Source organism: Syntrophomonas zehnderi OL-4, assembly GCF_000983115.1.
In the GTDB taxonomy this organism is placed as follows: Bacteria; Bacillota; Syntrophomonadia; order Syntrophomonadales; family Syntrophomonadaceae; genus Syntrophomonas_B; species Syntrophomonas_B zehnderi.
The window spans coordinates 26,019-66,962 of sequence record NZ_CGIH01000032.1; the positions used below are offsets into that span (position 1 = coordinate 26,019).

The following is a 40,944-nucleotide window of genomic DNA, read 5'->3' on the forward strand; positions in this document are numbered from 1 at the left end:
CCTGCGGGGACTACTGATATGAACTTCGTTCATAATTAAGGTTGCTGTGTAAATCTGTCTTATCTGGGTTATCTGTGTCTATTAAACTGCGTAAATCCGCGTAATCCGCGTTATCCGCGTCTATTAAAAATCTATTTTCTTACTATATGGTTCGCTATACAGATGGGAAAGCTCTGCTTCCCACCGGAAGCTAAAGCTTCCGCTACATCGGGGCGACCAAAGGTCGCCGCGTTATCCGCGTCTATTATTAACCCCGTTTGGCCATTTCCCGCTTACGCAGTTCATTACGCATCGGTTTTCCCACATTGGTACGGGGAAGCTCATCGATAAATTCAACATGGGTAGGTACTTTGTACGGTGCCAGGCTCTCGCGGCAATGCAGCTTAACCTCATCCGCGGTCATGGTTTCGCCCGGTTTCAAAATGACAAACACTTTAGGGGTTTCACCCCGTTTAGGATCAGGTATGCCGATGGTGCAAGCATCCAGCACCTTGGGATGGGTGTAGAGGACTTCGTCAATTTCGCGGCAGAATACATTAAATCCGCTGCACAAAATCATATCTTTCTTTCTATCCACGATAGTGATAAAGCCGTCCGCATCCATCGTAGCTATATCGCCTGTATATAGCCAGCCATCCCTAATCGCATTCGCTGTTTCTTCAGGATTCTTCCAGTAGGATTTCATGTTCTGAGGCCCTTTGGCGATCAATTCTCCCGGTTCACCGGCAGGCATATCTTTGGTACCGTTCTCCAGGTCAACGATGCGAATATCCACATCAGGCCACGGAATTCCCACACTGCCTATTATTCTTTTGGTATACATGGGGTTACAGGTTATTACATTGGAGGTCTCTGACAAACCATATCCTTCGGTGATCACCGCGCCGGAAAGCTGCTCAAAGCGATTTAAGCCCTCAACTGCAAGGGGCGAGGAACCGCAGATCATGGCTTTTATCTTTTTTATCTTTGAACTGCCGATATCCGGATGTTGGTTAAGACCATATATCATGGCTGGGACAGCAGCAAAAAAGTTGGGTTCGTGTTTGTTTATATTAAAAAGTAGATTGTCCGGGGTTGGTCCGTTAACCACGATAATGTTCCCCCCGGCTACCATATTAATATTTACGCTGGTATTAAAACCATAAATATGGTATAGGGGCATGGCTGCCATTATCCGCATATCCTCGGGTTTATCATAAGGAGCTTTGAACCAATGCACATCCTGCCAGGCTATAGCCTCCAGGTTGGCATTACTTAGCATACAACCTTTGGATAAACCGGTAGTGCCTCCGGTGTACTGCAGCATAGCTAAATCTTCAAAGTTTATAGGGATATCCGGTTCCGCCTCCGCTCCAGAGGCAATAAACTCCTCGTAAGTCAATACTTCCCCGGCAAAATCCTGGGAGGCATCAGTGTGGGAATCCAATACTACTATGGTTTTTATCTGGTTTTTACCTTTTTTCTTGGTCTCCACAACTTTTCCGGCAAAACGATCTTCCACAAACACAATAGATGTCTCACTATCTGAGAACTGATGTGTCAATTCAGGAATTGTGTACATAGGATTGGTAGGAACAATAGCAGCCCCAATTTTATAGCAGGCCTGAAGCAATATTACGTATTCGGGGAGATTGGTACTCATCAGGGCAATCCGGTCGCCCTTTTGATAGCCAATTGATAGAATAGCATGGGCGGTTTTTCTCGCCAGTGTATTTGCCTGAGCATAAGTAAGTTGTTGATCATCCCATATTAAATAAGCCTTATCCGGGTTCTTGTCAGCCCACTCATTAAAGTAATCCTTCATGGGTTTGTGCGGGTAATCAATAGAATGTGGGACACCCTTATCGTAAAAATTGTACCATGCTCTGTCCATTCGTATTTCCTCCTTTTACTCTAGTTCCGACAATGTAATCGAATCCCATATCAATTCAGGAAACACCGCAAAACACCGCAAAAACACTTAATGTTTCTTCCAATACTCCTTGCAGCCCTCCTTTACTTTATTATTCTCAGCTATTTTGGTTACCATGCATAACTGGCGAAAAATCCTCACAATATTCGCCCTATTTAATTTCATTATATCCCTATTATTATTCGTCATCAAGAATTCTGCACTGTTTAGGTCATCGTTTAGCAACCCGATGCTAAAGTCACTTCCTACCTAATATTACCCCAGCTTACAACTAAATTTATGGCATCTTCAAAGGAAAAAACGTATCATCGCCGAATATCCATAAGTGACTTCCCTTTTCGTTTTTTGTCTTGGGTTTTTGGTTTAGTCACTTATTAACTCGGCAAATACAGGGGTGAAGTCCTTTTTTATATTAAGCCGTCTTGCTTATCATTATCCATAAACCGGCTTCATCCTGTTGGATCTCAAATCGGCTTATGTCGGCCTGTTCCAGTTTGGCCTTATAATCGGCCACCTTGTCCTTGCCCACCCGCTGCTGCCGTTTTTTTCCCCACTGTGGATCCCGCTTTAGCATCTCTTTTTCTACTTTTTTCAGTAATTCTTGATTTCCAAATCCCCCGCCAATACAGGTCATTCCCCCTGGAGCCAGTACCCGGTAGATTTCCCTAAAGGCCTGCACCTGATCTTCCCAAAAGAACATAGAGCCCCGGCTAATCGCCAGGTTAACACTATTATCCGGCAGAGGTATGGAGTGAACATCTCCCTGCAGAGTCTTAGCCCGGGCTTTTAAGCCACTTTCATGTATATATCCTTTTGCCAGATCCAACATGTCTGCAGATTCATCAAACAATATCATTTCCATCGTGCTGATTCGCGCCAGGGCCAGTCCCAGATACCCGCCGCCGCATCCGATATCCAGACAGCAACCGCTGGTTATTCCGGTTCGGTCAATTATTTGTGCGGCTATTACCGGATAAATGGGGGCAAAAACCTCCCGGGCAATTTCATCGAATTCAAGTGCATTGATCGCCATAGAACCTTCCTCCTTTTTTAGCTTGTTGCAGTTATATTAAAGCAAGGCGATATAAATTACCACCTTGCCTCAAAGAAAAGCGCTTTTATTACAGCTATTCCAGCTAAAAGTCTGGTTATATACCCCCGCAGTCTTTTAGCAAAGATTCTATTTCCTGATCAGATAGATCGTAATGGTAAAATTTCTTGTAAAACTCCCGGGTTTCCTTGGCCATATCATAGTTATAGACATCGGGGTATAAAAGGTTGCCCAGCCACTTTAAGCCCAGTATCCGGTTTACAGAAGGGGGACGGTCAAACCAGTTAAATGGACCGCTGGGTACGGCATAGACTTTTTTATTATTAACCGCAGTTATACTTTGCCATTTAGAATCAGTCAGCATTTTGCTGTAATATCCCCCCTGGGTATCATTCCAACTGATAATAATATCAGGATTCCAGGCAAGTACCTGTTCCAGTGAAACCGGGGTCATGCCCATGCCGCCTTTCATAGCAACATCAGCCACATTTACCCCTCCTACGATATCCAAAGTTGCGGTATGGTTTGATCCCTTGGGATCAGTCTCCAAACCGGCGGCTCCCTCCGCATAATATACCTTAACGCGCTGTCTGTCAGAAATAGTATTTGCCTTGGCTTGAACATCTTTAGCTGTTTCACGGCAGTAAGCGCTTAATTCATTAGCCCTTTCTTCCATATTCAGTAACTTGCCTGCAAACTCATACGCTTTATCTAAATTCATGAGATCATCACCATCAATCATTACAACCGGCAAGCCGGTCTGCTGCTCAATTTTATCTACCTGCTCTGCATCCAGATAAGCCATCGATAGGATTACATCAGGTTTGATCTTTAAAAGTTCTTCAGTGTTACAGGTGGCCTTGGCATACCAACCTCCCAGATTAGGCAGACTTTGATACTTGGGGAGTATATATTCTTTTTCCCCGGGACGCAGATCATAGTTCCAGCCAACTAACAGGTCAGGGTCTAAAGTATAAACTAAAATAGTACCCACCGGGCTTACACAAAAGACCTTGTCGATCTTGGTGGGTACCGTAACTTTCCGCCCTCCCATATCCGTAATCGTACGCATTTCAGGATGGGCTGGTTTATTAGTTTCCTTTGTCCCACTCTTGCCACATCCGGCCAAACAGCAACTCATGATTAAGGTCAGCATGGTCAGAACCACTATTAGCTTTTTTCCACTTTTCAAGAAAAATCCTCCTATCTAATAATCTTGTCGGCATCACCTGCCGTATCACTGGCTTTATAGGTTTGAAAAAATGTTTAATAATTTGCCAATGCATAGTTTCTTTCTGTTGCTGAGATTTGTGCTAAATCTATTTCCGGCCGGAAATAACCTGATGGTATACAAACTTTCAACTCTTTATTAAGCCGGTTTATGACCGATACTATTTCTACCTCCACACCATATAGTGTCTTAAGTCTTTCAGCCGTTATAGTCTCGCCAGGGGTTCCACTATGTAAGATTCTCCCCTCATTCAGGAGTACCACACGGTTAGAATAAAGGAAAGCATGTTCGGGAAAATGGCACGACATTAAGATAGCCAGATTCAATCCCGCCAGTTGCTTGACATGGCTTAAGACTTTAATCTGATTGCCAAAATCAAGGCTTGAGGTTGGCTCGTCCATAATAAGTATTTTCGGTTCCTGAGCCAGTGCCCGGGCAATTAATACCAGTTGCCTCTCACCTCCGCTTATTTCGGTGTAAATTCGATTCCGCAGATAGGTGATATTTAACATTTCCAATGCCTGTTCGGCGATTTTTACGTCCTTGGAGGAGGGTGATGCAAATGGGTTGATATGGGCTGTCCGCCCCATTAGCACAACGTCCAATACCTCAAAGGGAAACGGCGGGGTATGCATCTGCGGGATATAGCCGACTACCCGGGCAATCTGCGCAGAAGTCCAGCGCTTAATGTTTTTACCGTCCAGCAACACCTCTCCTCCTTGAGTTGGCAACAATCCCAGGATAGATTTTATAAGGGTTGTTTTACCGCAACCATTGGCCCCCAAAAGGCCGATTACTTCTCCCCCGTTTATTTCCAGGGATATGTTTTCCAACACCTTTCGTTGTCCATATCCACAACTTAAGTTGTCGAGCTTTAGCTTCATTTCCATCCCCACTTACTGTTTAATAATAAATATAAAAAGAAAGGTACGCCTATAAGCGCAGTCAAGATTCCCAGCGGAATTTCCATGCTGGCCAGCAAACGAGCCATATCATCAACTAATAATAAATAAGCACCTCCAAGTAAAATAGATGCCGGCAACAGCACCCGATAATTAGGCCCAACAATCATGCGGGCTAAGTGTGGTATTACCAGTCCCACCCAGCCAATCAGACCACCAATGGAAACTGAGGCGGCTGTCATAAGAGTACAACAAAGAATAACTATGGTTTTTAACCGTCTGGTGTTAAGGCCCAGTACCTGGGCTTCCTCCTCTCCCATAGCCATAACGTTAAGGCGCCAGCGCAATAAAAAAAGCACTATCATCCCGACCATTATAGGCGTTACTACCATATAAATATCCTGGAGATTAATAGAGGCCAGACTCCCCATTAACCAGAAGGTAATAGCCGGCAACTTATCGTACGGATCCGCTATATATTTGATGCAAGAAATGGCTGCCGTAAACAGCGAACCGATCATAATGCCAGATAGTACAAGCGCCAGCATGGGATCATGCTTAATCCTCAGACTAATTCCGTAGGTCAGGGCAACTGCTACCAGGCCACCTATAAACGCCATTATCTGCACTCCTACCATGCTCATAGCAAAATAAATACCCAAAGCAGCTCCGAAACCAGCTCCGGCAGAGGCCCCTAATATATCAGGAGAAACCAACGGATTTTTAAACATCCCCTGATAGGCGGCTCCGGCCGCAGACAGTGCGGCACCTATCATTATGGCAGCCAATATACGGGGCAAGCGTACTTGAAAAATGACTGTTTCCACCGTATCACCCCAGTTTTTTTCCAGGGGCAATATCTGGGCACCCAAGACCTGCAGCAGTTGACTAGGCGGAACAGAGTAGCGCCCCAGAGTAAAGGAAAGAATAAATATAACGACAAGCACCAGCAAAAGAACCCCTATCCTGCCAGTATTGCTTTTGCTATTTCCGGTTGCTGCGATTTTCTGCTTTAAAACTGTCTGCACCTATAATCTCCTTCCATAAAACGCTAGTACTTGCGGCAAGTGATAAGTTAATCTATTTGGTTAGTTGTAGTTGGTTTATGTTTGTTTAATGTTTTAGTTTACGTTGGGTTTTGTTTATTATATTAATTTCTCTAAAATATCTAATATACCTGCTTAATTTTTTGTTATCTTTTATAAATGTCTTAAATGGGTCAAATAGCAACATATCAATCTTGTTGAGGCCCTCATATTAACTGCAGGGCCAGTTTCTGCCCCCTTAAGTAGTCGCTTTACGTCCGCTTTTATATGGTTAAAAACGACATCATAAAAAGACCCGCAGAGCTAACCCCTATACAGCTCTGCGGGCAAAATAATAACCGTGTTTTTAATATAATTATAAACAGAATTTACCGGGGAAGCAGAAAGAACATCAGGCTGCTTCCTTATTCTACTGTTACGCTCTTGGCAAGGTTTCTGGGTTTATCTACATCCGCTCCTCGGAAAATCGCCATGTAATAGGCAAAGATCTGCAAGGGGATGACCCCTACGATGGGAGCCAGGATGGGGTTGACATCGGGCAGAATGATCTGCTCGTCGCATTCCTGACAGGATTCCTGCAGATTAGCTTTGCAGATAGCAATTACTATTGCACCTCGGGCCTTGACCTCTCTAATGTTTGACATGGTTTTTTCCACCAGATGATCCTGGGTGATGAGGGCTAAAACCGGCACCCCTTCATATATCAGGGCCAGGGGACCATGTTTTAATTCGCCGGCTGCATACGCTTCGGCATGAATATATGAAATTTCTTTAAGTTTTAAGGCACCTTCCATAGCTACGGCATAGTCAAAACCTCGGCCTAGGAAGAAGGTGTTTTGCACGTCTTTATGTCTGGCAGCCATTTCTTTTATTCTATTCTGCTGCTCAAAAACCTTTTCTGCCAGACCATCGATCCTGGCAAGCTCTCCGGTTAGCTCTTTCAGCTCATTTAAGGGCATGGTTCCTCTAACCCGGGCCAGGTGCAGGGCCAGAAGATACATAATCAAAAGTTGGGTTGAATAAGCTTTTGTTGAGGCCACGGCAATTTCAGGTCCGGCGTGGGTATAAATTACCCGATCAGCTTCCCGGGATACCGCACTGCCAACCACATTGGTTACAGCTAAAACCCTGATTCCGTTGCGTTTGGCTTCTCTTAATACCGCCATGGTATCAGCCGTTTCACCTGACTGGCTGATAACAATCATTAATGACTGGGGATGCCAGAGAACATCTCGGTAGCGAAATTCGGAAGCAATTTCGGTTTCCACCGGAATACGGGCCAGTTTTTCTATGGCCCACCTTCCGACCAGACCCGCATGATAAGCTGTTCCGCAGGCTACAATGTAGATTTTTTTCACATCCGCGAAAATATCATCGATGTTGAAATGAGCCAGGTCTGCCACCTGATCCTTAATGTTTCCGCGCAGGGTCTCCCGTAAGGCTGCGGGTTGTTCGTGTATTTCTTTAAGCATAAAGTGATCATACCCATTCTTTTCAGCTGCAATTGGATCCCAATTGATGGGGAATAGTTCCTTTTTAATGGGTCGCCCGTCAAAATCAGTTATGCTGACCATATCCTTCTGCAAAACTACGAATTCCCGATCCTCAATAATATAAACCCGATTGGTCTTGCCTAGGATTGCGGGAATATCGGAAGCCAGATAGTTTTCGTTTTCGCCCAGGCCAACTACCATGGGACTGTCTTTTTTGGCAGCAATTATTTTGTCAGGTTCTTCGGCACTGATTACGGCGATGGCAAAAGAACCCTGCAAGTGTTTAAGTGATTCCCGCACAGCTTCTTCCAATGATTCCTGATAGTACTCCTCAATCAGATGAGCGATTACCTCGGTGTCGGTTTCAGAAACAAAGTCATGGCCTTTGAGCATTAATTCCTTGCGTAAACCGGCGTAGTTTTCAATAATACCGTTGTGCACCAGGGCTATTCTGCCGCTGCAATCGATATGGGGATGTGCATTCATGTCACTGGGTATGCCGTGGGTGGCCCAGCGGGTATGCCCAATAGCCAGACCGGTGGGAGGATAATCACCCATGGCCTCTACCAACTCATTTAAACGTCCTTTTTTTTTGCTAATTTGCAAGCTGTGCTCTTGATAGACTGCTAAACCAGCGGAATCATATCCCCGATATTCAAGTTTGCTCAATCCGTTTATAATAACCGGCACGGCTGGCCCGTCACCGATATAACCCATAATTCCACACATATAATAACCTCCGCTTGTTAATTAAAGCGCAGCACCTATTAAATCGGTGCCATTGACAAACAAATCCACACCCACTGAAGCAAGCAGGAAAGTCCCTCAGTGGGTTCCACGCATATGGCTTTTTGTTGGTATATTGCTATACGTTTTGTAACCATATTTACGATTGTGGCAACCGGGGGGCATCCGCCGAGATTCGATAAACCCCCTCCTCGTCACCCGGCATTATGACGCATAATCTAATCTAATACCGGGTCAGGCGCTTAAAACTGAGTCAGAAAGTAAAAACCGGGTAATAAGTCTCTGTACTTTCGAATTTCGGTATTTTTAGCTTTATAATCCTTAAATTGCCATTCGAGGGTATCCCTGGGTTGTTAAATTTACTTTTTCTTAATTATTGTTTATTAGCTAAACAATTGTTGAAGCCTTTCCGTAATATTGATTCCCTGGCAGCCGCCGCCGGAGCCGAAGCTTCCGCAGTGTTATCCGTGTCTGTTAACTATTACTTTCCTGGGCTGCCTTTATAGCATCACTGATATCTCTTATCACCTCCTCCAACAGGTATTGTTCAGGACCCTGGGCCATGATTCTTACCATCGGCTCGGTTCCCGAAGGTCTGACTACCAATTTGCCGAATTCACCCAGTCTTTTTTCAGCCTGGATTAAGGCAGCGGTAACCAGTTTATGATTAAGGATAGTATCCTTATCCTCCAGCCGAACGTTAACCAGCAACTGGGGTTGCTTTTCCATTTCGGCGGCCAGTTCCGACAAAGGCAAGCCGGTTCTTTTTATTACTTCGGCCAGTTTTAGTGAAGTCAGCAGTCCATCGCCAGTAGTAGCATGATTAAGGAAAATAATGTGCCCGGACTGTTCCCCCCCCAGGAGAGCGCCGGTTTCCTGCATTTTTTCCAACACATAGCGATCCCCTACCGCACAGCTGTCAACCTCTATTCCTTCCCGCCTCAGGGCAATATCAAGACCGATATTGCTCATTACAGTTGCGGCTACACGAGCCGGTTTTAACTTGGAGCGGCGCACCATATCCAGACCACATATAACCATGATGTAATCCCCATCTAGTTCATTGCCCCGTTCGTCAACGGCAATGCAGCGATCAGCATCCCCGTCATAAGCTATACCCAGATCGGCTTTATGCTGCAAAACAGCTTTTTTTAAACCTTCGGTATAGGTCGAGCCACAGCGATCATTAATATTGATCCCATTGGGCTGGGCATTGATCTCAATAACCCGGGCTCCTAGTCTCTCCCACATCAGGCCGGCGGCCTGATAGGCTGCGCCATTGGCACAATCTATTACAATACATAAATCATCTAACTTAGTTTTTTCACTGTAGCAGGAACATAAAAAATCCAGATAGCGATTCAGGGCTTCAGCTACATCATATACTCTTCCTACTTCCTGGCCCTGGGGACGAATCAGATTACTCGTTCCCTCCAGAACCAGCTGTTCAATTTCGGCTTCGATCTCATCGGGCAGCTTATAGCCGTTGGGGCCAAAGAATTTGATACCATTATCTTCAACCGGGTTGTGGGAAGCCGAAATAACGATCCCGCAAGAAGCTTCGTATTGCCTGGTCAGGTAGGCCACCGCCGGAGTTGGTATCACACCCAAAGTTAGGACATCTGAACCGGTTGAACATATGCCGGCGATCAATGCGGCTTCCAACATATCACCTGATACCCGGGTATCCTTGCCAACCATTATACGCGGCCGGGTGCAGCTATTGTGTTGGCTCAGCACATAACTGCCGGCTCTGCCTAGGTCGAAAGCCATCTCCGGCGTAAGCTCCAGGTTGGCTATCCCTCTTACTCCATCAGTACCGAACAATGTTCCCACGATCATTACCTCCAAAATATGAATTAGACTTATTATATTTGCTGGATTTTATAACCTGCAGATGCATATTGCAACTAATCTAAAAATCGCCAAACTTTGCTGTTGTCAATTATTTTAACATTCAAGTTCTAGTTAAACAGCCGGAATTATAATGTAAACAGCGCCACTTTATTCCGCATCAGGGGTTGAGTGGTCAGGTTTATCTTCTACTTCCCCATTTAGTTTGTTAAATAGCTATTATTTATTATTATGCTTTTTAGTAACAGATGGTTAACATTTATAGCCGTAAGAAGATCCCCAAAATTCCCCTATTAACCTGGAATCTGCACAGATCTAAGCCGAGTATAGCATTTTTTTATTTATCAACGCACCCGGGGCTTCATTCCTGAATGACCTTATCATTCACTTTCTCAATAGTAACTTTTACATTTACCTGCATTGGTGTGGCTGTCACCCCTTCCGGGACGATAATATCAACTGCCTGGACAAAACTCTCTTTCTTATCGCTAATATCAATTTCCCGGGTCAATACTTCCGTTATTATATCTATTCTTATTTTTTCACCCATCAGGCTGATCATGGCCGGATCAACGGTGATTTCTCCCACTCGATATCCTTCAGCGGGCTTGCCTTTAATCTGTGGTTTTATCGGCACATTTATCTGCTTCTGGGTTGGTTCCACCACTACATAAGCTTTCACTTTTTCAGGCAGCAAGGAAAATCCCTGGCTGATCTTATTGCCCTGAGCATCCCTTGCTTCCAGCGCGACTGTATATGCACTGATTCCCTTACTATCCCCCAGGCTAACCGGCGCAGTAATTACGGCTATCCGGTTTACGACGGACGGGTCTCCTATTACCATACATTTGTCAGGTGATATATTTACTTCCCGCAGTTCAAAACCCGCGGAGGGATTCTGTATTACTTCAACTTTAATGGGCATTAGGTGTTCTCTTAATTCCTCTAATTCAACTTCCACCTTGTCAGGCTGCACCGTTGTCAGCATAGCTCCTTTAACCGGCTGAACCTTGACAGGAAGCGTATGCTTGCCTTTTTCCATCCCAGCTAAATCGACATAGGCTACAATCTCACCTGTTTCGCGAAATACTCCCCATAGTTTTACAGATACGGTCTGAGGGCCGACCACGGTCAAACCAGAGGGTATATTATAATATTGCAGCTCAGCCTCCACAATGTTTTTGCCGCTGGCTAGACCACCTTGATTAACAACATAGAACCAAAGCATACAGGCCATCAACAAAGATAAGGCTTTAAGTCCGATGGATTTCTTCCTGCTTCTAGAGTCTCTCATCCCCGGGACCACCTCCTCCATAAGGTAGGCTTAACATCATCGTTAATAAGCTCCTTTTCCAACAACTCCCTCAAACTCTGCGCATCAAGATAGCGGATCAGTTTTCTATCCCGCCCCAGGGATACAGATCCGGTTTCCTCGGATACTATTATGGCCAGCGCATCTGAAACTTCAGTTATTCCCAGGCCGGCACGATGCCTGGTGCCCAACTGTGGCGGTAATTGGGGGTCATTACTCAAAGGCAGAACACAAGCCGCTTTGTAAATACGCCCGTCCCTTATAACTAAGGCGCCATCATGCAAGGGAGTATTGGGCACAAATGTATTAATAAGCAAACCTGATGAAACCAGGGAATCTACTGTTATCCCGCTTTCCAGATATTCTTCTATCCCGGTTTCACGAGCAATAACAATTAAAGCCCCCACCCGATTGCGCGACAATATCCCGACCGCGTCAGTTATTTCTTTTATAATCACCTGGTAATCCTGGGGATCAACATCTGTACTGCTGGACTTAAAGAAACTACCCTTACCCAGTTGTTCCAGGAGCCTTCTCAATTCAGGCTGAAAAACTATGGGCAGGGCAATAGCAAAGAAAATCCATAATTTCTCCAGCAGCCAATTAAGCATATCCAACTGCATATAGCTGGCCGCAACCGAAAACACCAACAGGATCATCAAGCCCTTGAGCAGCTGAACTGCCCGGGTTCCCTGAATAAGTCCCAGCAGACGATATATGACATAGGCTACAATAAAGATATCGAGCAGATTGCGAAATATATCCCAGGGGCTAGCAAACACCCCGGACAATAAACTCAAGTCCACATTACTTCTCCCCTACGAATTAATATCCTCAAACTATCGTCTCCCGGCAGACGGGATCGGTTTGAACACTGAAAATATGGAAACCGACCCTGCTAATTTCCGCCTTCCTGAAAATAGTGAAATACCGCCAAAATTCCTTCATCTACACTGATCATCCCACGGTTACCCGACAGTACGTTGGATATGGCATAAGGAACCTTTTGTTCCAGCACAACTTGATCCAACGGATAATCAAACCCCTGAACCGTAACCCCATGGGCCTGTTCCGTAAGGGATAAAACCGAGACCAGGTCGCCTGCCTGACCAATGATTTCTAATTCTTTACTCACCAGGTAAACAGCTAAACGCGGCGACAGGTGGCTAATCTTGATTCCCCGCTGCGCCATTTCTATACCCCCATAGAGGTTGGATAAAGTATGATCCAATCTTCTCCCCAAGGTACCCAACAAAATAATTTCACTCGCACCCATTTCGGCCGCCTTGGTTAAAACCAATTGCGTATCGGTAAAGTCTTTGCGGCGGGGAAACTTTTTAAAGGTCACCTTTCTTTTGACAAAATACTCTTTCACCTCAGGAAAAATGGAATCCATATCTCCTATTATTATTTGGGGAACCACACCCATTTTATAGGCATGGTTGGCCCCTCCATCAGCACATAAAATGGTTTCTTGGCCGGTCAAATATTGATTATAGAATGAAAGATCACCATATTTTCCATTAGCCATTACTATAAAACGCATTATATCTTTCTCCCATTCTCGTATGCCGTTTTGCTGTATAGTATCATACCATAATATTAAAAACCAGGGGATGGAAGACCCTTACTTTTTTCATCATGACTTACGATTAATATGTTTTTTTCTTGCAATTGCCTTAAGCATTTTAAGTAAAAAAAGAAGGATTATCTTAGCTGAAATTGCTTAAAAATTCGCTTTTCTTAAAGCTCATTAATATTAAAATTAGTAAATTGACAAAAAAAAATGCGTTCTTTATAATGCTATTAATTGACTGTAGCAAAGGAGGCGAATTCAATGAGCTATACGATTAACGATGAATGTATAAGCTGTGGCGTATGTGCAGATGAATGCCCTGTAGAAGCCATCACTGAAGGTGAGGACAAGTATGTGATCAATCCGGATCTTTGTACCGACTGTGGTGCCTGCGCCGATGTATGCCCGGTGGAAGCACCCGAGCCGGCTGATGAATAAACTGCCTGATAAATCCACCAAACAGTTTAATCACCACTAAAAAAAAACCCTTGCGGGTTTTTTTTTACTATTAACGGCCGGGTCATTAACAAAATACCTATATTTACACTCGATCCTTTGTTGCGGCCAGCATATCTTCTATCCTTTCATTGACCAGACCATTCTTACTCTGCACCCGCGAGCGCAGATTATCGATTTCATCAAAATTTTTATGCAGAATTCCAACCAGGTCACCATTGATTTTTTTATCTTTCACGTGCCCGTCCATAACCTTAAGAGCACTTTCCCGATCCATCCCCTGACGATAGGGCCGCACTTCACATATCGCCGTTAAGATATCAGCTACAGCCATAATCTGGGAGCCCAAAGGAAGAGCTCTTTCTTTCATATGGAAGGGATAGCCGGAACCGTCCAGACGCTCATGATGCAAGGCAGCCCAGACATTAATAATATCCGCCTGCCTAATATTACCCAATATCCGGTAGGTGTAATAGGCATGGCTTTTAATAATATCATATTCCACCTTCGTCAGCGAACCGGGCTTTTCCAAAATTGAGGGAGGGATGGCCAGTTTGCCCAGGTCATGTAAATATCCGGCAATACGCATCATTTGGCATTCCAGCTGGGAAAAACCTGCCTGTTTGGCAATATACTCGGCAGTTATAGCTACACCTCGGGAATGATGCGCATTAAGAGGGCTGCGCAAGTCAATCATCCGAGCAAAAAACTGCGCAATCATATCCATCTCTTTAACATCCATCTCCATGCTCTGGTTTTCCAAACGGCGCGTGATGACCACATTTAAGGAAGGAGAAACAATATCGAGCCAGAAATATTCGTAATTTGCCAAATGAATGAAGGCTTCTACCTGTTCGGGATTAAACATGGTTCCGGAATAGCTTCGGATCGTTTTTACAATATCTGCACTCTGGCTCAAAATATCAATATCTTTCTTAATCAATACCGCAATCCGGTCAGCCAGATGGATAATATGACTTCCATAGGGCACTGCCACCCCGCGGTCAAGCAGCCCACTGCCCTTATTCCATGGTTTGTGATGATACCTTATCAACATCGCGACATTTGCCAGAGGGGCAAATTCTCGTAAAAACAAATATCCTATTTCGGCATGTTTTTGGACATGGTGATCTTCAAATTTAAGAGTATCCAATCTCTCCTGCAGGGACAAAGCACCAATATCATGCAGGCCAGCCGCTAGGGCAATCTCCATCGTTTCTTGAGTTGGCAGATTTAGTTCCTGGGCTATACTGAAAGCAATATAGGCAACCTGTTTGTGATGATTAGCTACTACCGGGCTAATTAAATCCAGGGCTTCAGAAAAACTAGCCACCATATCAAGCAAGCTGACCCGAGGTCCATGAATCATCATGCTGCTCCCCACCTTTTATACAATTTATACACATTATGATAATGATAAACTGTTAACGCAAACCGGCAAAATTATTCTGCCGCAAAGCTTCATAGAGAATAATGGCAGCACTATTAGCCAAGTTAAGCGAACGCCCTAAATCAATCATAGGAATACGGATCATGTTTTGACGGTAGCTATCCAGTATTTGCGGGCTTAATCCCCGGGTTTCAGATCCAAACACTAAAACATCATCCGTTTCATACTGTACTTGCTCATAGCTGCGCGAAGCCTTCGTACTGGCAAGGTACAGGTTATGGTTGCTATAAGCATCAGCAAATTCATTAAAATTCTCCCAGATGCTAACCTCCACTTGCTGCCAATAATCCAGACCGGCCCTTTTCATGTAGCGGTCGGCCAAAGAAAAGCCTAGTGGCTTAATCAGATGTAAACGCGTCCCGGTCAAAGCACAGGTGCGGGCTATATTGCCGGTATTTTGCGGTATTTCAGGTTCTACCAGGACGATTTCCAAACGATTCACTTCCTAAACACTCATCAATATTTGGTTTAATGGTAACTAATGTACTAAATAATTATACCTAAGATTGCCAGCTATAACAATTTAGTTCGAGGCGAAAACTATGTAAAACTTAACGAAAACTATGTAAAACTCATAAACGATCAAAGGAGATGGCATTTTGATTAGAGCAATTAAAAAACCGCTTGTTTTATTATTGATGTTATTGCTATTTTTGCCTGTCTTGAGCTTAAGCGGGTGCCAAAAAACCTCCGACCAACCTAGCCCGAAAAAAAAACCGGCGGCACTTGCCCCGGAAGTAAAAAAGATAAAATCGGAACCCACTATTTCTCTTTATCGCAGTGCAACCGGGGAAAAACAGCAGATTAAAATGGAAGATTATATAAAAGGAGTCGTAGCCGCTGAAATAGGGCCCAAATTCCCCATGGAAGCCTTAAAAGCTCAGGCCATTGTCGCCCGAACCATGACCCTGGCTTTAATAAATTATGAATCAGGCAGCCGGGCCAAGCACGGGACAGATGCCAGTGATAACCATACTGAATTTCAGGCTTATGACGAAAAAAAGGTTACTGATAAAATCTCCCAAGCCGTAGATGCCACTCGGGGAGAAATTCTGACCTATAATGGCAAATTTGTGTATGGGGAATTTCATTCTGTATCTAACGGCAAAACTGCCGACATCAATGAGAGTTTTCCAAAGCTAAAAAACAAAGTCGGAACCTATATTAAGCCTGTTACTACTAAAGGCATAAAATACGCTCCCGATAAATACCGGAATTGGACGGTAAAAATACCTCGTTCCGAGATAAAAAGTATCATGGGGCCCAAAGCGGGGTCTTTAGATGACATTAGAATTAGTAAAAAAGGTCCCTCCGGCAGGGCATTGGCCATCACGGCGGGGACTGCTTCCATCGCTGGGGTTGATTTACGTCAACGGGTCGGATTTGACCGTCTTTATTCAACAGGCCTAAGCAGCGTTAAAGCCCAGGGCGATAACATCATATTTAAAGGTAGCGGCTGGGGACATGGGGCCGGCATGGAACAATGGGGTGCATACGCCATGGCCAAGGAAGGCAAAACAGCGCGCCAAATCGTAGAACATTACTACCCCACCTCCAATTGGACCAAACTGTATAAATAACACCAGACGCACAAGAGGACGGCTACCGTCCCCCTGTGCGTCTGGGTTTATTTAAACCACCAGTTTATTATTCTCAGACGTAATCTTGTTTTCGTTGGCAGCCGCCAAATAAATGCCGCAAAGAATTAAAATACCACCGATAATCTGATACCATTGCAAGTATTCGTTAAAAATTAGCCAGGCCATGATACTGGCTCCGACCGATTCACCTAAAATAGAAATTGCCACAACGGGAGCCTTTACGTACTTCAAGGCCCAGTTTAATATTCCATGCCCGGCAATACCAGGCCCTAAAGCCAGTAAAAAGAACAACAGCCAATCCCGGCTGGGGTATTCAGTCAGATTCAATCCCATGAGTATCGAAGCCAACAGCAAAATTATTGCGGCCGTCAGGGACACCAGTGACGTATACGTCCAGGTTCCTACCCGGGAACGAACTTGGCGGCCAATAATAAAATAAATGGCAACAAACAAACCACTGGCCAGGGCCAACATATCACCCAGCAACTTTCCGTTGACCAGATCTCCCTTAGCAATTAGGGTGCATCCGATTAAGGCGGTAAAAATCCCCCCCCCAATCCAGGCGTTGATCTTTTCGTGCAAGAACAGAATAGAAAAGATTAAGACGAAAATAACCTGCAGATTGGTAAAAAGAACTGAACTGGATATGCTCGTATAACCTAGGGAGGTAATCCAAAAGGAGAAATGCAGGGCCAGGAAAATACCGGCTCCTCCAATAAAAAGATAGTCCTTTTTCTGTATATTTTTTAATTCCCTGATCATTGCAAAGTTCCCCAGGACAGCAGCCAGAAGCGCGGTAAATGTCACCCGGTAAAACGCAATAACCATGGGCGAAGCCGAAGAAAAACGTATAATAATGGAGGATGTCGCCATGCAAAGAACGGAGAAAGCCAGCAAAGAATAGACTGGGGCACGATTCATACACCTACCCCCAGGTAGGATTCAATCACCCGTTCATTGTTCTTGATCTCGTTGGGAGTACCCTCGGCAATCTTTTTTCCATAATCAAAAACGGCAATCCTTTCACAGATATTCATTACCAGGTTCATATCATGTTCCACCAGGATGATGGTTAATTTGTTTTCATCGCGAATCAGCCGGATTAGCTTCATTAGATCTTCTTTTTCTCCGGCATTCATTCCGGCCGCCGGCTCATCCAAAAGCAGCAAAGCAGGTTTAAGGGCCATGGCTCGTGCAATTTCCAGACGCCGCTGCTCACCGTAGGAAAGATTTTCCGCGTACTCCATTTCCTTGTGATCCAAACCGACCAGTTCCAGTAGTTGACGCGCATCAGCAAAAACCTGCCTTTCCTCGCGGCGGGTTGCCGGTAAACCCAGCATACCTTCAATAAATGTGCTGCGGGTAACCCCGTGACTGCCAACCCGCACATTATCCAATACCGATAATTTATTAAAAAGCCTGATATTCTGAAAGGTTCTGCCGATGCCCAGGCGGGCAATCTTATAGGCCGGCAGTTTATTAAGTTGCTGACCTTTAAAAACCAAATTTCCTTCAGTGGGTACATAGATCCCGGTAATAATATTAAACAAAGTAGTCTTGCCGGCTCCGTTAGGACCAATAATACCGAATATATCCTGCTCTTGCACCTGCAGGTTAACAGAATCCAGCGCCCGCAAGCCTCCGAATTCCTGGCTGATATTTTTCAATTCCAGTATGGCCATATCTACACCTCTTTTCTGAACAGGCGCTTTTTAATATCGTAAATCCGTACATCACCCAACAGGCCGTTCGGTCTGAATATCATTAAAATAACCAGCAAGGCTCCGTAGAAAAGCATCCGGTAGTCCTGCACGATGCGCAGCATTTCCGGTGCTATGGTAAGGATAACGGTTCCCAGGATCACACCGGGGATACTGCCCATTCCTCCCAATACCACCATATTTAAAAGCTCAATAGATTTCATAAAACCGAAATTACCTGGTTCAATAAAATACATATAATGGGCGAAAAATCCTCCGCCCAGCCCGCCCAGAAATGCGCCCATAGTGAAAGCCAGTACTTTCATGCGGGTAGTATTTACTCCACAGGCCTCAGCGGCAATTTCATTCTCCCTTATAGCATACAAAGATCGCCCAGCTCGCGAATTTAGTAATTTGTAATTTAAATATATTACTATAATAACTACAATCCATACCCCGGTGAAGGTAGTACTCTGCGGAATACCTGAGAACCCCACGGCTTTTCCGCCCGGTTCAAAATTCAAGAAAAACACCCGGATGATTTCAGCAAATCCAATAGTAACCACAGCCAGGTAATCCCCCTCCAAGCGCAGGGTCGGAATCCCTAAAAGAAAACCAAACAAAGCCGCAACCAAAGCTCCTGCCAGGAGCGCAACAAAGAAAGGCACCGCATAATGTACCGATAAAATAGCCGAGGTATACGCACCCAAACTCATAAAACCAGCATGCCCCATGGACAACTGGCCTGTTACTCCGGTGATTAGATTCAAGCCCAGGGTCAGGATGATATTGATTCCTATGAAAACCATAATGCGCAGATAATAAGCATCCACATACTGCGTTAAAAATGCATCCAATCCAGTTCACCTACACCTTTTTTGATATCTTTTGACCCATCAAACCCTGCGGCCTAATAATCAGCACCAGGATCAGAATCGCAAAAGCGATCGCATCCTTATATGAAGAAGAAAGGTAGGCGACCCCCATAATTTCCAAAATCCCCAGGGTCAAGCCTCCCACCATGGCGCCCGGCACGGAACCGATTCCACCCAAAACCGCTGCGGCGAATGCCTTTAGCCCGGCCATGGTACCCATATAAGGCCAGACGGCATTATAATAAATCCCTACCATTACTCCACCGGCTGCAGCCAGGGCGGAGCCAATGGCAAAGGTAAAGGATATTACCCTATTTACATTGATACCCATCAGGGAAGAAGCATCGATGTCCTGAGAACAGGCCCGCATGGCTTTGCCTATACGGGTTTTTTGTATCAATAACTGCAGTCCAATCATCAATAAAGCAGAAACCACCAGGATAATTATTTGCAGGGCGGAAACCTCAACTGAGCCGAGGTAGAAGGTGTTTTGGGCTATCATTTCTGGATAGCGGGTGGTATTAGGGCCTCTTATCAAGGCCATTAGCGTAGATAAAAAGATAGATACCCCAATGGCGCTTATCAAGGCTGACAAGCGGGAAGATTTGCCGCGCAAAGGACGGTAGGCAATTCGTTCCACCAACATTCCCAGCAGCATACAGAAGATCATAGCCCCCAGCAGGGCTGCAAAAATGTTTAATCCCAGGGCGGTTACCAGAAAAAGACCAATAAAAGCCCCAAACATATATATTTCCCCGTGGGCAAAATTAATGAGCTGCACGATTCCATAAACCATGGTATACCCCAGGGCAATAAGTGCATAAGTACTTCCCAGGGTAAGACCGTTGAGCACCTGTTCCAGGAACATAAGCTTCCTCCCTAGTTAATATTAAATTTAAACATAAATATTATATCATCTATTAAACTGCCGTAGGGATTTTACTTGTCCCTTAGTAATAAAATATCGAATTAACGTCAAATTAACCCCCTGGCTGGAGGCTTAAAAAGTTAGGGGTGAGGCGTGAGGGGGAATGTTCCCTTTTCACCCAAAAGTCATTCTGTAGGGGAGGCTTTAGCTTCCCCCGCGGGAGCTAAAGCTTGCGCTACGATGGTTGAATATTATTAAAAAAACCGTGTAAATCCGCGTTATCCGCATCTATTAACTAAAAACAGCCCGATCAATTCTGATCGGGCCGCTTAAATATCGGGATATACTAGTATTTAATCGGAATCCTATCTACCAGAGCCCATTTACCATCCTTGACCGTCTGCAGGAAAACGGTGCTCTTTAAAGGCTCCCGATCCTCCCTGAAGGAGGTTATACCGGAGACCCCCGGATAATCTTTTAATTTGGCTAATTCATTCTTAAATACCTTGGGATCAGCGCTATTTGCATCTTGCATCGCTTTAGCAAGAATCATAACTGCATCATAGTATTGAGCTGAAAACATATCGGGCTCTTCATTGTATTTTTCCTTATAAGCTGCAACGAATTTGGCTGATTCCGGACTGGGCTTGTCACTGGAAAATCCGCAGTAGAATATAACCTTTTCTTCAACCGCCTTTTTCCCCAACTTGGCCAGATCAGAGCCGTACAGACCATCTCCACCGATTAGATTAATATCAAGACCCTTTTTTTGAATCTCAGTCATTATCAGGGCGGCTTCCGTATAATAACCTGTGAAAACCAATACATCGGCATGCGCATTTTTTAATTTGGTAACCTGGGCGGTGAAATTGGTTTCTTTGTCGTTGATGCTCTCTTCCAGAACAATCTTGCCGCCTTGCTTTTTGATGGCATCTTTGAACACCGGTGTCAAGGCAGTGCTGTACCCATTGTTTAAAGAAGTAATAACAGCAATGTTTTTCCAACCCTGCTGGTTAATCATCCAATCCACGACCACTGGAACCGCAAATTGATCTAAGAGGGTATTACGGAAAACATAATCTCCTATTTCAACCACGCCGGTTCCGGTTGCACCACCGGAAAACAAAACGACTTGATTCGTCTGAGCTATTTTGGCGGCCACTTTGGTTAAACCGGTACAGGGATCCCCCACCATCGCTGCCACTTTATCTTGGGTTGCATATTTAGTGGCAATATTTGCTATTTCACTGCTGTCTCCCTTATTGTCATCATATATTCCTACCAGCTTTTTCCCTAAAACGCCTCCGGACTGATTGATTTCCTCAATCGCCAATTGCATGCCTTTTTCAGCCGGAATCCCGTAGTTAGCTACTTCACCAGTCTTAGCTCCCAAAAAACCCAGCTTTATGGTGTCGGATTTTTTATCTCCGCCACAACCCGCAACCAAGGTTGTCAGCATCAACACACATAAAATTAGTGCTAACTTCCTTTTTCCTCTCATTTTCAAAACCAGTACCCTCCTTTTTGAATAAATAAGTATAACAAAGGAGTAATTCCTTATTATTTCGATAAATCCTGCTAAAAAAAAACTTTATAAGTAAATAGGCACAAGGACACACAAAAAGCGTCTCCTTGTGCCGATTAGGTTACCTTTGGGGACTAAGGGTTGGTTCCAGGCTGTAAATCAGATGGTATTTTTTTCCTTGGGGAGGGCAAGTTATGGCGAGCAGGTGAGCTGGCTTGGTTTCATATTTTCTAATCACCCGGATGGGGTCATCGGTATTTACGTTTAAAATTATCATTACATCTCCTAGATTTTAAGGTAAAAACATTTCCAGAGGGACATCTTTGTAATCATTCGCTTGCAGAAAAGCTTCCACCATCTTGGTTCCCTGATATTCTTTGAGCAGGTTAACCAAGAGTTGGTCAAAACTGGTTAAAGGCCCGTCCTTACCTGAGGGCAACAGCCCCTGGCTTTCGGCATATATCTGGGTGGCAGCCGCTCCAGTCCAACTGATTTTATAGATTAACTCTTCGGTTGCGCCGGCCAGCGGTGTACAGATATAAAAACGACAGAGGAGAGATCGCACAGCATATATACTGCAGATTTTCCCCTTCAGAAAAACACAATGGTTAGGATGTAAGCGCAGTAACCCAGCGGTAACTTTTTCCGGTTGAAAATACTTTTCAATAAACGTAGCCTGATCCAGATGCAATTCCCGGGCTATCTTTTTAAATGCTATTATATCGGGGATCACATAGGCCGTCTGGCAGCAATTCACCTGACAGCCCTTGCAAACATCGTGAAACCCCAACGCATATTCCTTGCGAATCAGGGTATCATCACACAGCGGTTGCCAAACATCCAACAAATCCTGCAGGTTAGCATGTGGATCCTGTATGTCTACCCCCAGAACTATTTTGCCATTTTCCTCGGATTGATATACCTTGATCTTGTTCATTCCCAGATAACATCCTTTTTAATCACCCGAGCTGGATTACCGCCTACCAGAGTACCTGGCGGGACATCCCTGGTTACCACGGCATTATTGGCAACGATGGCCCCTTCGCCTATGGTAACTCCTTTTAAAATAACTGCCCGGCAACCGATCCAGACATGATCTTCCACCCGGATGGGAGCAATCTTGGTAGTAGGAATTTCCCCTGTTATCCCGAAGGGATGGGAAGAAGTATCCATAAAAAGCACATGCCAGGAAATTGCACAATCCTTGCCGATGTGAATTTCCTTCAAAGCCAATACATTGGCAAAATCGCTTAAATATGTATTGTCACCCACATAGACGCGGGCATTGTCCCCCAAGGAGAAACGCACCTTGCGCTCCAGAAGGACATTATTACCCACATGAACTTCAGCACCCCTGCCCAGAAAGAATTCTCCCGGATTTTTGGCCAGCAGATTGTCACCATAGGATGCCAGTTTTCTCTTTACCAGAAAGGTGCTAATTTTATCACCGATACTCTGCATTACCGTATATCCTCCCCTAGGCATTCCTGATTCTTTTGAGTTTTCCGGGTTCTACTTCAGCCTAGTTGTTGACATATTTCTGCCAGCACCTCACCGGTTGAGCCGGTTCCAGGATCAATTTTTACCCGAGCAGCATAATCCAGTTGGGTCGGGCCTTTATTAATAATCACCAAATCCCTGGACGTATTGCAATACTCAGATACAAAACCAGCCAGCGGATAAACGGTTAAGGATGAGCCAATCACAATGAGCAGGCGGGCATCCAGGATCATTTCCCGAGCCCCCATATAGTTGTTGATATTCTCTCCAAACAAAACCACGTTAGGTTTTACAACTGCCCCACAGATCTCGCATTTGGGCACGTTTTCCCGACTATTTGCGTAGAAGTCCAGATCATAAATCCGGCGGCAGTGATAAGCAGTACAAATAAATTCCTGGGCATTGCCGTGAATAGGAATTACATTCCTGCTGCCTGCCAACTGGTGCAGATTATCTATGTTTTGCGTGACGATGCCTTTAATGTATCCTTTTTTTTCCAGGTCTGCAAGTGCCATATGGGCTGGACTCGGTTCAACCTGAGGAAAATTAAAATACTGACGGTAATTTTGGTAAAATTCTTCCGGATAACGATTAAAAAAATCAATATTTATAATACGCATTACCTGGTCTTCACCCAGTTGCCGGTAAATACCATTTTGACCTCTAAAATCAGGGATTCCTGCTTCAGTGCTAATTCCAGCCCCGCTTACCACAACAGTATAGTTCGAATTCTTGATGAGTTGAACGGTCGATTTAATCTCTTGGCTGAACATATTTTACACCTCCCGGTTTTCTTTAACCCCCAGGCGGGCCAGCTGGTCACAACGTTCGTTCCAGGTATTGCCGGCATGGCCTTTTACTTTTACCATACGTACCCGGTTTTTCCGCATCAGGGGGATAAGCTCCCGCCATAAGTCCTGGTTGGCTACAGGTTCTTTCTTGCTGTTTTTCCAACCATTCTTCTGCCAGTTTTCTAACCAATTCTGCTCAATGGCATTGACCACATATGCGCTATCCGAATAAACTACAATATCCCAATTGCTGACCTTTAAAGTCCGCAGGGCTTCAATAACCGCTTTAATTTCCATACGCTGGTTGGTGGTGTCGCTTTCGCTGCCGTATATTTCCTTGCGCTCATCCTTATATAGCAATACCGCGCCCCATCCTCCCGGACCAGGGTTACCCGAACAGGCTCCATCCGTATAAATTGTAACTTCTTTCATCTTATTTTCCTTCGTGGCGGGGTTTGGCTGAGACTACCTCCACCGCCTCGGTCAGGGCAACTATAACAGTCATATACAGCTGGTTATCCAGATATGCTGCTTTAGAAAACGTCTCGCCCTTTGAAGTTGCCACATATCTGGGCTTCAAATGGTTAAGAGCGTAGGCGGCCATATCCGCTCTACATATGTCACAATCACAGGCCCCAGCTTTTCTTTTTATAACATCCCCCAGATTGTCCCAGACGATTTTTTCCAATATATTTATAACTGCCATATGCCCCTCCCTGCGAGCTGATCTTATTTGTTCAGTTCGCCAGATCATGCTAAGATCCTCTTTTGGGATAAACCGGAATAAATAAAAAATCCCCAGCTGGGGATTTTAAGCTTCCAAAACTTTGCTGGTAGTATTATCGGACTGTTCTACAAAAGAACCTATATCAGCATCCAGCAGAGCCTCGTTATCCTTCTGCCTTTCCTGATTTAGGCTTCGTGCCCGGTCTTGCAAATGAGCCTTATCAGTCTGGTAAAAACCTGAACCTTTAAAAACAATCCCTACGTTTCTGCTTATCAACCGCTGTACTGGCCCGTTGCAAGTGGGGCACTCAGTTAGCACAGCATCGCTGAATTTTTGTAGTTTTTCAAATCGTCCGCAATTACCGCATTTGTATTCGTATATGGGCATTTTCTTTCACCTCTCCTTAACATATTAAGACATTATTATTAATGTTTTGTCAAGCCGAGGGGACGGTCTTCTGTGTCACTTAATATGAGTGACATGGAGTAGTATTACAAATATTGTTTATCCGTTTTTTTCTTCTAATACTGTTTTTTGATTAACAAAAAGGGGAGATAATGGGCTGTAAGTGTTTGTTACCGGAGAACATAATAATATTACGGTATCTACATATACCAGCCGCCGGTTAAATTTGTTAACCGGGGACTGCTCAATGATCTCGACCGGTTTTTGATGATTTGCGCAAAGATGATGACCTGGATGTAGTAATTTTAACCGGCAAAGGTGAAAATTTATTTGGCGGGGCTAATCTTCCCTAGTTTAATTTCTTTTAAAGTGCGTAAATCCGCATCTATAAAAAACCTTATACCAATCCCTTAAATATACTCAAGTAAACGGCCAGAGCCATGGTGCCGTTCCAGATTCCATGAGCAACGGCAGGAACCCAAATGCTCCCGGTCTTTTCATATATATAGCACAATACGGCACCGCCGATGGAAAGAGGCAAAGCCCGCCATAAATCCCAATGCGCCAGTCCGAAAATCAAACCGGCTCCAATGGCTCCCCAAAAAGGGCCCAGATATTCTCTGAATACCGGGTAGACCATACCCCGATAAAAAATTTCTTCGGAGATCGGTGCCAGGACGACCCCGGCTAAAAAAACGGGTATAAAAACCGGTAAATTACCCGCTGATCGCAGCATTTCTTCATAATACTGAGGCGGCAATTCCGGTTGAAACTGTTTTATAAACGCCCCCAAAAAAACGACCAGAATGACTAATAAAACTCCGCCTAGCACGCCGTATTCCAGGTAGTTATTGGGATGGGTGCTTTTTATTCCTAAATCAGACCAACTGCCCTGTGCCACCACTACTGCCATAATATATACCAAACCAATGGTAGCTAGGAACTGAAGCAGGAAAGCAAAAAGGAAAAAACCAATATCACCCAGACCAAATCCTGCAGCTATCTGAGGTATGTTGCTGCCCAGCAGGGATACTATTATACCTGTACCTAAAATGCCCAGATAGACAATGATAATATCCAGGAAACCCCAACGTGGTTTGGCAACCATTAGTAAACCCCCTTCAATGCCTATCATTATACCTTATTCATACCTGGGGGAGCGAATTCAAAAATTCTTAATCAAGACATAATCTGCTTATGAATCGACCCTAACGGACATAATAATTAAAATGAAGGCTGCTGAGAAACTTTCAGTTAGTGTCCCGACAAGGAGGTTGAAAAATGACTCCCGTTTTATTTATCCTTATTGTGTCATCACTGCTCATTATATTGTTGTACTGGGTGCTGTCCACCATCAGGGAAACGGAAAATATTCGCACTAAGATTCCCCGCTTTAATTATGAATTAGCGGCGGAATTATCTTCCTACGGAGAAAGTGAGCTCTATCTTCCCCAAGATTCGATAAAATTCATCGGTCATAAAAACAACACCTGGTTTGCCTATTGGAATTTAAGCCAGGAAAAACTAGCGCGCACAGCCCAACAACACGATACCATTCCCGATCCCGAGCGGATCGTCTTAAGACTGTATGAAATCAGCGAATGGCAGCGCTACTTCGACATTGAGGTAAAAAGCATATCTGGTCGGTGCAGATTCGAACTCCAGGCCGGTGTGTCCTACTACGTAGTTCTGGGCATGAACGTAAAAAAGCAGTTCATTCCTATGCTAACCTCCCAGACCATAAAAAAGACAACCCCGACAGCCAATGGAAATGATGAGATTTAAAAAAATCATTTTATGGCTCTGTTATGCTTTGCCAAATCTTAAAATAGACGCGGATTAAATCTGTGTCTAATTAATCCGCGTCTATTAGAAATCTATTTTCTTACTATATGGTTTGCGATACGGACGGGGAAGCTTTGCTTCCCAACGGAAGCTAAAGCTTCCGCTACAGATATGAACTTCGTTCATAATTAAGGTTGCACCCTACGGGCACTACTGATGCTCCCTAACGGTCGCTATTAAGGTTGCACCCTACGGGCACTACTGATATGAACTTCGTTCATAATTAAGGTTGCCCCCTGCGGGCACTACTGATGCTCCCTAACGGTCGCTATTAAGGTTGCACCCTGCGGGGACTACTGATATGAACTTCGTTCATAATTAAGGTTGCTGTGTAAATCTGTCTTATCTGTGTTATCTGGGTCTATTAAAACTGCGTAAATCCGCGGAAATCCGCGTGATCCGCGTCTATTAGAAATCTATTTCTTACTATATGGTTTGCGATACGGACGGGGAAGCTTTGCTTCCCAACGGAAGCTAAAGCTTCCGCTACTGATATGAACGTCGTTCATAATTAAGGTTGCACCCTGCGGGCACTACTGATATGAACTTCGTTCATAATTAAGGTTGCACCCTGCGGGTACTACTGATATGAACTTCGTTCATAATTAAGGTTGCTGTGTAAATCTGTCTTATCTGTGTTATCTGTGTCTATTAAAACCGCGTGAATCCGCGGAAATCCGCGTTACCCGCGTCTATTAACTTATTAAAAGAACAGTAAGGTAACCAGAACCAGCAGGCTGTGGGTAAAAAACAGAATTGCACTCATCCGCTCCATGCCCCAGTTGAAAAGCTGGGAAATCATCGTTTGCCCGGCAAAAAAACGCCGAAAACTGACGGCCGTTGACGCAAGATGAAACGTTTCCACCCCAGCCAGCAGGGCAGTGAAAAACTGTATAAAGGGATTTTTTATGACCAATAGAACCAATATAAAATAGGTCAGCTCCAGCAATACGGAAAAAAAATACATTGCCCATAGTTGCCCCTTGCTGGATCTTCCCTGCTGCACCATCCATTGGGTCATGGATTTCAATAATTCTATTTCAAAGTCCTGGGGCTTGCCCTTTATAATACGTATAAAATATAACGAATATAGAAAAAGCAAAATCCCGGCAAATATTCCCAGGGCCAAGATCATACCGACAACAACCTTTCTTTAAAATAGCAGGGGCCTTACGGCTTAACCTGTCTTCGTAAATTATCTTATCACTTTAAAAAACGTTTAAAATGCCGCCAGAGATTAACCCTTATTTTAAAGGATCAACTCGGTTCTTTCCAGGGAGCGTATGGTATCTTTGATTTTTTCCATGACATATTCACGGTCTTCCTGGATATGCACATAATCAAGTTTTTCCACTTCCAAAACTAATAATTTAGCCAGATTAAAATCTTTGTAATTATCCTCATAGTATTTATTGAGCAGATCCCAGTATTCCCTTTCAACTTCTATCTCATCAGGCCGACCCCGTTTGTGGATTCGACGGATGGCCTCATCGGTGGGCACTTTTAAATAAACCAGCAACCGCGGTGGATTTACATGTTCCAGCATAGTATTTAAAAGGTTGTTATAAACCGCATATTCTTCAGGGCTTAAGTAACCATGTTCCAGATACATACGGGCAAATATACGATCTGAATAAATGGAGCGATCCATCACGGCTTGTCCCACCTTCATAGCCTGCTGGTACTGTTTAAAGCGGTTGGTTAGAAAGTTCGTCTGCATAGGGAAAGCCCATTTCTCACGGTCATAAAAAAATTTGTGCAAAAGCCGGTTTTCATCCTCAAACATCTCACTAAATGGTTTTAAGTGAAGCTCCTCACAGATAATCTTTACCAGGCTGGATTTTCCAACTCCAGTTACACCATCCACCACAATCTCTACTCTGTTCCCGTTATGCAAAGTTTATACCCCTTCCCCCGGTGCTTGATACTGCATAGTATTCTCTACTTGTTATTATACTCCTACCTTAAACTATAAATCCATGATCAACCGCAGGGCAGTAAAGATACCGCTTTCAACTCAGGGCTCTGCTTCCAGGATTTGACCGGTATTGCGTACCTGGGTTTTCAGACGGACTTTGCCCCCCCATAATTGGGCGATGTATTTTAGCGTTTCATGGGCGTATTTGATTTGCAATTCTTTTCCTTCCCATTCATGTTCCAAGCAGAGCAGATTTTCTCCCTTTTTTACCTCGATTACTCTTATGTTAGGAACCATCCCCAGCCCAACCTGATTTGCCAAAGTATCCCGGATTTGCTGCCAACCGCTTTCATCAGCCACCTCACTTATCAGATAATCGCGGTTGTTCTTCCGATATTCAAATAGATTTAACCGGCGACATAATTCTTCTGTCAAATAGCGGCGAATAAAGGAGGCATCGCGCTCCAGTTCCCGCACTTGAAAAATAAAGTTGGGATTATCCCGATGTTTTTCGGCCAGATCATTAAAAATAGCAAACCCAATCTGGTAAGGATTAAGACTGCCCTCGTGGGGCCTTATAACCCGGTTGTGCCAAGTCATAAATTCCAGATACAGCCCCTGGGGCAGTTCCAACTGTTTGAGCAAATGGTAATGCCAAAAGCTGGCCCAGCCCTCATTCATTATCTTGGTCTCAATCTGCGGCAGGAAGTAAAAGGATTCCTCCCGCACTATCTGCAAAATATCCTTTTCCCATTCCTTCAGGGGGGCATAGCGAGCCAAAAACCACAGAATATCTTCCTCCGGCTGCAGAGGAATAGCATTAAGATCAGGCGGCTGGATATTGGCGGGGGGGTTGAGCAGGGGGTGCTCCTGCGAGGGTGGCAGCGCTTTTTTAAGGAGCCTCTCCTTTATTTCGGCTTCATTTAAACGTTTCTCCCCTACCTGGCGATATACCTGCAGCCGCAAAGCGTGGGCCGCATCCAGGATACGTTCCACCTTGACATAGCCGATGCCGGGATCACTAACATAGCTTCGTATTCTTTGACCATGGGACTTAAACATCTCCAGCGCCAGATCAGCCCGGGTTCCATCCCGAAACATTCGGTTATTGCGAAAAAAATCATTATGTCCATAAACATGAGCCATGGTAAGGATTTGCAAAAGCAGGGTATTATCTTTCATCAGATATGCCAGACAGGGGTTGGTGTTAATCACCATCTCATAAGGCAGACCGGTGAGATTATAACGATAGAAGGTTTTTTTACGCTCGTAAGCTTTGCCGAAACTCCAATGCGGATAGCGGGCCGGCATGCCCAGATAAGCCTCATAGTTGATCATTTCTTCGTAATCACAGATTTCAAACTCCTGGGGATAAGGGATAAGACCATTCTCCTTTACCAGAGCTTCGATCTGCTCATCCCATTTTTTTAATTCCTGCAGACTATATTCGCGGCTCATCCCTGCCCTCCTTTTCTGCAATAGTCAAAAGTTTTTTAAAAGCCGGCCAGATATCTTCCTTGCTCCCCATTTTAACCGACAGGAAATTACGCACCTTTATTTCTTTTTCGAAGATTTCAGACATGGTTTCACCCGGAGTCCAGGTAGAGACTATCTCTCCATAGCCAAATAAATTACATATACCGCAAAGTTCGCCGGCCTTCAGGAGGGCCTTGTCATTGTCTTCAGGCCAGTTGTCGCCATCGCTGCAATGAAAGGCATAAATATTCCAGATAGCGGGGCTGAAACGTTCCGCTATGATCTCCAGGGCTTTTTCGTAACCGCTGCTGATCATGGTTCCCCCGGATTCGCCGCGATGAAAAAAATCATCCTCGTTCACTTCCTTGGCCACAGTAGTATGGTTGATAAAAACGAGCTCCACATTTACATAACGGTAACGAACAAATTGATAGAGCAGGAAAAAAAAGCTGCGCGCTATGAATTTCTTGCTCAGGTACATAGATCCGGAATTGTCCATTATACAGATCACCACCGCATTGGATTCCGGCCTCAGTTGTTCCTTAAGCCGCTGATAACGCAGGTCATTTTCACTAAAAGGAAAACGTTCGGGAGGATCAATTATCTCGTCTTGGCCAGACTCAATACGCTGACCGGACTTCATCCTCTTAATCCGCTCGACCATGGTACGTTTTTTAGCCAGCCGCGGGGGGATGCCCTTGCGTTGAATCCCCCAGCGTTTGTTGCTGCTCTCGGTCTCCAGCAGGGATAGCTTCTTCCTTTCCATAAAAGGCAGGTTTAAATCTTCAAAAAGGTAGTTTACCAGCTCTTCCAGGGTGATTTCGGTTTCATAGATCTCATCACCTTCACCTTGCCCAGCTCCATCTCCAGAGCCGGACATTCGTTTATCCCCCACCCCGGAAATACGCTGCCCGCGTTTTTCTTCTCCCTTGCCGGCCGCTACCCCAGGACGGTTCTCACCATAGATAAACTGGTATTCTTTCAATCCCCGAATCGGTATTTTGAAGATTTTCCCCTGGTTTTGCCCAATAATACTTTCCTCAGCAATGATATTGCCTAGATTGCGTTTGATTACCTCCTCAACCAGACGGCGGTGGCGGCTGCGATCCTCCGCGCTGCGATCCCGGCCACCCCGCTTTTGTTCACGAAATATTGCCATACGGTTCACCTTAATCCTTCCACAGATTATTAGCGGCATATTTTAAGATGACATTACAGCAGTGGTCACAATATCCGTTGTTTTTCATGGCTTCCACCATGGCATCATATTTCTGGCTCTGCTCCGGATCGCGTACCCGGGCCTGGGTAACCACCCGTGATAATTCACGCACCGAGGCGATAAGCTTCTTTTCGATCGCCTCTTTCAAAGGCTCGTAGCTTTTAAAATCTATTTTGCTGCGGTTGCGCAGCAAGGCAAACATATAGGCTGTCACATCACTGCGAAATCCTTTGGCCGCCGTCCCGGTGATTCCAAGCTGGGTTTCGATGGACTCCAGGAATTTTTCATCCGGCTCCAATTCTTCCCCGGTATTTTTATCCTTTAGCCGGGTTTTGTTAACATAGGCTTCGGCATGATCCAGATAATTGTTAAATAGAGTCTCGGCCTGTTCCTGATATCCATGGATAAATGCCCGGGTTACTTCTTTTTCCAGAATGCGGTTGTATTCCATTTTCAAGGTTTCCTGGATCAAACCCAACAGCTTTTTCTTTTCTTCATCACTCATATCGGTAGAGCGCACTGCTTTAATCAGAGATTCCATGACCAAGATCGGGTTTATGCAATCACTATGGGCTTCAGACAATGCGTTATCAATCGCTTTCATTATAAAGCGGGTGGAAACACCGGATAGTCCTTCCTTGTAGGATTCATCCCGCAATTCCTGGATATCGACTTTCTTGGTGGAATCCTTTTCTACAATCTCCTCCCCGTTGTAAATCCGCATCTTGGTAAGGCTATCCACTTTGTTGGACGGACTTAAACGGCTCATAATCGCAAACATGGAAGCAATCTCAATCGTATGCGGAGCAATATGGGCTTTAAAATTACTTTTCTTTAAGATTTTTTGATAGATTTTTACTTCCTGATCCAGTTCCAGGCAGTAGGGTACTTCTATTTTGACAATCCGATCCAAAATGGCTTCATTGGTATGATCTGATTTGAATTTATTCCACTCGGCTTCATTGGAATGAGCCAGGATAATCCCGTCAAAATAAATCATAGGGCCTTTACCTGGGGAAGGAATGGATTTCTCCTGGGTGGCGGTAATAATGGTATGCAGATATTCCACGTCATTTTTAAATATCTCAATAAATTCCACTAATCCTCGGTTTCCTGCATTAAAAGCCCCATTTAACGATAAAACCCGAGGATCATCTTCGGGGTATAAATCCATTTTGGATATATCAACCGAGCCGACCAGAACCGAAGCATCTTGATTATTGGGATCTACCGGGGGCACTACGGCTATGCCTTGGCGGCCGCGTATGGAGAAATCCACCGTTTGTACCGGAAAGCGCTCATATTCCCCCCCATATTCGTGAATCAATCTGTAACGACAGACCGGGCACAGATCACCTTCTATCCTGACACCCAGTAATTCCTCGAACTGTCTTCGCAAATGCTTGGGGATAAGATGCAAGGGTTCTTCGCGCATAGGGCAGCCTTTCAGACCAAAAATAGGATTGCTGCTTTCCAGAGCCCTTTTAAGCGCTTCCATAATAGAAGATTTGCCTGAACCCACCGGCCCCACCAGGTACAATACCTGCCGTGATTCTTCGCCGCGCATGGTAGCAGAATGAAAATAGCGAATGATATCCATGATAACTTTATCAATACCGAAAAAATCAAACTCAAAAAATTTATATCTTTTTATGGTGTCATTACCGTAGATTCTGCGCAGGCGGGGGTGATCTTCGGTCTTGATAATTTCTACTCCGGGCTCGGCTAAAAGCCCGTACATGCGTTCATGAGCCAGCATGGCAAGCTGGGGTTTTTCTCTGATAATCTCCAGATAATCAAGGAGGGTTCCCTCCCAGAGTTTGTGCTTCCTTTCCTGCCTGTCTTTTTGTATAATGGCTTGAAAGTTATTTGTCACCATCGTCCCTCCTTTTTTAAAGCCTGCATACAGGGTTTTTGAAAACTGCATTGAGTAATAATATATATATGCGGTCATGACGTTTTTTTGTTCGCCAACTTTGCTATAATATTTGGTTTTTATGGTATTATTTGCTGGAATATACGGGTGATACTATTTACAAATGAACCGGTGTGATAATCAAGAGCTTAAAGAAGAAATGGTTATCTCCAATTTTTCCCAAAGAAATGCTCCCATAAGTTCCGGTGCCGTAGTTGGTCATATTTGGGTTTCAGGTTGGTTTGGGTTATAATGCAACCAAAAGGAGGGGGGATAGGGGATGTCGGTTCGGGAAACGGTTTTGCAGGCTTTAAAAGACAGTAAAGGACAATGGGTTTCGGGTGAGGCTTTAAGTGAAGTCCTGGGCGTATCCCGGACTACCGTTTGGAAACAGGTCAGGAAGCTTGTAAGTGATGGGTATGAAATAGAATCTTCCTCAAAAAAAGGCTACCGGCTTAGAGTCCCAGCGGATCTTTTATCCCCGCAGGAAGTCCTGGAAGGGCTTTCAACCCAGCAGTTTGGCCAGAATCACTATTTTTATTACCAAGAACTGGATTCCACCAATAACCGGGCTCGGGAACTGGCCGCGGAAGGATATCCTGAAGGAACGGTGGTAGCAGCGGAAATGCAAACGGCCGGACGGGGCCGCCGCGGGCGGGATTGGTACTCACCCAACCAGGAAGGCATATATGTATCGGTAATACTGCGGCCGCTGTTGCCCTTAAAGGAAATATCCCGGGTTTCTCTGCTAACGGCAGTAGCTGTTGCCGAAACCTTGGCAACAGATTTGAATCTGCATCCCCTTATTAAATGGCCCAATGATATATTAATAAATAACCGAAAAATAGCCGGTATTCTCTCCGAAGTCGTTACCGATATGGACAGTATCGAATATATCGTGGTTGGTATTGGACTAAATATTAATAATTTCCCCCCGGATTTTCCGCACGATTTCAGAACCCCGGCTACATCAGTCCAAGCCGAATGCCAAAGACCGCTGCCACGGGTACAAATTTTGCAAAATCTGCTCTTTAATCTGGAAAATCATTACCAAAAGCTGTTGCAGGGAAGATTCGGGGATACCCTGGAAAAGGCCAAAAACCTGTCCATGGTCATTGGCCGGGAAGTGAAAATCGATACCTTAAATGGCTTTTTGACAGGTCAGGCGGTTGATATAGACGACCATGGCTTTCTTCTGGTTCGCGATCAATCCGGAACTATTCATACCGTCATGTCAGGAGAAATAAGCCTTTTGTCCTCACCATCCAATTGATCGCTTATTGTTAACACCCTTCTGTAAATTTGGTTGACAATGCCTTTTGCCAATAATATACTAATAAAAAAGACGCACCTAAAACGGCCTAGCCCACCTGCGTCACCCGCTTATTTAAAAATTCACTGAACACGGGGGAATAATATTGTGAATCAAACTACCCGATCTCATTCGCAATTAAGACGCATGGTTTATGCGGCTATGTTTGGAGCCTTGACGGCAATCGGTTCCCTGATCGTTATCCCCATGCAGCCGGTTCCCATTACCCTGCAAACCCTTTTCACCAGCCTGGCTGGGGTACTTTTAGGAGGATCTGCCGCGGCCTTAAGCCAGGTAGTCTATGTGCTCCTAGGTATCATTGGCTTGCCGGTCTTTGCAGGCGGCAAGGCGGGTTTGGGCATTTTGTTTGGCCCAACGGGGGGTTACCTGATAGGATTTATCGTTGGTGCGTATATAATCGGCAAAATAACCGAAGCTCGCCAGGAGCCAAGCCTGGTGTGGATTACCATGGCTTTGGTGGTGGGCAACCTGGTTATCTATACGGTGGGTGTGACCCAGCTTTCACTGGTAGCTCATTTGTCTGTCATTAAGGCACTGCTGGTAGGCGTTGTACCTTTCCTGTTCGGGGATCTCATCAAACTCGTTGCTGCAGTACTGATTGCTTTTAAACTGCGTAATACTTTTAAACTATAGGAGGTCAGGATGGCTAATTTGATCCGGGTTAAAAACCTTACTTTTAAATATGAACCGGATCAGCCGCCGATCCTCCAGGATCTTGAGACTGAAATCGCCGCGGGTGAATACCTGGCCCTTATCGGCCCCAACGGCAGTGGCAAAACCACTCTGATACGGCATTTTAACGCCCTGCTAGTCCCTGCTCAAGGCGAAGTGCGGGTCGATGATCTGTTGACCAGCAATCCTAAGAATCTCTTGGAGATCCGCCGTCGGGTGGGTATGGTTTTTCAGAACCCTGATAATCAAATCGTGGGCATGAGTGTGGAAGAAGATGTAGCTTTCGGCCCTGGCAATCTGGGCCTGCCATCCGCTGAAGTGCGCCGCCGGGTTGATCATTCTTTAGAAATGGTGGGTTTGGGAGGAATGCAAAAACGTTCTCCGCATAAACTTTCGGGGGGGCAGAAACAGCTATTGTCTCTGGCTGGTCTCCTGGCCCTTAAACCTCGGGTGATTGTACTGGATGAACCCACTGCCTCCTTAGATCCGGAGGGTAGAGAGAAGGTTCTGGCAATGCTTAAAAGATTAAACCAGGAGGGTATAGCCATAATCCATATCACCCACAACATGGAAGAAGCAGCCCTGGCCAACCGTATTCTGGTAATGGATAAAGGTCAAATCATAGCCGATGGTCGTCCCGGTGATATATTAAGCCAGGTAAGCTGGCTTAAGTCGCTAGGCCTGGCTCCGCCCAGAATCACTGAACTGATGTGGCAGCTTAAGCAGGCAGGTGAAGATGTGGATACCTCAATTTTTACGATTGACGCGGCACGAGAGGAAATAATGACTTTACTGGCTCGGCCGGAGAATCAAGAAAAGACTTCTAAATTACAAAAGGCGGGAAATTATGTATAATTTAGGTCAATATATCCCCCGCCAATCTCCTGTTCACAACCGTGATCCCCGGGTTAAGCTGATCGGTGTAGTCGTTCTGGGTATAATCATATTGCAAATGAATATAACCGGCCTTCTGGCGGTGACCGCACTTTTTCTGGTGATTTCGCTCATAGCCCGTATTCCTGTAAGCTCTCTGTTAAATTCGCTGCGCCCGGTACTACCGTTTTTTTTCTTTCTCTTTTTGGTATATGTTTTCTTCACTCCGGGTCACCCACTGCCCTGGTTTTCCTTCGGTCCGGTTAAAATCAGCTATGAAGGGCTGCAGCTTGGGATAATCCAGATTTCTAAATTTCTGCTCTTGGTTGTTGCAGCCTCCCTGCTTACCATGACGACTACTCCTTCTGAGATAACCATGGGCCTGGAAAGATTGCTGCGGCCATTACGCTTTATCGGAATATCTTCTTATAATGTTGCTCTGCTAGTTTCTCTGGCTTTGCGTTTTATACCTATGCTGCTGGATGAAATGAACAGCATTAAGGAAGCTCAACTGGCCCGGGGAGCTAATGTCAATCAGCGCCGTATCAGCGGCAAGATAAAATCTATCACCAACCTGGCCGTGCCCTTGTCGATTAATATCCTGCGCCGCTGTGACGATTTGGTTGATGCCATGGAATCCCGCGGATACCATCCCGGACCCAGAACCTATCTGTACGAGCTGGCCTTAACCAGGACGGATTATGGTTTAATCGCCACCTTAACCGGGCTGCTGATTGTTTTTTTGATATATCATCCCTAATAATTCAGGCTTTATTATTAACCCCTATGATTGCCACTATAGAATCCCGGCTTTTATAAGTGCAAACTATAGCGACCAAAAATATTTACGGGTGTGGGAAATTTAAATTCATAGTCCTACGGTGTCTTTTGATCTGTTTGCTGATTAAAAACCGGTTAAAACAGCGTGATCAACTTATTATATTTCCGCCCTATCCTCTCAAACTGATATCTTCGGCCAGAAACTCCTGCTTGGTTCCATCCAAGCGCCTTACAACGAGTCCGCCCTTATCACTAATATCTTCAGCCACCCCTTGAATGACATCCTGATCTTTTTTTATGGTAACCTGTCTGCCCAGGGTAATATTTTTTTTGATCCATTGGCTACGGACATAAGGTTGACCGAACTGGGCGTAGTTTTGGTAATGCTCGTCCCAGCTAATCATGAAGCGCTTTAAAAACTCCATGCGGGAAACGCGCCGCCCTGTTTCCAGGTTGAGGGAAGTGCTGGTATCCCTGCAGTCAGCGGGCAGCTGGGCGGGATCTAAATTTATATTTATGCCAAAGCCCATGATAACATACTCCACCTTGCGCCTGCTTAAGCTTCCCTCAGCAAGTATCCCACAGACCTTTTTGCCGTTGATAAGAATATCATTGGGCCATTTGATGCCGGCGGTACAACCGGTAGTCAAATAGATTGTTTCGGCAGTCACAACGGCTCCCAATAGTGTAAGCTGGGGGATGGACTCAATCTTAATATCCGGTCTTAAAACCATGGACAGCAAGAGTCCCTGCCCGGGCGGACACACCCACTGGCGTTGCATTCTGCCCCGCCCCCCGCTCTGGAAAAGACTCATTACCACAGTTCCCTCAGGCGCTCCGGCCATAGCCATTTGTCGGGCTACATTGTTGGTTGAGGATACCTCACGAAAGATATGAATCCTTTTGCCCGGCAGCCTGATATGCTTGTGCGGTCGGGAAAACTCTTGATCAGAGACGTTATTTGCCATGTTCAATTCTCCTTAACAACCAAATGTATTAGAAAACTCTAATAATAATTTACCCTTTATAGGCGTATTTTGCGAGAACAAACTACAAAAGATAATATTTACTTAAAGTATAAACAATATAAAACTTAGGAGGAATTAAAATGGCTAATATTGAGGCTCCCATGGCAGGAAAAGTTCTGGAGATTATGGTTGAGACAGGGGATACTATCATTGAAGATGACGAAATAATAATCCTGGAAGCCATGAAAATGGAAAATCCTATTTTCGCAACCGAAGGTGGTATTGTTAAGGAGATCAAGGTCAAAGTTGGCCAGCAGGTCGCTGAAGGTGATGTATTACTAGTCCTGGAGTAGTAACCAAATTGTAGCGCGTATTTTAACCTCTGGTTAGACAAGCGGACTGTTGCAGACAGTCCGCTTGTCTGTGAATTTAACTGGCAAATTTAAAGTAAAGCTTTATAATATCTTTATGTGCAAACATAACCAGGCTTAGCGTATCGGCGCGGCTACCTGGCAAGGTTTGCCCCGCCTGCTATATTTCCAGACAGAAAAACTGGGCTTGCCAAAGGAGTTATCCGCTATGGGAAAACCAATGTATAGAGTAACCGATAAAGTCGTAAAGTGTCGCTCCTGCGGCGCAGATGTTTTAGAAAACGATTATCATTGCTCCCATTGTGGGGTTGGGGCCCCCGGAATTTATTCGCGTTGCCCAAAATGCCATGGAGACAACTATGTCTATCATAAATACGGCTTCGCCCTTATTCGGGCTATACTGTGCACCTGTATCGTAGGCCCGTTGGGCCCAATTTTTGGCTTTATAGGCAGCAGCCGGACAGAATGCGTTTGTAATGATTGTTATCAAGGCTGGTTCCCTTTTGAAAACGAGGTACAGGCTACCCGTTTTAATGTGTTGGTAGGTGAGGAAGGCAAGATGAGCCGAAGATTTAAGAAGATCCCCGCCAACTGCTATAAAAAGCCCTAAACCAGGTTTAATTAAGAAGCTTGTTTATGGCCCAATCACGGGCAGTAATTTTTTGTCTCTGTGTCATAATTCATTACGCAGTCCATGCTTTTTCGTCATGGACTGCCTTGTTCAGAATTTTTTACGAAAGAATCCTGCGTAAAATGGCTAATTAAGTACTTTACAAAAATCTATTTTAAAATTTGTCTTATTATCATACTATACAGAATAAAGACATCTTGATATGATTAAGATATACGCTGATAATATATCCCATTATGTGATTTTTATTACAAGCTAAAATTATTTTTTAAAGGAGGATGTCGGAATGGAATTTAAAACTTTAATACTGGAGAAAGAAGGCCCCCTGGCAATTATTACCTTCAATCGACCGGAAGCCATGAATGCTTCCAATCAGCAATCCATTGCTGACCTGCTTGCCGCCACTGCCGATATTGAGGCTGACGATAATGTCAAGGCAGTAGTTATCTGGGGCGGCCCCAAAGTGTTCGCAGCTGGTGGAGATATTAAGTATTTCTCGGAAGCACCACCGCTGGAAATGGAAACGTTTATCGCCAAATGTCATGCCGTACATGACCGAATGGTTGCATCTCCCAAACCTTATGTGGCAGCCATCGCCGGTCTGGCTCTGGGCGGCGGACTGGAAATAGCACTTGCCTGTGATATACGCATTGCGGCCGAAGGAGCTATTTTTGGCTTACCGGAAATTAATATCGGCATTATCCCCGGTGCGGGCGGAACTCAGCGTCTGCCGCGTATAGTAGGCTCCGGATGGGCCCGGCATCTGATTCTGACCGGTGATATGATAGATGTCGATACCGCATATAAAATCGGTCTGGTAACCAAGGTTGTCCCTCTCGATGGACTCCTGGAAGCAGCCAAAAAACAAGCCAAAGCCCTGGCTTACAAGAGTCCCATGGGAGTACGCTGTGCCAAGAAATGTATAAGTATCAGCGAAACTGCTGATATGCCAACTGGTCTGGCCTATGAACAAAAGACCTGGGCCTTCCTTTTTGCCGGAACCGACCGGGCTGAAGGCATGAAAGCATTCCTGGAAAAACGTAAACCCAACTATACCTGCAGATAAAACTGAAATAGGCCTGTCCGATAAACGGACAGGCCTATTGCTATGGTTGCGAAAAACTACTTAACACTCAGTGCCGAACCGACCGACTGCTTGGTCTTGAGTTTACGAATAGCCCTTTCCAGGCCTTCCACGGTCAGTTCCTCCATGGGGAATACCCCGCCGATTGTGCGGATGGTAAAGTTCCCCTCCATCCAGTCCCAGTATTTAGTGGGAATCGGGTTCAGCCACACCGAATATTCAAAGTGTTTACGAATATCCTTCAACCATTCAATTCCGGGACGTTTATTGTATAGATCCCAATCTATTACCCCACCCTCACGCATCAATTCATGGGGCGCCATGCTCGCATCACCAACAATTATGACCCGGTACTCGGGACTATAGGTGCGCAAAACATATTCGGTTTCGGTATAATCACTCTGGCTGCAGCTGGGGTCATGATATAGCCAGTCATAAATACAGTTGTGAAAATAAAAAGTTTTCAGGTCTTTGAAATGGTTGGATTTATTAACGGCCGTAAATAACTGATTACACAAACGGCTGTAAGAAATCATGGAGCCACCGGCATCCATTAAGAGCATTACCTTCAGACCGTTGACGCGCGGACGATCCCAGACCAACTCCAAACGACCGGCATTTTTACTGGTTTGATCTATAGTTCCATCCACATCCAGTTCAGTTTTGACTCCATCCAAACGGGTCGTAAACTGCCGCAGTTTGCGCAGTGCCATTTGAAATTGCCTGACCCCCAGGGTTTCGTCGGTGCGAAATTCCTGAAATCTGCGCATTCCGGCCACTTTTACCGCCGATAAATTACGGGATTGCCCACCCACCCGGATACCTCCCGGATGATAG

The 40,944-nt window shown here is 44.9% G+C and carries 42 protein-coding genes; 10 read left to right on the forward strand and 32 right to left on the reverse strand.

The window, feature by feature from the left end; translation table 11 throughout:
* Positions 1–247 precede the first annotated feature (247 nt).
* The 10 genes from AAV90_RS09735 to AAV90_RS09780 form a co-directional block, all read right to left on the reverse strand.
* The gene (locus tag AAV90_RS09735; RefSeq protein ID WP_046498385.1) at positions 248–1,873 is read right to left on the reverse strand and encodes a long-chain-fatty-acid--CoA ligase; all 1,626 of its coding nucleotides are present in this window, start codon (positions 1,871–1,873) and stop codon (positions 248–250) included.
* A gap of 451 nt (positions 1,874–2,324) precedes the next feature.
* Positions 2,325–2,945 (reverse strand): class I SAM-dependent methyltransferase, encoded by a 621-nt coding sequence (locus tag AAV90_RS09740; protein ID WP_046498387.1) that lies wholly within the window; start codon positions 2,943–2,945, stop codon positions 2,325–2,327.
* A gap of 115 nt (positions 2,946–3,060) precedes the next feature.
* Positions 3,061–4,155 carry an ABC transporter substrate-binding protein gene (locus tag AAV90_RS09745; RefSeq protein WP_242847534.1) on the reverse strand — a complete coding sequence of 365 codons (1,095 nt, stop codon included), beginning with the start codon at positions 4,153–4,155 and terminating at the stop codon, positions 3,061–3,063.
* 74 nt (positions 4,156–4,229) lie between these two features.
* The gene (locus AAV90_RS09750) at positions 4,230–5,078 is read right to left on the reverse strand and encodes an ABC transporter ATP-binding protein (RefSeq protein ID WP_157609538.1); all 849 of its coding nucleotides are present in this window, start codon (positions 5,076–5,078) and stop codon (positions 4,230–4,232) included.
* Positions 5,075–6,124: a FecCD family ABC transporter permease gene (locus AAV90_RS09755; RefSeq protein ID WP_046498390.1), complete on the reverse strand. Its 1,050-nt coding sequence runs from the start codon at positions 6,122–6,124 to the stop codon at positions 5,075–5,077. The genes AAV90_RS09750 and AAV90_RS09755 overlap by 4 nt, the downstream gene beginning before the upstream one ends.
* A gap of 422 nt (positions 6,125–6,546) precedes the next feature.
* Entirely contained in the window at positions 6,547–8,364 is a 1,818-nt protein-coding gene (glmS, locus tag AAV90_RS09760; RefSeq protein ID WP_046498393.1) for a glutamine--fructose-6-phosphate transaminase (isomerizing), read from the reverse strand.
* Positions 8,365–8,856: 492 nt separating this feature from the next.
* Positions 8,857–10,218 carry a phosphoglucosamine mutase gene (gene glmM, locus AAV90_RS09765; protein WP_046498395.1) on the reverse strand — a complete coding sequence of 454 codons (1,362 nt, stop codon included), beginning with the start codon at positions 10,216–10,218 and terminating at the stop codon, positions 8,857–8,859.
* A 379-nt stretch (positions 10,219–10,597) separates the two neighbouring features.
* Positions 10,598–11,530, reverse strand: a complete 933-nt coding sequence (locus tag AAV90_RS09770; RefSeq protein WP_046498397.1) for a CdaR family protein — start codon at positions 11,528–11,530, stop codon at positions 10,598–10,600.
* The gene (gene cdaA / locus AAV90_RS09775) at positions 11,527–12,348 is read right to left on the reverse strand and encodes a diadenylate cyclase CdaA (RefSeq protein WP_046498566.1); all 822 of its coding nucleotides are present in this window, start codon (positions 12,346–12,348) and stop codon (positions 11,527–11,529) included. Before cdaA ends, AAV90_RS09770 begins: the two co-directional genes overlap by 4 nt.
* A gap of 98 nt (positions 12,349–12,446) precedes the next feature.
* Positions 12,447–13,094 (reverse strand): thiamine diphosphokinase, encoded by a 648-nt coding sequence (locus AAV90_RS09780; protein WP_046498399.1) that lies wholly within the window; start codon positions 13,092–13,094, stop codon positions 12,447–12,449.
* Positions 13,095–13,385: 291 nt separating this feature from the next.
* On the opposite strand from AAV90_RS09780, the gene AAV90_RS09785 reads away from it, so the two are divergent.
* Positions 13,386–13,562 carry an indolepyruvate ferredoxin oxidoreductase subunit alpha gene (locus AAV90_RS09785; RefSeq protein ID WP_046498402.1) on the forward strand — a complete coding sequence of 59 codons (177 nt, stop codon included), beginning with the start codon at positions 13,386–13,388 and terminating at the stop codon, positions 13,560–13,562.
* 103 nt (positions 13,563–13,665) lie between these two features.
* Here AAV90_RS09785 and AAV90_RS09790 read toward each other — a convergent pair whose 3' ends face one another.
* Together AAV90_RS09790 and trmL are read right to left on the reverse strand one after the other, a co-directional pair.
* Positions 13,666–14,952 (reverse strand): HD domain-containing phosphohydrolase, encoded by a 1,287-nt coding sequence (locus AAV90_RS09790; RefSeq protein WP_052729718.1) that lies wholly within the window; start codon positions 14,950–14,952, stop codon positions 13,666–13,668.
* A gap of 52 nt (positions 14,953–15,004) precedes the next feature.
* Positions 15,005–15,472, reverse strand: a complete 468-nt coding sequence (gene trmL / locus AAV90_RS09795) for a tRNA (uridine(34)/cytosine(34)/5-carboxymethylaminomethyluridine(34)-2'-O)-methyltransferase TrmL (protein ID WP_479725403.1) — start codon at positions 15,470–15,472, stop codon at positions 15,005–15,007.
* Positions 15,473–15,629: 157 nt separating this feature from the next.
* Between trmL and AAV90_RS09800 the strand changes: the two genes are divergently transcribed.
* Positions 15,630–16,610, forward strand: a complete 981-nt coding sequence (locus AAV90_RS09800; protein ID WP_052729719.1) for a SpoIID/LytB domain-containing protein — start codon at positions 15,630–15,632, stop codon at positions 16,608–16,610.
* A 51-nt stretch (positions 16,611–16,661) separates the two neighbouring features.
* On the opposite strand, the gene AAV90_RS09805 is transcribed toward AAV90_RS09800, so the two are convergent.
* The 13 genes from AAV90_RS09805 to AAV90_RS09860 all read right to left on the reverse strand — a co-directional run bounded on the left by AAV90_RS09805 (position 16,662) and on the right by AAV90_RS09860 (position 26,130).
* A complete protein-coding gene (locus tag AAV90_RS09805; protein ID WP_046498408.1) occupies positions 16,662–17,552 on the reverse strand; it encodes a DMT family transporter in 891 nt (296 codons plus the stop codon).
* Positions 17,549–18,313: an ABC transporter ATP-binding protein gene (locus tag AAV90_RS09810; RefSeq protein ID WP_046498409.1), complete on the reverse strand. Its 765-nt coding sequence runs from the start codon at positions 18,311–18,313 to the stop codon at positions 17,549–17,551. The genes AAV90_RS09805 and AAV90_RS09810 overlap by 4 nt, the downstream gene beginning before the upstream one ends.
* Before the next feature lie 2 nt (positions 18,314–18,315).
* Positions 18,316–19,188, reverse strand: a complete 873-nt coding sequence (locus tag AAV90_RS09815; RefSeq protein WP_242847535.1) for a branched-chain amino acid ABC transporter permease — start codon at positions 19,186–19,188, stop codon at positions 18,316–18,318.
* 10 nt (positions 19,189–19,198) lie between these two features.
* Positions 19,199–20,074 carry a branched-chain amino acid ABC transporter permease gene (locus AAV90_RS09820; RefSeq protein ID WP_046498413.1) on the reverse strand — a complete coding sequence of 292 codons (876 nt, stop codon included), beginning with the start codon at positions 20,072–20,074 and terminating at the stop codon, positions 19,199–19,201.
* 346 nt (positions 20,075–20,420) lie between these two features.
* On the reverse strand, positions 20,421–21,575 hold the full coding sequence (locus tag AAV90_RS09825; protein ID WP_046498576.1) for an ABC transporter substrate-binding protein: 1,155 nt from the start codon (positions 21,573–21,575) through the stop codon (positions 20,421–20,423).
* Positions 21,576–21,720: 145 nt separating this feature from the next.
* Positions 21,721–21,876, reverse strand: coding sequence for a hypothetical protein (locus AAV90_RS14920; RefSeq protein WP_157609539.1), 156 nt, complete (start codon positions 21,874–21,876; stop codon positions 21,721–21,723).
* A 15-nt stretch (positions 21,877–21,891) separates the two neighbouring features.
* On the reverse strand, positions 21,892–22,536 hold the full coding sequence (locus tag AAV90_RS09830) for a YkgJ family cysteine cluster protein (RefSeq protein WP_046498415.1): 645 nt from the start codon (positions 22,534–22,536) through the stop codon (positions 21,892–21,894).
* On the reverse strand, positions 22,533–23,060 hold the full coding sequence (locus AAV90_RS15605) for an acyltransferase (protein ID WP_052729720.1): 528 nt from the start codon (positions 23,058–23,060) through the stop codon (positions 22,533–22,535). Before AAV90_RS15605 ends, AAV90_RS09830 begins: the two co-directional genes overlap by 4 nt.
* Positions 23,061–23,116: 56 nt before the next feature.
* Positions 23,117–23,872: an SIR2 family NAD-dependent protein deacylase gene (locus AAV90_RS09840; protein WP_046498418.1), complete on the reverse strand. Its 756-nt coding sequence runs from the start codon at positions 23,870–23,872 to the stop codon at positions 23,117–23,119.
* A gap of 3 nt (positions 23,873–23,875) precedes the next feature.
* Positions 23,876–24,322: a ribonuclease HI gene (gene rnhA / locus AAV90_RS09845; RefSeq protein ID WP_046498420.1), complete on the reverse strand. Its 447-nt coding sequence runs from the start codon at positions 24,320–24,322 to the stop codon at positions 23,876–23,878.
* A 1-nt stretch (position 24,323) separates the two neighbouring features.
* Complete coding sequence (locus AAV90_RS09850; protein ID WP_046498581.1) at positions 24,324–24,596, reverse strand: late competence development ComFB family protein; 273 nt, start codon at positions 24,594–24,596, stop codon at positions 24,324–24,326.
* Between the two features lie 105 nt (positions 24,597–24,701).
* The gene (locus AAV90_RS09855; RefSeq protein ID WP_046498423.1) at positions 24,702–25,004 is read right to left on the reverse strand and encodes an FmdB family zinc ribbon protein; all 303 of its coding nucleotides are present in this window, start codon (positions 25,002–25,004) and stop codon (positions 24,702–24,704) included.
* Between the two features lie 415 nt (positions 25,005–25,419).
* Positions 25,420–26,130 carry a CPBP family intramembrane glutamic endopeptidase gene (locus tag AAV90_RS09860; RefSeq protein ID WP_046498424.1) on the reverse strand — a complete coding sequence of 237 codons (711 nt, stop codon included), beginning with the start codon at positions 26,128–26,130 and terminating at the stop codon, positions 25,420–25,422.
* A gap of 173 nt (positions 26,131–26,303) precedes the next feature.
* Between AAV90_RS09860 and AAV90_RS09865 the strand changes: the two genes are divergently transcribed.
* Entirely contained in the window at positions 26,304–26,807 is a 504-nt protein-coding gene (locus AAV90_RS09865; protein WP_046498427.1) for a DUF4912 domain-containing protein, read from the forward strand.
* Positions 26,808–27,570: 763 nt separating this feature from the next.
* Here AAV90_RS09865 and AAV90_RS09870 read toward each other — a convergent pair.
* From AAV90_RS09870 to AAV90_RS09890, 5 genes are all read right to left on the reverse strand, one after another.
* Positions 27,571–28,002: a hypothetical protein gene (locus AAV90_RS09870; RefSeq protein ID WP_046498429.1), complete on the reverse strand. Its 432-nt coding sequence runs from the start codon at positions 28,000–28,002 to the stop codon at positions 27,571–27,573.
* A gap of 114 nt (positions 28,003–28,116) precedes the next feature.
* Complete coding sequence (locus AAV90_RS09875) at positions 28,117–28,764, reverse strand: deoxynucleoside kinase (protein WP_046498431.1); 648 nt, start codon at positions 28,762–28,764, stop codon at positions 28,117–28,119.
* 120 nt (positions 28,765–28,884) lie between these two features.
* On the reverse strand, positions 28,885–30,243 hold the full coding sequence (locus tag AAV90_RS09880) for a SpoVR family protein (RefSeq protein WP_046498434.1): 1,359 nt from the start codon (positions 30,241–30,243) through the stop codon (positions 28,885–28,887).
* Positions 30,227–31,420: a YeaH/YhbH family protein gene (locus AAV90_RS09885; RefSeq protein ID WP_046498584.1), complete on the reverse strand. Its 1,194-nt coding sequence runs from the start codon at positions 31,418–31,420 to the stop codon at positions 30,227–30,229. The genes AAV90_RS09880 and AAV90_RS09885 overlap by 17 nt, the downstream gene beginning before the upstream one ends.
* A gap of 10 nt (positions 31,421–31,430) precedes the next feature.
* Positions 31,431–33,359, reverse strand: a complete 1,929-nt coding sequence (locus AAV90_RS09890; RefSeq protein ID WP_046498437.1) for a PrkA family serine protein kinase — start codon at positions 33,357–33,359, stop codon at positions 31,431–31,433.
* Positions 33,360–33,675: 316 nt separating this feature from the next.
* Here AAV90_RS09890 and AAV90_RS09895 point away from each other — a divergent pair, with 316 nt between their 5' ends.
* The 4 genes from AAV90_RS09895 to AAV90_RS09910 all read left to right on the forward strand — a co-directional run bounded on the left by AAV90_RS09895 (position 33,676) and on the right by AAV90_RS09910 (position 37,033).
* Positions 33,676–34,668, forward strand: a complete 993-nt coding sequence (locus AAV90_RS09895) for a biotin--[acetyl-CoA-carboxylase] ligase (RefSeq protein ID WP_046498440.1) — start codon at positions 33,676–33,678, stop codon at positions 34,666–34,668.
* Positions 34,669–34,815: 147 nt separating this feature from the next.
* Positions 34,816–35,361 (forward strand): biotin transporter BioY, encoded by a 546-nt coding sequence (locus AAV90_RS09900; RefSeq protein WP_242847536.1) that lies wholly within the window; start codon positions 34,816–34,818, stop codon positions 35,359–35,361.
* Positions 35,362–35,370: 9 nt separating this feature from the next.
* Positions 35,371–36,255, forward strand: a complete 885-nt coding sequence (locus AAV90_RS09905; RefSeq protein WP_046498442.1) for an energy-coupling factor transporter ATPase — start codon at positions 35,371–35,373, stop codon at positions 36,253–36,255.
* Complete coding sequence (locus AAV90_RS09910; RefSeq protein WP_046498443.1) at positions 36,248–37,033, forward strand: energy-coupling factor transporter transmembrane component T family protein; 786 nt, start codon at positions 36,248–36,250, stop codon at positions 37,031–37,033. Before AAV90_RS09905 ends, AAV90_RS09910 begins: the two co-directional genes overlap by 8 nt.
* Before the next feature lie 190 nt (positions 37,034–37,223).
* Here AAV90_RS09910 and AAV90_RS09915 read toward each other — a convergent pair whose 3' ends face one another.
* Positions 37,224–38,021 (reverse strand): biotin--[acetyl-CoA-carboxylase] ligase, encoded by a 798-nt coding sequence (locus AAV90_RS09915; protein ID WP_046498446.1) that lies wholly within the window; start codon positions 38,019–38,021, stop codon positions 37,224–37,226.
* Between the two features lie 140 nt (positions 38,022–38,161).
* On the opposite strand from AAV90_RS09915, the gene AAV90_RS09920 reads away from it, so the two are divergent.
* The 3 genes from AAV90_RS09920 to AAV90_RS09930 all read left to right on the forward strand — a co-directional run bounded on the left by AAV90_RS09920 (position 38,162) and on the right by AAV90_RS09930 (position 40,089).
* Positions 38,162–38,374 carry a biotin/lipoyl-containing protein gene (locus AAV90_RS09920; protein ID WP_046498449.1) on the forward strand — a complete coding sequence of 71 codons (213 nt, stop codon included), beginning with the start codon at positions 38,162–38,164 and terminating at the stop codon, positions 38,372–38,374.
* Between the two features lie 226 nt (positions 38,375–38,600).
* A complete protein-coding gene (locus AAV90_RS09925) occupies positions 38,601–39,002 on the forward strand; it encodes a hypothetical protein (RefSeq protein ID WP_242847537.1) in 402 nt (133 codons plus the stop codon).
* Positions 39,003–39,309: 307 nt separating this feature from the next.
* Positions 39,310–40,089 (forward strand): enoyl-CoA hydratase/isomerase family protein, encoded by a 780-nt coding sequence (locus AAV90_RS09930; RefSeq protein WP_046498452.1) that lies wholly within the window; start codon positions 39,310–39,312, stop codon positions 40,087–40,089.
* Between the two features lie 56 nt (positions 40,090–40,145).
* On the opposite strand, the gene AAV90_RS15435 is transcribed toward AAV90_RS09930, so the two are convergent.
* On the reverse strand, positions 40,146–40,944 hold a 799-nt coding region (locus tag AAV90_RS15435), incomplete at its 5' end, for a VWA domain-containing protein (protein ID WP_242847538.1).

Bases quoted from the DNA above. Each gene is read 5' to 3' on its own strand.
- AAV90_RS09890 (WP_046498437.1), bottom strand. From the start codon at position 33,359: ATGGTGACAAATAACTTTCAAGCCATTATACAAAAAGACAGGCAGGAA.
- AAV90_RS09925 (WP_242847537.1), top strand. From the start codon at position 38,601: ATGGGAAAACCAATGTATAGAGTAACCGATAAAGTCGTAAAGTGTCGC.
- AAV90_RS09855 (WP_046498423.1), bottom strand. From the start codon at position 25,004: ATGCCCATATACGAATACAAATGCGGTAATTGCGGACGATTTGAAAAA.
- AAV90_RS09740 (WP_046498387.1), bottom strand. From the start codon at position 2,945: ATGGCGATCAATGCACTTGAATTCGATGAAATTGCCCGGGAGGTTTTT.
- AAV90_RS09895 (WP_046498440.1), top strand. From the start codon at position 33,676: ATGTCGGTTCGGGAAACGGTTTTGCAGGCTTTAAAAGACAGTAAAGGA.
- AAV90_RS09805 (WP_046498408.1), bottom strand. From the start codon at position 17,552: ATGAATCGTGCCCCAGTCTATTCTTTGCTGGCTTTCTCCGTTCTTTGC.
- AAV90_RS09770 (WP_046498397.1), bottom strand. From the start codon at position 11,530: ATGAGAGACTCTAGAAGCAGGAAGAAATCCATCGGACTTAAAGCCTTA.
- AAV90_RS09905 (WP_046498442.1), top strand. From the start codon at position 35,371: ATGGCTAATTTGATCCGGGTTAAAAACCTTACTTTTAAATATGAACCG.
- AAV90_RS09810 (WP_046498409.1), bottom strand. From the start codon at position 18,313: ATGGCCATACTGGAATTGAAAAATATCAGCCAGGAATTCGGAGGCTTG.
- rnhA (WP_046498420.1), bottom strand. From the start codon at position 24,322: ATGAAAGAAGTTACAATTTATACGGATGGAGCCTGTTCGGGTAACCCT.
- AAV90_RS09830 (WP_046498415.1), bottom strand. From the start codon at position 22,536: ATGAACAAGATCAAGGTATATCAATCCGAGGAAAATGGCAAAATAGTT.
- AAV90_RS09915 (WP_046498446.1), bottom strand. From the start codon at position 38,021: ATGGCAAATAACGTCTCTGATCAAGAGTTTTCCCGACCGCACAAGCAT.
- AAV90_RS09910 (WP_046498443.1), top strand. From the start codon at position 36,248: ATGTATAATTTAGGTCAATATATCCCCCGCCAATCTCCTGTTCACAAC.
- AAV90_RS09865 (WP_046498427.1), top strand. From the start codon at position 26,304: ATGACTCCCGTTTTATTTATCCTTATTGTGTCATCACTGCTCATTATA.
- AAV90_RS14920 (WP_157609539.1), bottom strand. From the start codon at position 21,876: ATGATAATTTTAAACGTAAATACCGATGACCCCATCCGGGTGATTAGA.
- AAV90_RS09825 (WP_046498576.1), bottom strand. From the start codon at position 21,575: ATGAGAGGAAAAAGGAAGTTAGCACTAATTTTATGTGTGTTGATGCTG.
- AAV90_RS09870 (WP_046498429.1), bottom strand. From the start codon at position 28,002: ATGATCTTGGCCCTGGGAATATTTGCCGGGATTTTGCTTTTTCTATAT.
- AAV90_RS09880 (WP_046498434.1), bottom strand. From the start codon at position 30,243: ATGAGCCGCGAATATAGTCTGCAGGAATTAAAAAAATGGGATGAGCAG.
- AAV90_RS09885 (WP_046498584.1), bottom strand. From the start codon at position 31,420: ATGGCAATATTTCGTGAACAAAAGCGGGGTGGCCGGGATCGCAGCGCG.
- AAV90_RS09735 (WP_046498385.1), bottom strand. From the start codon at position 1,873: ATGGACAGAGCATGGTACAATTTTTACGATAAGGGTGTCCCACATTCT.
- AAV90_RS09780 (WP_046498399.1), bottom strand. From the start codon at position 13,094: ATGCGTTTTATAGTAATGGCTAATGGAAAATATGGTGATCTTTCATTC.
- AAV90_RS09820 (WP_046498413.1), bottom strand. From the start codon at position 20,074: ATGTTCCTGGAACAGGTGCTCAACGGTCTTACCCTGGGAAGTACTTAT.
- AAV90_RS09785 (WP_046498402.1), top strand. From the start codon at position 13,386: ATGAGCTATACGATTAACGATGAATGTATAAGCTGTGGCGTATGTGCA.
- glmS (WP_046498393.1), bottom strand. From the start codon at position 8,364: ATGTGTGGAATTATGGGTTATATCGGTGACGGGCCAGCCGTGCCGGTT.
- AAV90_RS09790 (WP_052729718.1), bottom strand. From the start codon at position 14,952: ATGATGATTCATGGACCTCGGGTCAGCTTGCTTGATATGGTGGCTAGT.
- AAV90_RS09840 (WP_046498418.1), bottom strand. From the start codon at position 23,872: ATGTTCAGCCAAGAGATTAAATCGACCGTTCAACTCATCAAGAATTCG.
- AAV90_RS09920 (WP_046498449.1), top strand. From the start codon at position 38,162: ATGGCTAATATTGAGGCTCCCATGGCAGGAAAAGTTCTGGAGATTATG.
- AAV90_RS09750 (WP_157609538.1), bottom strand. From the start codon at position 5,078: ATGAAGCTAAAGCTCGACAACTTAAGTTGTGGATATGGACAACGAAAG.
- AAV90_RS15605 (WP_052729720.1), bottom strand. From the start codon at position 23,060: ATGCAGAGTATCGGTGATAAAATTAGCACCTTTCTGGTAAAGAGAAAA.
- AAV90_RS09850 (WP_046498581.1), bottom strand. From the start codon at position 24,596: ATGGCAGTTATAAATATATTGGAAAAAATCGTCTGGGACAATCTGGGG.
- AAV90_RS09930 (WP_046498452.1), top strand. From the start codon at position 39,310: ATGGAATTTAAAACTTTAATACTGGAGAAAGAAGGCCCCCTGGCAATT.
- AAV90_RS09860 (WP_046498424.1), bottom strand. From the start codon at position 26,130: ATGGTTGCCAAACCACGTTGGGGTTTCCTGGATATTATCATTGTCTAT.